This window comes from Myxococcus sp. CA023 (assembly GCF_010998615.1).
Lineage (GTDB): Bacteria > Myxococcota > Myxococcia > Myxococcales > Myxococcaceae > Myxococcus.
On record NZ_JAAEAH010000072.1, the window covers coordinates 1 to 48,146 of the forward strand.

At 69.3% G+C, this 48,146-nt stretch carries 40 protein-coding genes and 1 pseudogene; 17 read left to right on the forward strand and 24 right to left on the reverse strand.

Annotated features, from left to right (window positions below; translation table 11 throughout):
• Positions 1-382 precede the first annotated feature (382 nt).
• The 3 genes from F8M74_RS27850 (at position 383) to F8M74_RS27860 (ending at position 2,828) form a co-directional block, all read left to right on the forward strand.
• On the forward strand, positions 383-1,645 hold the full coding sequence (locus F8M74_RS27850) for a multidrug effflux MFS transporter (RefSeq protein ID WP_141255960.1): 1,263 nt from the start codon (positions 383-385) through the stop codon (positions 1,643-1,645).
• Positions 1,642-2,421, forward strand: coding sequence for an alpha/beta fold hydrolase (locus F8M74_RS27855; protein WP_141255958.1), 780 nt, complete (start codon positions 1,642-1,644; stop codon positions 2,419-2,421). The genes F8M74_RS27850 and F8M74_RS27855 overlap by 4 nt, the downstream gene beginning before the upstream one ends.
• Positions 2,422-2,528: 107 nt before the next feature.
• Complete coding sequence (locus F8M74_RS27860) at positions 2,529-2,828, forward strand: hypothetical protein (RefSeq protein ID WP_141255956.1); 300 nt, start codon at positions 2,529-2,531, stop codon at positions 2,826-2,828.
• A gap of 87 nt (positions 2,829-2,915) precedes the next feature.
• On the opposite strand, the gene F8M74_RS27865 is transcribed toward F8M74_RS27860, so the two are convergent.
• On the reverse strand, positions 2,916-5,747 hold the full coding sequence (locus tag F8M74_RS27865; protein WP_216620273.1) for a pitrilysin family protein: 2,832 nt from the start codon (positions 5,745-5,747) through the stop codon (positions 2,916-2,918).
• A gap of 220 nt (positions 5,748-5,967) precedes the next feature.
• Between F8M74_RS27865 and sppA the strand changes: the two genes are divergently transcribed.
• Complete coding sequence (gene sppA, locus F8M74_RS27870; RefSeq protein WP_141255952.1) at positions 5,968-7,758, forward strand: signal peptide peptidase SppA; 1,791 nt, start codon at positions 5,968-5,970, stop codon at positions 7,756-7,758.
• Between the two features lie 85 nt (positions 7,759-7,843).
• On the opposite strand, the gene F8M74_RS27875 is transcribed toward sppA, so the two are convergent.
• On the reverse strand, positions 7,844-8,437 hold the full coding sequence (locus F8M74_RS27875) for a cysteine dioxygenase family protein (RefSeq protein WP_141255950.1): 594 nt from the start codon (positions 8,435-8,437) through the stop codon (positions 7,844-7,846).
• A gap of 296 nt (positions 8,438-8,733) precedes the next feature.
• On the opposite strand from F8M74_RS27875, the gene F8M74_RS27880 reads away from it, so the two are divergent.
• From F8M74_RS27880 to F8M74_RS27895, 4 genes are all read left to right on the forward strand, one after another.
• Entirely contained in the window at positions 8,734-9,975 is a 1,242-nt protein-coding gene (locus tag F8M74_RS27880) for a general secretion pathway protein GspE (RefSeq protein ID WP_141255948.1), read from the forward strand.
• A 162-nt stretch (positions 9,976-10,137) separates the two neighbouring features.
• The gene (locus tag F8M74_RS27885; RefSeq protein WP_011557403.1) at positions 10,138-10,464 is read left to right on the forward strand and encodes a helix-turn-helix transcriptional regulator; all 327 of its coding nucleotides are present in this window, start codon (positions 10,138-10,140) and stop codon (positions 10,462-10,464) included.
• Complete coding sequence (locus F8M74_RS27890) at positions 10,461-10,901, forward strand: SRPBCC domain-containing protein (RefSeq protein ID WP_141255946.1); 441 nt, start codon at positions 10,461-10,463, stop codon at positions 10,899-10,901. Before F8M74_RS27885 ends, F8M74_RS27890 begins: the two co-directional genes overlap by 4 nt.
• Before the next feature lie 17 nt (positions 10,902-10,918).
• Positions 10,919-11,305 (forward strand): DoxX family protein, encoded by a 387-nt coding sequence (locus F8M74_RS27895; protein ID WP_141255945.1) that lies wholly within the window; start codon positions 10,919-10,921, stop codon positions 11,303-11,305.
• 60 nt (positions 11,306-11,365) lie between these two features.
• Here the strand turns inward: F8M74_RS27895 and F8M74_RS27900 are convergent, their stop codons facing one another.
• From F8M74_RS27900 to rpmH, 8 genes are all read right to left on the reverse strand, one after another.
• The gene (locus F8M74_RS27900) at positions 11,366-11,971 is read right to left on the reverse strand and encodes a Uma2 family endonuclease (RefSeq protein ID WP_171410328.1); all 606 of its coding nucleotides are present in this window, start codon (positions 11,969-11,971) and stop codon (positions 11,366-11,368) included.
• A 76-nt stretch (positions 11,972-12,047) separates the two neighbouring features.
• The gene (mnmE, locus tag F8M74_RS27905; protein WP_141255941.1) at positions 12,048-13,376 is read right to left on the reverse strand and encodes a tRNA uridine-5-carboxymethylaminomethyl(34) synthesis GTPase MnmE; all 1,329 of its coding nucleotides are present in this window, start codon (positions 13,374-13,376) and stop codon (positions 12,048-12,050) included.
• Positions 13,377-13,425: 49 nt separating this feature from the next.
• Entirely contained in the window at positions 13,426-13,653 is a 228-nt protein-coding gene (locus tag F8M74_RS27910; protein ID WP_141255939.1) for a hypothetical protein, read from the reverse strand.
• A gap of 48 nt (positions 13,654-13,701) precedes the next feature.
• Positions 13,702-14,475, reverse strand: a complete 774-nt coding sequence (locus F8M74_RS27915; protein ID WP_141255937.1) for a hypothetical protein — start codon at positions 14,473-14,475, stop codon at positions 13,702-13,704.
• A complete protein-coding gene (yidC, locus tag F8M74_RS27920; RefSeq protein WP_141255935.1) occupies positions 14,472-16,283 on the reverse strand; it encodes a membrane protein insertase YidC in 1,812 nt (603 codons plus the stop codon). The genes F8M74_RS27915 and yidC overlap by 4 nt, the downstream gene beginning before the upstream one ends.
• Positions 16,284-16,332: 49 nt before the next feature.
• Positions 16,333-16,551 carry a membrane protein insertion efficiency factor YidD gene (yidD, locus tag F8M74_RS27925; RefSeq protein WP_011557412.1) on the reverse strand — a complete coding sequence of 73 codons (219 nt, stop codon included), beginning with the start codon at positions 16,549-16,551 and terminating at the stop codon, positions 16,333-16,335.
• Positions 16,548-16,970 (reverse strand): ribonuclease P protein component, encoded by a 423-nt coding sequence (rnpA, locus tag F8M74_RS27930; protein ID WP_141255933.1) that lies wholly within the window; start codon positions 16,968-16,970, stop codon positions 16,548-16,550. Before rnpA ends, yidD begins: the two co-directional genes overlap by 4 nt.
• Before the next feature lie 12 nt (positions 16,971-16,982).
• The gene (rpmH, locus tag F8M74_RS27935) at positions 16,983-17,135 is read right to left on the reverse strand and encodes a 50S ribosomal protein L34 (RefSeq protein WP_002637840.1); all 153 of its coding nucleotides are present in this window, start codon (positions 17,133-17,135) and stop codon (positions 16,983-16,985) included.
• A gap of 478 nt (positions 17,136-17,613) precedes the next feature.
• Here rpmH and F8M74_RS27940 point away from each other — a divergent pair, with 478 nt between their 5' ends.
• From F8M74_RS27940 to F8M74_RS27955, 4 genes are all read left to right on the forward strand, one after another.
• Entirely contained in the window at positions 17,614-19,995 is a 2,382-nt protein-coding gene (locus F8M74_RS27940) for a hypothetical protein (RefSeq protein WP_228559625.1), read from the forward strand.
• A 24-nt stretch (positions 19,996-20,019) separates the two neighbouring features.
• Positions 20,020-21,888: a HEAT repeat domain-containing protein gene (locus F8M74_RS27945; protein ID WP_141255929.1), complete on the forward strand. Its 1,869-nt coding sequence runs from the start codon at positions 20,020-20,022 to the stop codon at positions 21,886-21,888.
• A gap of 247 nt (positions 21,889-22,135) precedes the next feature.
• The gene (gene dnaA / locus F8M74_RS27950) at positions 22,136-23,488 is read left to right on the forward strand and encodes a chromosomal replication initiator protein DnaA (protein ID WP_141255927.1); all 1,353 of its coding nucleotides are present in this window, start codon (positions 22,136-22,138) and stop codon (positions 23,486-23,488) included.
• 107 nt (positions 23,489-23,595) lie between these two features.
• Entirely contained in the window at positions 23,596-25,470 is a 1,875-nt protein-coding gene (locus tag F8M74_RS27955) for a HEAT repeat domain-containing protein (protein ID WP_228559623.1), read from the forward strand.
• Between the two features lie 300 nt (positions 25,471-25,770).
• On the opposite strand, the gene F8M74_RS27965 is transcribed toward F8M74_RS27955, so the two are convergent.
• Together F8M74_RS27965 and F8M74_RS27970 are read right to left on the reverse strand one after the other, a co-directional pair.
• A complete protein-coding gene (locus F8M74_RS27965) occupies positions 25,771-26,142 on the reverse strand; it encodes a DUF2267 domain-containing protein (RefSeq protein WP_239004910.1) in 372 nt (123 codons plus the stop codon).
• Positions 26,139-27,248, reverse strand: coding sequence for a hypothetical protein (locus F8M74_RS27970; protein WP_228559621.1), 1,110 nt, complete (start codon positions 27,246-27,248; stop codon positions 26,139-26,141). Before F8M74_RS27970 ends, F8M74_RS27965 begins: the two co-directional genes overlap by 4 nt.
• A 146-nt stretch (positions 27,249-27,394) precedes the next feature.
• Here F8M74_RS27970 and F8M74_RS27975 point away from each other — a divergent pair, with 146 nt between their 5' ends.
• The gene (locus F8M74_RS27975; protein WP_141255922.1) at positions 27,395-28,807 is read left to right on the forward strand and encodes a pitrilysin family protein; all 1,413 of its coding nucleotides are present in this window, start codon (positions 27,395-27,397) and stop codon (positions 28,805-28,807) included.
• Positions 28,807-30,324 carry a pitrilysin family protein gene (locus tag F8M74_RS27980; protein WP_141255920.1) on the forward strand — a complete coding sequence of 506 codons (1,518 nt, stop codon included), beginning with the start codon at positions 28,807-28,809 and terminating at the stop codon, positions 30,322-30,324. Before F8M74_RS27975 ends, F8M74_RS27980 begins: the two co-directional genes overlap by 1 nt.
• A 105-nt stretch (positions 30,325-30,429) precedes the next feature.
• Here F8M74_RS27980 and F8M74_RS27985 read toward each other — a convergent pair whose 3' ends face one another.
• The 4 genes from F8M74_RS27985 to F8M74_RS28000 form a co-directional block, all read right to left on the reverse strand.
• Entirely contained in the window at positions 30,430-30,738 is a 309-nt protein-coding gene (locus F8M74_RS27985; RefSeq protein WP_141255918.1) for a hypothetical protein, read from the reverse strand.
• 299 nt (positions 30,739-31,037) lie between these two features.
• A complete protein-coding gene (locus F8M74_RS27990) occupies positions 31,038-32,273 on the reverse strand; it encodes an MFS transporter (protein WP_141255916.1) in 1,236 nt (411 codons plus the stop codon).
• Positions 32,274-32,436: 163 nt separating this feature from the next.
• On the reverse strand, positions 32,437-34,053 hold the full coding sequence (locus F8M74_RS27995) for a CapA family protein (protein ID WP_141255914.1): 1,617 nt from the start codon (positions 34,051-34,053) through the stop codon (positions 32,437-32,439).
• A gap of 132 nt (positions 34,054-34,185) precedes the next feature.
• Positions 34,186-34,692 carry a DoxX family protein gene (locus tag F8M74_RS28000; protein ID WP_171410327.1) on the reverse strand — a complete coding sequence of 169 codons (507 nt, stop codon included), beginning with the start codon at positions 34,690-34,692 and terminating at the stop codon, positions 34,186-34,188.
• Positions 34,693-34,905: 213 nt separating this feature from the next.
• On the opposite strand from F8M74_RS28000, the gene F8M74_RS28005 reads away from it, so the two are divergent.
• Entirely contained in the window at positions 34,906-35,826 is a 921-nt protein-coding gene (locus F8M74_RS28005) for a hypothetical protein (protein WP_228559619.1), read from the forward strand.
• 16 nt (positions 35,827-35,842) lie between these two features.
• Here F8M74_RS28005 and F8M74_RS28010 read toward each other — a convergent pair whose 3' ends face one another.
• Positions 35,843-36,622 (reverse strand): tRNA1(Val) (adenine(37)-N6)-methyltransferase, encoded by a 780-nt coding sequence (locus F8M74_RS28010; RefSeq protein ID WP_141255908.1) that lies wholly within the window; start codon positions 36,620-36,622, stop codon positions 35,843-35,845.
• Between the two features lie 187 nt (positions 36,623-36,809).
• On the opposite strand from F8M74_RS28010, the gene yjjJ reads away from it, so the two are divergent.
• On the forward strand, positions 36,810-38,120 hold the full coding sequence (gene yjjJ / locus F8M74_RS28015) for a type II toxin-antitoxin system HipA family toxin YjjJ (protein ID WP_141255906.1): 1,311 nt from the start codon (positions 36,810-36,812) through the stop codon (positions 38,118-38,120).
• A 21-nt stretch (positions 38,121-38,141) separates the two neighbouring features.
• On the opposite strand, the gene F8M74_RS28020 is transcribed toward yjjJ, so the two are convergent.
• The 5 genes from F8M74_RS28020 to F8M74_RS28040 form a co-directional block, all read right to left on the reverse strand.
• Entirely contained in the window at positions 38,142-40,037 is a 1,896-nt protein-coding gene (locus F8M74_RS28020; RefSeq protein ID WP_141255904.1) for a PHB depolymerase family esterase, read from the reverse strand.
• 218 nt (positions 40,038-40,255) lie between these two features.
• Entirely contained in the window at positions 40,256-41,224 is a 969-nt protein-coding gene (gene gshB / locus F8M74_RS28025) for a glutathione synthase (protein ID WP_141255902.1), read from the reverse strand.
• Between the two features lie 79 nt (positions 41,225-41,303).
• Positions 41,304-43,040, reverse strand: coding sequence for a serine/threonine-protein kinase (locus F8M74_RS28030; protein ID WP_228559618.1), 1,737 nt, complete (start codon positions 43,038-43,040; stop codon positions 41,304-41,306).
• Between the two features lie 333 nt (positions 43,041-43,373).
• Positions 43,374-43,670: a hypothetical protein gene (locus F8M74_RS28035; RefSeq protein WP_140786513.1), complete on the reverse strand. Its 297-nt coding sequence runs from the start codon at positions 43,668-43,670 to the stop codon at positions 43,374-43,376.
• Between the two features lie 30 nt (positions 43,671-43,700).
• Entirely contained in the window at positions 43,701-43,997 is a 297-nt protein-coding gene (locus tag F8M74_RS28040; RefSeq protein ID WP_090491134.1) for a hypothetical protein, read from the reverse strand.
• A 204-nt stretch (positions 43,998-44,201) separates the two neighbouring features.
• Here F8M74_RS28040 and F8M74_RS28045 point away from each other — a divergent pair, with 204 nt between their 5' ends.
• Positions 44,202-46,403, forward strand: coding sequence for an EB domain-containing protein (locus tag F8M74_RS28045; protein WP_141259064.1), 2,202 nt, complete (start codon positions 44,202-44,204; stop codon positions 46,401-46,403).
• On the opposite strand, the gene F8M74_RS28050 is transcribed toward F8M74_RS28045, so the two are convergent.
• Positions 46,397-47,128 carry a DUF429 domain-containing protein gene (locus F8M74_RS28050; protein WP_141259063.1) on the reverse strand — a complete coding sequence of 244 codons (732 nt, stop codon included), beginning with the start codon at positions 47,126-47,128 and terminating at the stop codon, positions 46,397-46,399. The two genes, F8M74_RS28045 and F8M74_RS28050, sit on opposite strands and share 7 nt — an antisense overlap.
• A gap of 425 nt (positions 47,129-47,553) precedes the next feature.
• Positions 47,554-48,146 (reverse strand): annotated as a pseudogene (locus F8M74_RS28055) (hypothetical protein); the annotation flags it as partial.

Consider the following 48,146-nt stretch of genomic DNA (forward strand, 5'->3'; position numbering starts at 1 on the left):
GGCCCGCCCCACGCTGGCGCGGCCCCTGGCCCCCATGGCCCTGGCACCGCGCTTTTCCCCCGCGCGCGACATCACCTCTCCGCCGCGCGCGGGGGAATCGGGTGTCGCGTACACGGGTGGGTGGACTCGCTCCGTGCGGTGAGGGCGCAGTGGCGAAATCAAGCTCGGGCCGCCAGGGCCCGACACCTTCGTGTGCGCGACGGGAAAGGAATAACCCGGGGGTCTGACATGCCAGTGGCGGCCCACGAGGCTGCTCGCCGGTGGTGTGTACAGCCATGGCGTTCCCTTCCAGCAATCGTGCTTCTGGGCGCGCGGCACATTCACGGTGCGGAGGCGGGGAGCCGGTTATTCGCCGGGGCTCGGCCCTCGGCCCAGGGAGTCCATGACCACGCCTTCGACCCAGTCCACTGAGAAGGGCACACTCGGCCTCGAGTTGCTGCTGGGAACGCTGACAGCGTTCGCACCGCTCTCCATCGACATGTATCTGCCGGCGCTGCCGCGCATCGCGGAGGACCTGCAATCCACCGCGCCCGCCATCCAGCTCACGCTCGCGTCGTGCTTCGCGGGATTGGCGCTGGGACAGCTCTTCACGGGCCCGCTCATCGACCGCTTCGGGCGCACGCGTCCGCTCTACGCGGGCCTGGCGCTGTACGTCCTGGGCTCGCTCGGCTGCGCGCTGGCACCGTCGGCGTCCATGCTGGTGGCCATGCGCTTCGTGCAGGCGCTCGGTGGCTCGGTGGCATTGGTCGTTCCACGCGCCGTGGTGCGCGACTTGTGGTCCGGCGCCAACGCCGCGCGGACGATGTCGCGGCTGATGCTGGTCATGGGCGTGGCGCCCATCCTCGCGCCGCTGCTGGGCGGAATGGTGCTCCAGTACTCGGGATGGCGGGCCATCTTCGTGGTGCTGGCGGCGGTGGGCGCGGTGGCGCTGGCCTTCGTGCTGAAGTCGCTGCCGGAGACGGCGCCGCCGCATGTGGCGTCGCAGACGATGCGCTCCCGGCTGGGCGCACTGATGAAGGACCCGGACTTCGTCGGCCCCGCGCTGGCGGGAGGCTTCGCGCAGGCCGGAATGTTCGCGTACATCGCGGGCTCGCCGTTCGTGTTCATCTCGCTGTATGGCATTCCGGAGGAGCACTTCGGCTGGTTCTTCGGCGTCAATGCGATGGGGTTGATTGCGGTGGCGCAGCTCAACCGCAAGCTGGTGACACACCTGCCGCTGCACCGGCTGCTGCGTCTGGCATTGAGCCTGTGCGTCGTCGCGGCGGTGGCCGTGCTGGCGGCGGCGTGGACCGGCTTCATGGGCCTGTGGGGCATCGCCGTCACGCTGTTCTTCTTCGTGTCGGCCATGGGCCTGGTGGGACCCAACGCGGCTGCGATTGCGCTGGAGCGGCATGCCGCGCGCGCGGGCATGGCGTCGGCCGCGCTGGGCGCGCTCCAGTTCACCGCGGCGGCCGGCGCGTCGTGGGCCGTGAGCACGTTCAACAATGGCACCGCAATGCCCATGGCCGGTGTCATGGCAGCCATGGCACTGCTTGCGTGGCTCGCCGCGTTCTTCGGGCTCCGGGTTCGCACGCGCCAGCAGGGGGCAGGGGAGGGTGCCCAAACGCACGGGCCGCGAATCGTGTCATCGTCCTCCGCGCCATGACATCCACCTCGCGCACCGTCCAGGGACCCGCTGGCCAGCTCGCTGTCACCGACGCTGGCAGCGGCGGCCTCCCCGTCGTCTTCGTCCACAGCAACGCCTCCCGGCGTGAGCAATGGGCCGCGCAGCAAGCACATTTGAAGCAGCGCTCTGTGTCCTTCGACCTGCGTGGCATGGGCGACTCGGGGCTCGACGCCCAGGGCCGCTACGGCGCCGAGGACATGGCCAATGACATCCACGCGGTGGCCACGGCCCTGGACCTGGAGCGCTTCGTCCTGGTAGGCCACAGCTTCGGCGGCTACGTCGCGGCGGAGTACGCCCGTGGCTGGCCCGAACGGCTTGCCGGGCTTGTCATCGTGGATGCCGCGGGGACGATGCCACCGCTTCCGCCCGAACAGCTCCAAGGCTTCCACGAAGGCACTCGTCCCGAGTCCTACCGCGCCTTCATGGACGCATGGTTCACGCCCATCCTCCAGAACGCGAAGCCACACACGCACGAGTCGGTGATGCGCTGGCTGCATGCCACGCCGCGCGAGGTGGTGGTCGGCGCGCTGGAGAGCATGCTCACGTTCAATTCGGACCGTGTGCTGGAACGCTACAAGGGCCCCCTCCACACGCTCGTCGTGGATGCCTTCATCCAGCCCAATGCCTACCACCTCCTGTACCCGGGCACGCCGCACATCGTGTTCTCAGGTGTCAGCCATTGGCTGATGATGGATGCACCGGAGCGCTTCAACGCCGCGCTGGATGCATTCCTCGCCACACTGCCGCCGCGTTGAAGTCGGGCGACTTACCCTCTTCAAGCACACCGTGTGGAGGCCTCATGCACCCATCATCCCTGGCCCCCTATGGTCCACAGGAGTTGGCCCAGGATCTCCGACGTCTCATGGAGCTGCCTGCCCAGACAAAGGCAGAGCAGAGCCTTTGGTACGACGAGGCGCAGAAGGTTCAGGACCGCATCAAGGCCTCTGAGGAACTGCTCGGCATCCCTCACTCCCTCTGGCACTTCTTCTCAGACGCGGACGTCAGAGCCAACGAGCCAAGCATCCGAGATGCGCAGTTCAAACAGGTGCGCGCCCACGTCGCCGTGCTGGAAACCGGCGCCATCCCTCCAGATGACAGCAAGCAGGGCTCCTTTGGCGGCCTCTTCCGCAGTCTCTGGCAAGCAGTGCGCGGCAAGGGTTGAAGCCATTCAGCCTCTCAATCAAAAGCCCCGCGGCGCCACTGGGCACCGCGGGGCTTGATTCCCTCACAGGGGTGACGGACTACGGCGTCACGGCGCGGCGGGGACCTTCGCGGGAGGCGCGGCCTTCTTCTGCGCGGTGGCGAAGTCTCCCGCGCGCACCTGCGTCACCTTCGTCCAGTCCAGGTGACGCTCCATGGCCGTGCGCACGTCCTCCGGCTTGAGCTGGGTCAGCTTCTGCTCCAGCGCCGCATCGAAGGCCAGCGTGCGGCCCAGGAACAGGTAGCTGGCGAGCTGCCGCGCGAGGCTGCCGTCCTGCGCCCGCGCCGACTGCCGGTACTCCAGGATGCCCGTGCGCGCCTTCTGCAGCTCCTCCGCCGAGTAGCCCTTCTGCACCGCGCGAGTCACCTCTTCACGCATGGCCGTCTCCAGCCGGGCCGCGTTCTCCGGGGCGTAGATGGCGTACGTGAAGAAGGTGCCCACCTCGTCGACGTCGCTCGCGTCCAGGCTGCTGGCCACGCCGTAGGAGAGGCCGTCCTGCTGACGGATGCGCGTGGCCAGCCGCGAGTTGAGGAAGCCGCCGCCCAACACGAAGTTGCCCAGCACCAGCGCCGGCCAATCCTTGTCGTCCTTGCGAAGCTTCAACGACTGGCCCGCCATGTAATACGCGTTGGCCTTGTCCGGCGTCTCCAGCGCGACGGACGTGGACGCACCGCCGCCGAACACCTGCTGCACGCGCTGGTATGGCGCTGGGCTCTTCCAGTCGCCCAGCAGGGTGCCGGCGAGCGCCACGATGTCCTTGGACTCGAAGTCACCCACCACGGCCAGCTCGCCATTCGACGCGCCGTAGAAGGCCTTGTGGAAGGCACGCGCCTGCTCCAGCGTGGTGTCCTTCACCCCGGCGATGCGCTCGTCCAGCGTGGCCACGTAATAGGGGTGGCCCTTCGCATAGTGGCCCGACAGCGAACGCCAGAAGGCGATGTTGCCCAGCGTCTGCGGCTCACTGCGCTCGGACTCCAGCGACGCCAGCCGCTCCTGCTTCAGGATGGCGAACTCCTTCTCGTCGAAGGCGGGCTCGCGCAGCACCTCAGTCACCAGCTCGAGGACTTCCGGCAGGCTCGCCCGCGGGCACTCGATGGAGACGGAGGCGCCGGTGCTGCTGCCATCCACGCCCACGCGCGCCTTCAGCTTGTCGAACGCGTCCTGGAGCTGCTGCCGCGTGCGCTTCTTCGTGCCGCGCATCAGCATGCGTCCGGCGTACTGCGCCGCGTCCGACTTGCCTCGCAGTGCCTCCTCGGTGCCCCAGCGCAGGGTGAGGGACACGTTCACCATGTTGCCGCGCGTCTTCTTCGGCAGCACCGCGTACTTCACGCCGCCCGGCAGCTCACCGCGCTGCACGCGCGACTCGATGTTGGCCGGCGACGGGTCGAAGGCCTCGCCCTGCGCCACGGCGTCACGGCCCTTGAAGCCCTCCATCATCTTCGCCATCTCCACCGGCGCCGGCAGCTCCGCGCGGTCCGGCTTCGGGGTGGGGATGAAGGTGCCCAGCGTCCGGTTGGAGGACTTGAGGTAGGCGGCCGCCACGCGCGTCACGTCCTCGGGCGTCACGGCCTCGATGCGGTCGCGGTGCAGGAAGAGCAGGCGCCAGTCACCGGTGGCCTCCCACTCCGACAGGTTGATGGCGACGCGCTCGGAGTTGTTGATGGTGAGGTCGATGTACTTGGACAACGTGGCCTTGGCCCGGTTGACCTCTTCCTCGGTGAACGGCGTGCGGGACGCGTCCTCCACCGTCTTCAGCAGCGCCTCGCGGGCCGCGGCCACCGGTTGGTCGTCACGCATCTCCGCGCTGAAGACGATGATGCCCGGGTCGCGAAGCTGGAGGTTCGACGCGCTCACACGCGAGGCCTTCTTCGTCTCCACCATCGACTTGTAGAGGCGCCCGGAGGGATTGTTGCCCATGACCAGCGTCAGCACGTCGATGGCCGCGAAGTCGGGGTGCGCGCCTTCGGGCACGTGGTACAGGCTGGTGAGCAGCGCGGTGTCGCCCACGCGGCGCAGCTGCACCTCGCGCTCGCCGTCTTGCGTGGGCTCCGCGGTGTACGTGGCGGGCAGGGGCAGGCCAGGCTTCTTCAGCTTGCCAAAGGTGTCCTGAATCATCGACAGGGCCTTGGCCTCGTCGAAGCGGCCCGCCACCACCAGCATGGCGTTATCCGGCCGGTAGTACTTCCGGTAGAAGGCCTGGAGCCGGTCGATGGGGACGTTCTCCAAGTCGGAGCGCGCGCCGATGGTGGACTTGCCGTAGCTGTGCCAGATGTACGCGGCGCTCATCACGCGCTCGAAGAGGATGCCGCGCGGGTCGTTCTCACCGGACTCGAACTCGTTGCGGACGACGGTCATCTCGCTGTCGAGGTCCTTCTTCGCGATGAAGCTGTTGACCATGCGGTCGGCTTCGAAGGACAGGGCCCAGCGGAGGTTGGCGTCGGAGGCCGGCAGCGTCTCGTAGTAGTTGGTGCGGTCCAGCCAGGTGGTGCCGTTGGGCCGGGCGCCGCGCTCGGTGAGCGCCTGAGGCACGTTGCGCGTGGTGGGCGTGCCCTTGAACATCAGGTGCTCCAGCAGATGGGCCATGCCCGTCTCGCCGTAGCCTTCATGCTTGCTGCCCACGAAATACGTCACGTTGACCGTCACCGTGGGCTTGGTGGGGTCGGGGAAGAGGAGCACCTTCAGCCCGTTGGGCAGGCGGTACTCGGAGATGCCTTCCACGCTCGTCACGGGGGCGAGCGCACGGCCCTTCGCCTTGCTCTTCGTGACAGCGGACTGGGTAACGGGGGCCTTGTTGGCGGCGACGGGAGTCTGGGCCCACACTGGAGTGCCGGCCACCATCATCAGGGCCGCCATCAGGGAGAGCGGGGTACGACGCTTCATGCGGTCCTCGCGGGTCGTCTGGGAGTGCACCGGCTTCTAACCCGAGATGTCCCCCAGCCCATCCCGAACGGTGGCACTCCGAGCAACCCGGCGTCGCGGACGTACCGTCACGTAGGGAAAGCAAAGGGACGCGCAAGCATCGTCGCCCGCGCGCGTTAGTAGTAAGCACCCCTTGCCAGGGCCATACCCTGTCTCTCCCGGGCATCAGGAGTCCCTTCGGATGAAACGATTCTTCATCGGCGCACTGGCCTTCGTGGGCGCGCTGTCTGTCCTCTTCGTGGTGGGCCTCGTGGGCCTGATGCTGCTCGCGTCCGCGAGCAAGCCCGGGGTGCCCTCCAACCTCGTGCTCGAGCTGGACCTGGAAGACCCGCTGTCGGAGCACGGGGGAGGGGACTCGCTGGTGGGGGCCTTTGGCGAGGAACCCACCACGGTGCGTGACGTGGTGGAGGCGCTGGAGAAGGCCGGAGACGACGCGCGCGTGAAGTCCCTGCTGGTGCGCATCGGCCATCCGGGGACGCCGGCCGCCACGCAGGAGCTGCGCGACGCGGTGAAGGCCTTCCGCGCCAAGGGCAAGAAGGCGGTGGCGTACTCCGACTCCTTTGGCGAGCTGGGCAACAGCACGCTGGGCTACTACCTGGCGTCCGCCTTCGACGAAATCTACATCCAGCCGTCGGGCGACGTGAACATCAACGGGCTCGCCTTCGAGCTGCCCTTCGCGCGCGAGGCCTTCGCCAGGCTGGGCGTGACGCCGCGCTACTTCGCCCGCTACGAGTACAAGAACGCCATCAACTCCTACACGGAGCAGGACTACACCGCGCCGCACCGCGAGGCCACCGAGCGCTTCACGAACAGCCTCTTCGGCCAGATTGTGCGCGGCATCGCCGAGGAGCGCGGGCTGACGGAGGACGTCGTGCGCGGCCTCATCGACAAGGCGCCGCTGATGGCGCAGGAGGCGGTGGAGGCGAAGCTGGTGACGGGCCTGCGCTACCGGGACGAGGTGCTCGGCGGGCTGAAGGAGCAGGCCGGCGAGGGCGCGCGCTTCCTCTACGTGAAGAAGTACCTGGAGCGCGCCGGCAGGCCGAACGTGTCCGGGAACACCATTGCCCTGGTGTACGGCGTGGGCGAGGTGATGCGCGGGAAGAACCAGTCCAACCCGCTGTCGGGCGGACAGTCCATGGGCGCGGAGAGCGTCGCCGCGGCGCTGCGCAAGGCCACCGAGGATTCGCGGGTGAAGGCGATTGTCTTCCGCGTCGACAGCCCGGGCGGCAGCTACGTGGCCAGTGACACCGTCCGCCGCGAGGTGCAGCGCGCGAAGGAGGCGGGCAAGCCCGTCATCGTCACCATGGGCAGCTACGCCGCCAGCGGTGGCTACTTCGTCGCCATGGAGGCGGACCGCATCGTCGCGCACCCGGGCACGCTCACCGGCAGCATCGGCGTGTACGCGGGCAAGTTCGTCACGGCGGGCTTCTGGGAGAAGCTGGGTGTGAACTTCGACAGCGTGGCCGTGGGGAAGAACGCGGAGATTTTTGGCTCGGACGCGGACTACACGCCGGAGCAGCAGGCCCGTATGGACGCGTCGCTGGACCGCATCTACGCGGACTTCACGACGCGCGCGGCGGCCAGCCGGAAGCTCCCGCTGGAGAAGCTGCAGTCGCTGGCCAAGGGCCGCGTGTGGACGGGCGAGGACGCCCTGGCGCACGGACTGGTGGATGCGCTGGGCGGCTACCCGAAGGCGCTCGAGCTGGCGAAGGAGGCCGCGAAGCTACCGGCCGACGCCCGCGTCAACGTGGAGGTGTACCCGCGCAAGAAGCCCGCGTCCGCGGTCCTCTCCGAGCTGCTGGGTCAGACGGGCGACAACAGCGAGGACGACGCCGCCTCCATCAGCGTCCTGTCCCCCTGGACCACCCTGGTGGCGGGCGTGCGCCAGGTGTACGCCGTGGGTGCGCGGATGGGCCTCTTCGAGGGCACGCGCGGCGAGCTCTACGCCCCCATGCCCGAGGCGAGCTGGTAGCGCGTCCTCCCAGGACGCGGACGCGTGGCACCGGGACGCTCCGGTGCCACGCCGCGCTGCTCGCAGCGCCAGGACCCTGGGCGACTCAAAGTGGGACCGAGGGTGCCGGCGCTTCCGGCAGCTGGGGCAGCGGGCGGCCGAACATGGAGTGGTAGCGCAGCTCCCGGGAGACACAACGCTGCCGCCGCGTGTCGAAGACGAGGCACCGGTCCACCGGCCCCGCGTAGACGTGCAGTGAGACGGCGGGACCTCTCGCCGCGGTGACGCGGTGGATGGGGGCCTCCGGGCAGCGGAAGTCGACGAAGCCCGAGCCCACGGGACCCATCATGACGGGAGGCCCCAGCCGGGCCGGCCCCGGTCCCAGGCCCCCGGCTTCCAGGGTGTAGTTCTCCAGCACGAAGGCCCCAGACTGGACGCTGAACCAGCACTCCTGCCCGTCATGGTCGTGGATGGGGGAGAAGGTGCCGGCTTCCCAGCAGTTCAACAGCACCTCCAACCTGGCATCCCGGTAGATGAGGTTGCGCGTGTAGCGCCCTCGCCGGAAGTGCAGGTAGGGCTGGAGGCTGGCCGGCTCCAGCACCAGGCCCGCCAGGCCTTCTCCCACGCCCTCCAGACCCGGCATCCCGCCCGCCTTCTCCCGAAGGAGCTCCACCCATTCGCCCAGGCACATGGCGCTCATGGGAGTGAAGCTAGGCAATGCTCCGACACGGTGCTTTCCGGGTTGTCGGGCGGAGGACGGCTCGGCGCGTCGCAGCGCACTCGAGGACAGGTCGACCATCGAGTAGCAGACGCCCACGCCCGACGAGGGGGGGATGGGGCTCGGTCCCCACCTTGCAGGTGGCGCGGCGACGGAAGCGTCTGTCGCCTGCCGGGAAGCTCCCGGGCGAATGGACGCGTAGAAGACATTGTGACCTTCCCGGACTCGGGCTGCCCCACGGGGCTGGCGGCCAGGGCGGAAGGCGTGAGGGGGACGAGATGAAGAAGCGACTGGGTGACATCCTGCTGGAGCGGGGTGTGGTGGACGCGTTGCAGCTCCACTCGGCGCTGGCGTACCAGCGCAAGTGGGGCGTGCCGTTGGGGCAGGTGGTGGTGGACCAGCGCTTCAGCACCGCGCAGCAGGTCCTGGAGGCTCTGGCGCTCCAGGCGGGGATGCAGACGGTGGACCTGGACGTCCAGCCGCCGGACGCGAGCCTGACCTGGCTGATTCCGGAGCGCGTGGCGGAGGCACACCGGGTGGTGCCGCTGAAGATGGAAGGGCAGGGGAGCCGGGACTCGGTGCTGGTGGTGGCCATCGCCGCGCCCGCCAGTCTGGCGTCCCTGGACGCGGTGAAGAGTGTATCCGGCAAGCCGCGCGTGATGGCGAAGCTGGCGTCGGACGCGGCCATCCGCCGGGCCATCGGGCGGCTCTACCGGGGCGAAACCGGTGAGACGGTGCCCCGGCGTCCCGGCATGGAAAGCTTCTCGCTGCCGGAGGCGGACGAGAGCATGCCCATGCTGCTCGGCGGCAGCATGGCGGAGCTGACGAACATGGAGGCTCCTGGCGGTGAGGATGGGCTGCCGCTGCTGGGCTCGCTGGAGGAGGTTGTCGTCCAGGCGCAGGCGGTGCCCGCGGAGATGAAGCGGCTGGTGCAGGCCATCCGCGCCATGCCCGAGCCGCTGGCCGCTGTCGCGCAGCCGCTGCCCCTGGAGGCAGGGCGCTCCGAACAGGCCGCGACGCCTGCCACGACGGAGGGCTTGCACCTGGCGCATGTCTCGCGGCCTGGGTCCACGAAGGCGCCGTTCTCCGCGCGCGCCATGCAGCGCACGGCCGGCACGCGGAACCACGTCCCCACGGCGTTGCCCGTGCTCACGGCCGCGCAGCCGGTGCCCATGGCTCAGGTCCTGGTGTACGGCTGGGGTGAGGAGGCCACCACCGGGCTGGTGCGAGTGATGTCCGAGGCGGGCCTGCGGGCTCGGGTCGCTAGCACGGAGGAGCTGCTCGCGGCGAACGCGGCCCAGGTCGTGGTAGCCCCGCTGCCCGCGATGGAGGCGCTGCCGCGTCAGGTCCACGCGCAGGTCCTGGTCGCGGGCAAGATGCCGGAACAGGACCTGCCTCGCGCCCAGGCGGTGGGGGCCCGCGGCTTCCTCGCAGCTCCGGTGGATCCGGATCTCCTCCTGCGCGCGGTGCGGCGGCTGGCGCGCCCCGCTGGTAACACGGACCTCAAGCGCGCCAGCTGAAGGTCAGGAAGAACCACGACGGCAGCAAGTCGAAGCGAGGCGCCGAGGTAGCGGCGCCCTTCTGCTCGCTCATCGAGACGGCACGCCTGCGCGGTGAAGAGCCGGGCCACGACATCCCGCCGCTTGACACGTAAGCATCTCCTTACGCATTATCGGTACACGATGATGCACACCGAGCCAGGGGTGTTCGGAGCGATCAGCCATCCGGCGCGGCGCCGCATGCTCGACCTGCTGGTCGATGGCGACCGCCCGGTGAATTCAATCGCCGAGAACTTCGAGATGAGCCGCCCGGCGGTGTCACAGCACCTGCGCGTGCTGCTCGATGCGGGCCTCGTCACCGAGCAACGGCACGGCAGGGAACGGCGGTACCGCCTCGTGCCGGAGCGACTGGAGCCGGTCCGCGACTGGATCGCCCACTACGAGCGGTTCTGGGACGACAACTTCGCCCGTCTGCGGCGGCACCTTGAGAAAGGCGACAAGCAGCAATGATGACAAAGACAATCCGACGGGAGCTGAAGTTCACCCAGTCGCCCGCCGTCGTGTGGCGCGCGCTCGCGACCAGCGAGGCGCTCGCTGACTGGATGTACCCGAACGACTTCGAGCCGCGCGTCGGGCATCGCTTCACCTTCCGCGTGCCTCCGGACCCTCGGGCCCAATTCGATGGACTCGTCGTGCACTGCGAGGTGCTCCGGTGCGCGCCTCCGTCCGAGCTCGAGTTCACCTGGGTCGTTGGCGAGGGCTGGCTGGATACCCGCGTCCGCTACCGCCTCGAAGCCGATGGCGATGGGACGCGCGTGCTCTTCGAGCACTCCGGCTTCAAGGAGGACCAGGCGTTCCACGGCGCCGAGTACGGCTGGAAGATGATGCACGGAAAGCTCGCCAAGACATTCGAGAAGGCGTCCGACAACCCGGCCCTCAAGGCCTGAACACCGAGCCCCCAAACATGAACATCGTCTTCTGGATTCTTCAGGCCATCCTCGCGCTGCTGTTCCTCGCAGGCGGGTCGTACAAGGCGTTCTCGTTCCAGCAGCTCGCGAGCCAGTTCAGCGAGGTCCCCCTCGGGGCATGGCGGGCACTCGGCTTCCTTGAGATGGCCGGTGGCGTGCTGCTCATCATCCCGGCGGCGTTCAAGTGGATGCCCAGCCTCACCGCGCACGCGGCCGCGGTGCTCACGTTCGAGACGTTCGCGCTCGCCGTGCTGTACGCGCGTCATTCGACGAAGATGACGCCCGAGAACCCGATGCTCTGGTCGCTCGTGATGGGTGTGCTCATCGCCTTCGTGGCGTACGGCCGCTACATCCTCAATCCGGTGGTGGCCGCCGCCGCGTGACGCGATGACGGACGATGCCCGCGACATCGTCCGTGAACTCAGCGCGGGCGCCAACGCGCCTCACGGGACAGCCACCAGCAGCGAGGGCTTCTCGGAGCCTTCGGGCAGCCACAGCGAGCCCAGCTCCAGCGTCGAGGACGGGAAGGGGTCGGCCCGCACCAGCGAGTCATCCTCGTAGCTTCCCGTCAGCAGCCAGCCCCGCTTGACGCGCTGGTACACCTCCAGCGTGCGCGCAGCGGGGTCCACCAGCCACACGTGCGACACGCCCGCGCGCGCGTAGAGCGGCAGCTTGCGCGCACGGTCCAACGCGGCGGTGGAGGGCGTCAGCACCTCGCAGACCCAGTCTGGCACCAGCGTGAGGAAGGGGACGTCCGGCTCGAAGGGGACGTCCACGCGCTCGCGGCGCCAGCCGGCCATGTCCGGCACGAGCATGTCGTGACCGAGGTGCAGCTCGGGCGCGCGCAGGAAGCACCAGCGGCCACTGCCGCCACGGCGCTTGTCGAGCTGCTCCCCCAGCTCCACGCCCAGCATGAAGGCCGCGCGCGTCTGCGCGGCAGTGGGACGAGGCGAGGCGACCAGCTCCTCGTCCAGAATCTCCCCCACCCAGCCTGAGGGCAGGGCCGAGAGCATCGAATGGTTCGCCAGGGGGATGATGCCTTCAATCACAGCGCCTCCGAGAATCACCGGTTGAGGCGGGCATTCTAGGGGGGCGTCTGACACGTCCTCCGCTCGGCGGAAGGCGTCATTTCCCGATGCAGAAACGCTGGAAGATTGCGTCCAGCAGGGCCTCCGAAACGACGGTACCGGACACTTCGCCGAGCGCCTCCAGCGCGAGCCCCACTTCACCGGAGACGACTTCCAGGGTGGACACGCGCGAGGCACTCTCCGCGCGGCCCAGCGCCTCGGACGCGCGACGCAAGGCATCGGCGTGACGTTCGGAGACAAGGGCCACCGCCGAGGGCGTGCCACCGCCCCACAGCCGCCCGAGCATGTCGTCGCGCAGCGCGTCCACACCTTCACCCGTGAGGCCACTCACACGCTGGCGCGGCGAGCCGGATACCGCAGCCACATCACACTTCCCGTCCACGACCAGCACGTGCGTGCCACCCGCGTCACGCGTCCACGCATCCGCCTCTGCCTGCGTGACACCCGGCGGTAGCACGAGCACCGCCAGGTCCACGCCCACGAGCAACTCCCGCGTTCGCGCGATGCCCAGCGCCTCGACACGTCCCGGCGTCTCCCGCAGCCCCGCGGTGTCGAAGAGCGTCACCGCCAGCCCATCCCATTCGACACGGGCCTCCAACGCATCGCGCGTGGTGCCGGGCTCGTCATCCACCAGCGCGCGAGACTCGCCCACCAGCCGGTTGAACAGCGTGGACTTGCCCGCGTTGACGGGACCGAACAGCGCCACGCGCGCGCCCCGGCGCACCAGCCGGCCCCGGCCCGCCTCGGACAGCAGCGCCTCCGCCTGAGCACGCAGCGCAGTGACACGCGCATCCACGTCCTCATCCGCGCCCTCTGCTTCATCGGGGAAGCTGAGCACGCCCTCCATGTCCGCATGCAGCGCGCGCAGCGGCTCCTCCAGCGCCTGCACACGCGAGGCGAGTACACCGGAGAGTCCCGCGGCGGCAGCGCGCACCGCGGCCTCCGAGTCCGCCGCCACCAGGTCCGCCACGGCCTCCGCGCGCGTGAGGTCCAACCGCCCGTTGAGGAACGCGCGACGCGTGAACTCACCCGGCGCGGCATGGCGCACACGCGCGTCCTCCAACGCCCGAGCCAGCAGCAGCCGCAAGAGCCGCGGACTGCCATGCGCCTGCAACTCCACCACGTCCTCACCCGTGAAGGACTGCGGCCCACGGAAGTAGAGGAACAGGCCCTCATCCAGCGAGCGGCCCTCCGCGTCCACGAAGGACGCGAGGTACGCATGGCGCGGCGTGGGCTGCGCGGGAATACCCGGGGCCAGCAGCCGGCCCACATCCAGGGCCGCGGGGCCCGACAGGCGGAGGATGCCCACGGCGCCCGCGGCAGGTGCGGTGGCCAGGGCGGCGATGGTCATGGAAGAAGACGTCATACGCGGCCGGTGGAGCGCATCCACCCTGAACAGCGCGGGCCCCGCTGCTTCAGCGGTTGCCCAGGGGAGGCGTGGAGCCGCGGGCGGCCTTCTCCACGGCCTCGCGGTTCTCCTCGATGTACCGCTCCACCGCCGCGTCCTCGAGCTCCAGGTCCCGTAGGACGCCCGGATAGACGAAGCGGAACGCGGGGGACTCCTCGTCCCCGCGAAGGCGGAAGCTCATCTTGAGCACCGCCGCGCCGTACAGCTTGTCCTTGAGAGCTTTCGCCTTGCCCATCCCTCGTCTCGCTTCGGGAGCCCCGGCGCGCGCGGCGCGCCCAGCGGCTCACGCGTCGAAGTCGTCCTCGTCGTCCGGCAGCATGCTCCGCTTGGGAAGCGGGGCGGGCTTGTCCGGAGTGAACACCACGCGGCGGTTTCGGCCCTCGCCCTCCGCCGACACCTTCACGCCACCCATTCCTTCTACTGACGTGAGGACGCGCGCGCGGTCTTCAAGCTGCATGGCGGCAATCGCGTAGAAGCGGCCCAGGCTGCCCGACTTCTCCGCGAGCTGCCGGACAGCCGCCTTCAGCGCGGCATCCTCTTCCACCGTCACCGAGCGCTCATCCCCCTCACCCTTGCTGGCGGGAGCGGCCTTGGCGGCGGGCGCCTGCGCACCCCGCTGGCCCCCCTTCGCCGGAGCAGGCGCTGGCGCCTGGGCCGCCGCGGCACGGGGCGCGGCGGGGGCGGGCGCTGCCGGAGCCGAGGCTTGAGCCGCGGCCTGGGGCTCACGGCGCTGCCGGGGCTCCGGATGCACACCCGCACCCAGCATCACCCAGCGCCGGTCGGCGCCAGGGCGATGCAGCATCTTGTTCAACAGGAACTGGAGCGAGTCCACCACCTGACTGCGCCGTCCCACCTCCACGCCGGGAGGCGGTGCGGGCTCGAAGTGGAGCGCCACCGACAGGCTGCCGTCGGCGGCGTCCTTCATGTCCAGCCGCGCCGGGAAGCCCATCAGCCCGAGGATGTCGCCGAGGAGCTTCTCCACACGGCCCCGGAACTCTCCGGACGAATCGCCGGAGGCCGGGGTGGACGGCGTCTGCTGGGGAACCTGCTCGCTCACTTGCGCCTGCCTCCCGCACCGGCCACCGCCGGCGTCCCACCGCCCGTCTGGGGCTTGTTCCGGTCCAGCCACTTCCGCAGGCCGTACTGCTGCGCGATGGAGAGGATGTTGTTCGTGAAGATGTAGAGCGACAGGCCGGCCGGGTACTGGAGCAGCGTCAGCGTGAAGATGATGGGCAGGAACCAGGTCATGATCTTCGCCTGGGTCGCATCCATCATCTGCGGCTGCATCTTCTGGGTGATGACCATGGACACGCCCAGCGCCAGCGGCAACAGGTACGTGGGGTCCTTGTAGGTCAGGTCACGCCAGATGGGCCCGATGAAGGGCTCGCCGTAGATGTCGAAGCTGTTGCGCAGCGCGGTGAACAGGGCAATCCACACCGGCATCTGGATAAGGAGGGGGAGACACCCGCCCAGCGGGTTCACCTTGGCCTCCTGGTACAGCTTCATGATTTCGAGGTTCTGCTGCTCGCGGTTGTCCGCGTGCTTCTTGCGGATCTCCTCCATGCGCGGCTGGAGCTTCTTCACCTCTTCCATGCTGACCATGGAGCGGTAGGTGAGGGGCAGCAGGACGAGCTTCACCACCACCGTGAGCAGGATGATGGCCACGCCCCAGTTGCCGGTGACGCCGTAGAAGAACTTCATGACCCACAGCAGGACCTTGCAGATGACGGCCCAGATGCCGAAGTCCACCGTCTCCGCCAGCGGCGGATGGAACGTCGCGTCCGTCTGGCCGGTGGCCGCGCGCAGCGAGGCGCCGGGCACCTGGGCCAGCAGGTCCGTATCCTTGGGGCCGAAGTAGCCGCCGAAGCGCAGCGTCACCGTCTCGCCCGGGGCGGCCGTAATCGGGAAGGACGCCGTCACCTTACGCAGGGTGGGCGTGGCCTCGAAGGAGCACGAGCCGGCGCGCGGCCCTTCCAGCGGGTAGAGCGCGGACAGGAAGTACTGCTGGTCGATGCCGAAGAACTGAATCTGGCCGCGGGTGTCCTCGGCGTCCGGATGGTCGTCGCCCGGGCTCATCTTCTGGAGCTTGTCACCCACCCAGCAGGCGGAGCGGCTCAGGTTGCCCACGCCGCCGAAGAAGGACGGCGCGTGCTCGAAGTTGGGGTCGATGGCGCGGTTGTGGTGCACCTGCAGTTCGCCGCTCTGCGGCTGGCCGGAGGTGTTGCGCACCTGGAGCGTGTAGCTCAGCTCGAACCCGTCCATGGGCCACTTGACCGTCTTCACGACCTCCCACGGTCCGCGGCGGCCAGTGAAGGTGACGCCGTCCGCGTTGCCGGGGGCGCCTTCATCCAGGGCGTAGTTCAGGTCCGCGGGCAGCGGGCTGGCGCCGGTGATGGATACGGCCAGCGGCAGCGGTTGGCCCGGGGTGGGGCGCGCCAGGTCCATCTGCGGCGCGGGGGGAATCTCCTTGCCGAACAGCTTCTGGAAGCCCTGGGTGACGGTGAGCTCCTGCTGCTCCCGCATCTTCGCGCCCTTGAGCACGGCGGCGGTGAGGCCGGCGCCCTCGGAGGAGAAGGCGTAGGTGGCCTCGTCGCGCTGCAGCTCCACCTTGCGCGCCGGAGGCGGCGGGGCCTCCGCGGTGGCGCCCGTCCCGGTACCGCCTTCGGGAGGCTGGACGGCCGGGGGAGTGCCGGCATCGGCGGGCGCAGTGGCCACCACGCCCGCGTCGGGGATTTCCGAGCCGGGCGGAGGTGGAGTGGGCGCGAAGAAGAAGGTGTAGACGGCAGTGGCCGCGAACGAGAGGGCCAGGGCCGCCAGCAGTCGCTTCTGCGAATCGTTCGACTGGGGCGAGAGCGGATCGTTCATAGACTCCCCCCTCCACGAGGGAGAGGGCGGCAATGGGTGGAACCCCTCGTCACGGCACCGGGTCGATACCGCCGGGGTGGAAGGGCTGGCAGCGCACGAGCCGCCAGAGAGTGAGCCACGACCCCTTGAGGCCGCCGTGCTTCTCCAGCGCCTCCATGGCGTACGTGGAGCAGGAGGGATGGAACCGGCACACCTTGGGGAGCAGCGGTCCGAGGAACTTCCGGTAGAAGCGGATGGGCAGCGAGATGACGAAGGCCAGGGGGCTCATCTGGGCGGCTCCTTCGGCTTCGTCTCCGCCGCGCGAGGCAGCCGCTGCAGCTTACGGGTGACACCGTCAAAGGCACGTGACAACGCCGGAAAGGAAGCATCCTTCGCGGAGGAGCGTGCCACCAGGACGACGTCCAGGCCTGACGGCCATTGCATGCGGCGCTTCCGAAAAAGCTCCCGCAAGACGCGCCTCAAGCGCGCTCGGACGACGGCGTTGCCCACTTTGCTCGACACGGTCAGGCCAACACGTGAGTACGGTCGACCATTGCGCTTCACGAGGGCCAGGAGGCAGTCCGAAGGGACTTTCTGCCCACCTTCCTGGACCTCGAGGAACTCGCGCCGTTGAAGCAGGCGCAGGGCCTTGGGGAAGCGCTGGTCTGCCGGGCTGGACTGGCCCGGCGTCGCACCCTCGGCCCTCACACGCGAACTCGCTTACTTCTTGGGAGCGGACACGACGAGCCGCTTGCGACCCTTCGCACGACGGCGCTTGAGGACATCCCGGCCGCCCTTCGTGGCGTTCCGCTTGCGGAACCCGTGGGCGCGATTGCGGCGGACCTTCGACGGCTGGTACGTGCGCTTGGACACGGCTCTTACTCCTTGGTGATGACGGCGGCGCCTCCTACCGCTCCGGCGCGACCTGAACTAGGGAAAGGGGCGGGTCCGTACCCCCATTTCCAGGGTAAGTCAACGTTGGATCACCCTGGCCCACCCGGGAACCCACGCCCGGAGGCCCGATCGGACCGCCCGAAGTAGGGCCATGAAGGTCTGGGTAATGCTGACGGTGCCGACCACCGCCCAACGCACGGCGGCAGGAGTCTAACCGCGAACAGCGTGGGCGTCTGTTTCCCTGGCGCTTCTTTCCAGTGAGGGCCTGCCAGCCCGGGCGCCCAACGGCCTCAGACTCGCAATAACTGAGAGCGCTGGGGGTCGCGGATACCCATCCAGGGACACCATCATTTTTTTGCGAAGGACCTTTTGAAGGCCCGTTCTTTCGCAAACCCCACACAAAGGTGTCCACATGTCGTTGCTCACGCGGCCTCAGGTCGTCGTGCTCGGACTTGTCATGTCCTCTGCGCCCGCCCTGGCCCAGTTTTCTCCCCCCGTCCTCCCGCCGCTGAACCCCATCCTCCTCTGTACTTCCTACGTCCCCACGCTCGCGGAGTGCCAGAACCCCGTCACCTTCTGCGCGAACATGGCCCGGAGCGCGGCGAAGACCAACCCGAACGCCACCTGCAACGTCCTGGTCCGCGACGCCGCGCTGAACGCCGTGGCGAGCCTGCCCGAGCGCACCGTGCTGGTGCCCGTCACCCGCAACGCGAGCGGCCAGACGATTGAGCCCGACGCCGCCACCAAGAGCGTGGCCTTCGTCCAGGAGAACCCGAACGCCCGCTACATGAGCGGCCTCTCCAGCTTCATGCTGGGCACCGCGCACCGCGACCGGACCTACTTCCCCGCGTCGACCAAGGCCGCCAGCCTCATGCGCGCCGCGCGCTTCACCCAGCGAAATGCGTGGAACAACTCCGGCAACATCGTCGACTCCTGCCGCGAGTACGTCCACGAGAAGTACTACGACTACAGCGTCTTCGAGGACGCCATCTCCTCCTCGGGCACCGACTACCGCAAAATCTTCAACATCGCCTACGCCCAGGCGCCCAGCGGCGGCAGCGTGCCCGCCTCCGCCATTGGCACCCGCTCGATTGCGGACCCGGTGCAGCGCGGCAAGGACGGCACCCCCATCCAGCCCGCCATCCAGTTCCCCTCCGGCGCGCCGAAGAACGAGTTCTTCGCCGTGCCGCCCCCCGCCCAGGGCAGGGTCACCATCGGAACAGGCTCCGAGGACCGGGTGGTGATGCTTCCTGGCTTGATGGGCGCGGCCATCATCCATCTCAAGGACCTGGACCGTCCGCTGAACCTCTACGGCACCATCCTGCCCGAGGCGACGCTGTCCACCCTGGCGAACGGCGCCAGCTACTACAACGAGAGCTGGGCGTGGCACCGCAGCATGAGCGTCACTCGCAACGCCAACGTCCTGGATGAGCGGATGTACGAGTTGGACCGGCTCCAGGAGGAGTTCGCCGCGCTCGTCCAGCAGCGCAAAGAGCTGGTCACCTCCATCACGTCGGAGCTGGCCCGCCGCTACCGCCCCCTCCCGGGGATGCTCAAGGCCGACCCGGACACGTCCAGCCATCTGACGGACGACGACGAGCCCCAGGACCCGCTCATCCCCCAGCTCTACCAGTTGGCCTCGCTGGATGCCGTCATCGAAGCGGCGCTCCAGCAGGCTCAGGCGCAAGGCTGCCTCGACTTCCAGATTGGCATGGCGGCCGCTCCCTGCGACTGGTCGCCCAAGCGCTTCGCGCGCAGGGTGATGAACCTCTACCAGGGCGCGCGTGAGCAGGACTTCCAGAAGTGCGCGACCTACACCCGCGACGACTTCGCGGACCTCAAGGCGAAGCCCCTGCAGATTGGCAGCGTCAACTACCCCGCGCAGGACTACACGACGAGCCCCTCGCGCCTGGAGACGTACTTCACCCGGCGGGACCAGTACATGCGCGCCCTGTCCTCCACGGTGGGGCCCATGCTGGACCCGAAGACGGCGCAGCCCCGCCTGCGCTGGGAGTCCGGTGACAGCTACAGCCTGGGCAATGACACCTTCGGCGCCACCGCGAACTACCAGGTGGCCGTGGCCATCAACAACGTGAAGCACACGCCCGACTGCGGCCTCTCCCCGGAGATAAAGGGCAGCTTCACCGCCACCGGCAGCGCCCTGGGCATCAGCGCCAACCTCATCAACGCCCAACTGCAGGTGACGCAGAAGCGCGCGGACATCGACCTGGACGTGCTCGACAACACCGTGCCGCTGGTGGACATCCATCAAGACCTGACGCTGGGTCAGTTCAACATCGTGTCCGGCAAGCAGGAGAAGAAGGCCACGCTGGTGAACGCGCAGGCCACCTTCGTCATCGTGGTGGTCCCCGTCACGCTCGGCGCCAAGGTGGCCGGCGTGGTGGGGCTCGAATACGAACTGAAGGCGGAGCACACGGTGACGGGCACCACGGCGTGCAGCGTGACGAACCTGGGCGTCGCCGGACACCTGAAGCCCTACGCGCAGGTGGACGGTGAGCTGTACGCGAGCGTCGACCTCTTCGTCATCGAGGCGGGCGTGAAGGGCCGCCTCCAACTGGTCCACGCCGCCGTCCCGCTCGACGGCCGCGTCTGGCTGGCGCCGTCCGGGGGCCAGTTGAGGCTGCGCATGGAGGGGAACTCCGACCTGAACTTCACCTTCCTGTCCGGCAGCATCGCCGCCTACGTGGAAGTGGGCATCTGGCCCTTCGAGGCGGAGTTCGAGGAGACGCTCGTGAGCTGGAACGGCATCCAGGAGAACGTGAAGCTGTTCAACCACGCGTTCAACGTCAGCCTCATCGACCTCCGCTCGCTGCTGTAATCCCCCACACGCTGGAGACGCCCCATGAACGCACGCAAGGTCATCACTGGCGGTGCACTGCTGGCACTGCTGCTCCTGGGAGCCGCCTGGGTCTTCCACACCCAGGCCCCCGTCACCGGGGCGCCTCCAGCGGCGACGCCCCTCCGCGTCCACTTCCCCGTGGGGGAGCGCCGGACGTACCGCATGGACTACACGGCCCGGACCGAGGTGCGCCTCGCCGGGTCGCAACAGAAACCCACCGCCATGGGGGGCCGGGCCCACTTCGTTGGAGACCTGGTCCTCCGCGGCCACCCCGCGCAGGGCACCGCCCTGCGCGTGGGGCTGAGCCTGGAGAACCTCCGCGAGCACACGCTCGAGCTGTTTGGCCACGCGCTGCTGCCGGACGCCGCGGCCGTCGCGGCCACCTTCACCGGCCGCGAGGCCCTGCTGGACCTGGACGCCGACGGCACCCTGCGCGCCGTCTCCTTCCAGGAGGAAGACCCCTCCCTCTTCAAGAACACCGTGCAGACGCTGGCCGGCGAGCTCCAGTGGGTGCTGCGCGACGGCGCCACCTGGCAGGTGGAGGAGTTGACGTCGCGAGGCACGGCGCTCACGGAGTACGCGCGGCTGGACGAAGGCGCCCTGCCCGCGCGCATCCTCAAGCGGCGCCTGGCCTACCCGGAGCCCCGCGGCATGGGCACGGGCAGCGGCGCCGTGGAGGTGGACTCACGCTTCGAGCTGACGCTGGACGCGGACGGCGTCCTGGAGCGTCTCTCAGGTGAAGAGCGGGTGCTCCGCCGCCCGACCGGTGGCGGTGAGCCCACCGCCACCTCGCACATCCAGCTCCGCCTGGAGCCCGGCAAGCGGGACCGGTTCGTGGTGGCGCATGCCTCCGCCGCGCCCGCCGCGCCGCTCCAAAAGCTCGCGCCGGGCGAGCTGGTGGCGGACACCCACGCGCGGGAGCGGATGCTGGAGCAGCAGGTGGATGGGCTCACCCCGGAGCGCTTCTTCGAGCTGATGGAGAAGTACGCCAATGGCGGCACCTTCCCGGAGCACAACCACTTCCTCCTCCAGGCCACGGGCCTGCTGGAGCAGCAGCCCGAGCTGTGTGCGCGGCTGGCCGACTTCTTCCAGCAGTCCACCCTGAAGCCGCGTGGCCGGGCGCTGGTGCTGGACCTGCTGGCGGGCGCGGGCACGCCGGAGGCGCAGACGGCGCTGGTGCGCGCCCTGTCCAGCCCCCAGGCGCTGGCCGAGCCCGGCTACCGCATGTTGCTCAGCCGCTTGTCGCTGCTGACCAGCCCCACCCCGGACACGGTGCGCTTCATCGAGCGCACCCACCGCACGGCCCGCGACGACACCCGCGTGGCCACCGCCTACGCCCTGGGCGCCACCGCCGGCGCCCTCTACCGGCAGAAGCAGGACGCGGAGTCCCTGGCCGCTGTCCAGCAGCTCGGGGCCGAGCTGCGCGCCGCGCGCACCCCCGAGGACAAGACCCACCTGCTGCTCGCGCTGGGCAACGCGGGCCTGGAGGAGCAGGTGGACGTCATCGCCCACTACGCCCAGGACGCGGACGTACAGGTGCGCCGGGCCTCGGCCCGCGCGCTGCGGAAGATTCAGACGCCCCAGGCCATGCGCACGCTCATCTCCATGACCGAGGACACCGACGCGCCCGTGCAGTCCTCCGCGCTGACGGCGCTGGGACGCCGGGACCTGGACGACTCGGTCCTGCGCCAGCTGCGCGACCTGGCCCTCGCCGGCCGCGTGCCCGTGGAGAACCACCACACCCTCGTGACGGTGGTGGAGCCCTACCTCCAACAAGCGCCCGAGGTGCGCCAGCTCCTCCAGCACCTGCTCACCATGGACGCGCCAGACGCGCAGCTCCACACGCGCATCCGCGGCTTGCTCGGGACGTGATCAGGGCAGGGGACCGCCGAGCAATTCACTGCGAGTGAATGGCTCGGTGGTGTCCCCCAGTCCTTGGGGTAGGGGAGGGGATGATCCACAACTGGGCTGGGCTGGCATGTCCGTTGCGGATCATCCGTGTTGGGAAAAACCCTTGAGGTCGCGGCGGTTTTGGCCGGTTGCTTGATCCACCAGGAACCGTCTGTTAGCACCGCCGAACGCCTCGTTTTCCCCCTGCTCCCGCACGTTTGAGTCCCGCGTGAACGCCCTCGCCCAAGCCGCTACCCCCCTCCCAAGTGCTGGAATTCTCTGGGCTCGGATGCTGGATGCCATCCGCCAGGAGAAGTTCGACTACGCGCTGAGATGGCTGGAGCGGATGCGCCCGCTGGAGGTGCGTGACGGCGCCCTGGTGATGGGCGTTCCGGACCGCTTCTTCCGCGACTGGGTGGATGACCACTACCGCCCCATGCTGGATGTCCAGCTCGCGCGGATGGGGGAGGGCCTGACCTCCATCGCCTATGAGGTGGTGGAGGGCCTGGAGCCGGACCCGCATTTTCCACCCACACCCTCAGTCAAGGCGAGCGCCACGCGCCCGGGCCGGCTGAACGCGCGCTTCACCTTCGACACCTTCGTGGTGGCGGACAGCAACCAGCTCCCGGCCGCCGCGGCGCAGGCCGTGGCCGACAAGCCGGGCCACCACTACAACCCGCTCTACATCTACGGCGGCACGGGCCTGGGCAAGACGCACCTGCTCCAGGCCGTGGGCAACCTCATCTGGGAGCGGGATCCGTCCCAGCGCGTGGTGTTCCTCTCCAGCGAGCAGTTCACCAACGAGTACGTGGAGAGCGTCCGCGAGCACCGCATGGGGGACTTCCGCCGGAAGTTCCGTGAGGAGTGCGACGTGCTCCTCCTCGACGACATCCAGTTCCTCGGCAAGCGTGAGGAGACGCAGAAGGAGTTCTTCTACACCTTCAACACGCTCTACGAGATGAACAAGGCCATCGTCCTCACCAGCGACACCGTGCCCGCGGAGATTCCGGGCCTGGAGGACCGGCTGCGCAGCCGCTTCGCCATGGGGCTGATGACGGACATCCGCGAGCCCACCTACGAAACGCGGGTGGCCATCCTCCAGAAGAAGGCCGTGGCCGAAGGTCTGGACCTGCCGGACTCGGTGGCGCACTTCATCGCCAAGCACATCCAGAAGAACGTGCGCGAGTTGGAAGGCGCGCTGGTGAAGCTGTCCGCGGTGCACAGCCTGACGCGCCAGCCAGTGACGGAGGATTTCGCGTCCCAGGTGCTGCGCGACATCCTCCCCGCCCACAGCGCGGTGGACGTGGAATCCATCCAGCGCGAGGTGGCCCGCTTCTACAAAGTCACGGTGGAGTCGCTGAAGGAAGACCGCCGGCACAAGGCCCTGGCCCATGCGCGCCAGGTGGCCATGTACCTCAGCCGCAAGCTGACGAAGAGCTCCTTCCCGGAAATCGCCGCGCGCTTCAGCAAGGACCACTCCACCGTCATCTCCGCGGTGCGCAAGGTGGAAGGCCTCCGCTTGACGGACGCCACCGTGCAGCGTGAGTTGGCGGAGCTGGAATTGAAGCTCGGCAATCCCTGAAACGGGCCGTGCCTTTGTTTCATGTCGGACAACACGCGTCCGTGTGAAACGGGCCGTGTCCGGCTGACGCGTAGCCAGGATTGACGCTCGGGCGCGTATTCGGGGGAGTGAGCCCGCGCCTGAAGAGCCTGATCCTGCTGCTCGCCGTGCTCACGGCAGCCGCGCTGTGGCGTGCGGGCCAGGAGACACAGACGCCGGCTTCCCCTGAGACACCGCCGGCTGTCTCACAGCCCTTGGACGATGAAGCACCCACACCGGATCCCGAGGAGAACCTTCCGGGCGTGAAGGGGCGGGAGCGGGTGCTCGTCGTGGGCCACCGGCTTCGTTACACGTTCGACCTGGACCTCCGGACCCACTCGGAGCATCCGCCGGGCGCACGGGAGTCCCTGCACACGGGATGGAGCGGCCTGTTCGAATTCACCTACCTGGGCGCGGAGGGTGAACAGCACCTGTTCTCCGGCCACCTCGTGCCCACGCGGGTGGACGTGGCATCCGGTGAGACGTTGGTGCCCGGTGACACAGCGCTGCAGGCGCTCCGGGCCATGTTCGAGCGGCCTGTGTACGTGGGCCAGGACGTGCGGGGCCGGGTGATGGCCGTGCACTTCGATGCGGCGCAGGACGCGTCGGCGCGGCGGCTCGTGCGCCTGCTGCTCGCGTCGACGCAGTTCGTGGCGGAGGACGGCCCCCGCTGGAGCACCGAGGAGCCGGACTCGCGCGGTGACCTCGAAGCCGTGTACCGCGCGGGTGGCAGCGCGAACACCTACGTGAAGACGAAGCGGCGCTACCTGCGCGCTGGCTCGGCGGTGCTTCCACGGCTGCAAGGGCACCTGGACTTCACCCTGTTCTCGGATGGGCGCGTGAAGGAGACCACGGGCTCGGAGGTCGTGGAGCTGGGCGGAGGCGGCACGGGGTTCCCACGCATCCGCGAGGAGACGCGGGTCGCGTTGACCAACGTGGGCGTGGACTACCTGCTTTCGTCGCTGAGGCCGTTTGACGCCACGCGGGCGACGTTGCGGTCGGAGCGGCTCACGGATTCGGCCAGCATGGAGGGGGCTTCGCTGGAGGCGCGGGACAGGCAGCTCGTGAAGGGGGCGAAGCTGGATGACTTGCTGCGGTCGCTGGCGAAGCGCGAGGGTCTGGATACGACCCAGCTGCGACTGACGGCCTTGTTCCGACAGAATCTGGCGGAAGTGGATCGCGCCGTGGCGCTGATTCGTCAGGGCTCCGCGGACGCGGTGCGCTCCAAGCAGATGCTGGAGGCGCTGGCCAGCGCGGGGACACCCGAGGCGCAGCGGGCGCTGGTGTCCGTGTTGGAGGGGGAACGAGTCCGGCCAAAGACCCGGGCCCACGCGGCACGGGCAGTGGGACGGGTTGAACGGCCTTCGCTGCTGCTCGGTGATGCGCTGGAGCGCGTGATGGATGGGACGCGGGACGCGGGGGTGAGGAACGCGGCGGCGCTGTCGATGGGGGCGCTGTCGAAGGCGTTGGAGGTGGCGGAGCCAGGCCGGAGCCAGGCGCTGGTGGAGGGACTCGTGAGGCGCTGCCGCACGGGTACTTTGGAGCCCGAGGTCTGCCTGGATGCCCTGGCCCGGGCGGGCGCCCCGGTGGGATTGGCCTACGTGAAGTCGGCGCTCGTGCATCCGGAGGCGGATGTGCGGGGTGCGGCGACGGAGGCACTGAGCGCCATCCCTGGCGCGGCGGTGGATGCCCTGCTGGACCAGGTGATGCTCGACGACCCGAGCCCGCGGGTTCGTGCGCTCGCGGTGAAGGCTGTCTCTCAGCGGGTCGTCGGCGCCCACATGGAAGCGCTGGCTCGGGTGCTGCGCGCCGAGCGAAGTGAGCGCGTCCGCATCGAAGTGGTGCGGCTGCTGGGCCAGTCGCAAGCCGTGGAAGCCCCCGCCGCGGCACTGCTTCGCGATGTGGCCACGAACGATGGGTCCTCGAACGTACGCGCACTGGCGGCGTCACTGCTCGGCGAGTAGGGCGGGGTGCCGGGCGGATGAGTTCGCCCGGCATCCGTTTCACTTCGAAGTGCTACGCGTCCCCCACGAGCATCCACGAGAGCAGCGCGGAAGGCGACGAGGACCGGCCCGTCGCTCAGTGCGCCGCAGGGGAGGCGCCGCGGAGAGGGTCTCCGGCGTCTCACCGACGTCCTGCTCGGCAGCTTCTTGTCCCGGTCGAGCTCGTCATCGAAGACGTATTCGAGCTGCCCCGTCATCGCCTCCGCCACCGTCGTGCTGTTGGGGTGCTTCGACTCCCTTCTTTGGTTCAGGCCTGACACCTCAGGCCTCGGGCACCCACAGCGAGCGCAGGTCCGCGGGGAGCTGGCCCATGACGTCGTCGGCCTCGCCCTCGCTGATGTGATTTCGCACCGTGACGAACACGGCCCGGGCCAGGCGTTCGGCCTCGTTGGGCGTGGTGTCGAGCTCCTCGGCCACCATGGCGAGGAACTGCTCCAGCTTGTACTTCCGGGCGACCTTGCCCTCGTGCCGAGGACACCGCTTCAGCATGTCCTTCACCTTCCGCGGAAGCTGGGCCTCCAGGTGCTTCGCCTCGGTGTCCATGAGGCGTTGCTCCAGCAGGCACAGCACGGACTGCGCGGCCTTCTCCGCCAGGTCACGAACGACGCCCGCGTTCGCTTCGAGGTCCTTCAAGAAGACCGTATAGGTCTGCGCCGCGTGCGACTCACTGCGCTGCTCCTTGAGGCTGGGCGTAGCGCTCCGGCCCTCCGCTGCCTCTCCCTGCTCCTCACGTATGTTCGCCATGACGGTGGCCTCCTCGGTGTCGGGCTTGGGTCTCTTCCGTGAGCGTGGGCACCCCACGTTCCCCAGGCACCGGTCGCCCCCCGCGCGCCGGGACGCCAGGGTGGGAGGCGAGCCATGCACCGGTAGGACTGTCCCGGCGCCGTCAGTCCACCGCGCCACTGAACAGCTCCACCGCCCGGGCCCCATACAGCACGCCCCATATCGTCAGCGAGGCCAGCGCCAGGCCCACCGCGCCGAGCGCCTCCCAGTGCCGTCCCGATGGGCGGCCGCGCCTCCGGGTCCACCCGCCGCAGCGCCACCGCGCCCAGGACGAGGGCAAGCATCGCCATCCCCACGAAGACGACAGTCAACACGGACCACACGCCGAAGAAAGAGAACAGCGGCGTGAGCACAGGCAGGAACAGGGAGCCCACGCTCAGGGACAGCGCGTGCCGGGCAAGGGGGTTGTTGACCCGCAGGTCCCACAGCCGGTGCAGCTCGCGCTCGGGGACCTCCAGGCGGAAGAAGAGCCGACTGCGCGTGTCGCGGAAGACGTTCACCGCGACCATCAGGGGAATGAAGAACAACAGCGCGGGCGCGCCCAGGGAAGGCGCGGAGAGCAGCATCGCCAGCAGCGGCACGGCGAGCAGGCCCATGCGCGCCCACCGCATGCCTAGGAAGAACGCCACGCCCACGCCCGCGCTGCCCAGGCACGCCAGCGTGGTGCCGACGTCCCCGGCCATCAGCGCCACCAGCGCCAGCCCGACGAGCACCACCGTGACACCGCCCACCAGCCAGGCGCTCCCGTCCCTCCGTCCCCAGAGCCCCAGCCGGAAGGTCTCCAGGTAGTTCACCTCCGGACGCACGGCGCAGGGAGGGCAGTACATCCGGCCCATCACCCACGTCGTGCACGCGGTGCAGACGAAGCCGCCGCAGCGCTGGCAGGTGGCACCCGCGAGCGCATCCGGATGGAGGGCGCAGCGGGGCAGGGCACCGGCTGGGACTTCGGCGGACATGATTTCAGTCTCTCATGCTGACCAGGAACCAACATCCCGGGGCACGGTCCTTTCCCGCCACCATTCCCTACCCACGGTACCGGACGTGCGTGCTAAGCGCGTCACGTGAGTCATTGGCACCGAGACCCGGAGGCACCTTGTTCCGAATGAAGGCCCTCGTCGCCGCAGCCCTCGTGTTCAGTGGGCCGCCGGCGCTTGCCCAGACACCGACACCCCAGGAGGCGAAGCCGCTGGAGCCCGGCCGCGAGGCGCTCGCCATCTCGTATGAGAAATACGCGCTGCCCAACGGCCTGGAGGTCATCCTCTCCGTGGACCGGAAGCTGCCGGTGGTGGCCGTCAACATCTGGTACCACGTCGGCGCGTATCACGAGCAACCCGGCCGCACCGGCTTCGCGCACCTGTTCGAGCACATGATGTTCCAGGGCTCGCGCAACGTGGCCGACGACGTCCACATCGCCCGGCTGGAGCAACTGGGCGCCACCGACCTCAACGGCACCACCAGCTTCGACCGCACCAACTACTTCGAGACCGTCCCCAGCAACCACCTGGAGACGGCGCTGTGGCTGGAGAGCGACCGCATGGGCTTCCTGCTCGACGCCATCACGCCGGAGAAGCTGGAGACGCAGCGCGAGGTGGTGAAGAACGAGCGGCGCGAATCCATTGAAACCGCGCCGTACGGCGCCGCCCGCGAGAAGGCGTGGCACGCGCTCTTCCCGCTGCCGCACCCGTACCACGGGGATGTCATCGGCTCGATGAAGGACCTGAACGCGGCCAACGTGGACGACGTGAAGGACTTCTTCCGCAAGTGGTACGCGCCGTCCAACGCCACGCTGGCCATCGTCGGTGACTTCGACGTGGCGAAGACGAAGGCGCTGGTGGAGAAGTACTTCGGCACGCTGCCCAGCCACGCCCGGCCGCAGCGGCCGGAGGTCGCGCCGGTGAACCTCACCGCGCCCGTGGTGCTGCGCGAGGAGGAGCGCGTGGCCCGGCTGCCGCTCTTGTCCATCCAGTGGCTCACGCCCGCGTACCTGGAAGAAGGGGACGCCACCGCGGACGTGCTGGCCACCGCGCTGTCCACCGGCAAGGCCAGCCGCCTCTACCGCCGGCTGGTGCTGGACAAGGAGCTGGCCCAGAGCGTCAGCGCCACCCAGCAGAGCCAGGGCGCGCAGTCCGTCTTCTCGGTGGACGTGGTGGCGCGGCCCGGCGTGTCCACGGACACGCTGCTCCAGGAGGTGGACGCGGTGCTGGACGAGGTCCGCCAGCAGGGCATCACCCCGCAGGAGATTGCCCGCGCACGCACGCGCTACGACACGCGCACGCTGGCCGGCCTCCAGTCCGTCGGCGGCTTCGGCGGCAAGGCGGACGTCCTCCAGAGCTACAACCACTTCGTCGGCGAGCCCAACTACGTGGCCCAGGACCTGGCTCGCTACGAGTCGGTGACGCCCGAAGCCGTGAAACAGTTCGCCCAGGACTCGCTGCGCCCCGGCGCGCGCGTCATCCTCCACGCGGTGCCGCCCGCACGCCGGCAGGCGCCCCTCGACTCGAAGGAGCGCCACTGATGCGCCGCCTCTTCTCCGCCCTGCTCGTCACCACGCTGGCCGCCTGCGCCAGCAACCCGAAGCCCGCGCCGGCCAATCCGGACTCGCCCGCGCTGGGAGAGAAGGCGGCCCCGGCCGAAGCCACGGCTGACGCCGAGTCCTTCCGCGCCACGCCGCCCAAGCCCGGCAAGGCGCCGGACCTGGTGCTGCCCACCTTCCAGAGCGCGAAGCTGGACAACGGCATCACCGTGATTGTGAGCACGCGGCGGGAGCTGCCGCTCGTGTTCGCGGGCGTGGCCTTCGCCGCGGGCAGCGCGCAGGACCCCAAGGGCAAGGAAGGGCTCGCCGAGCTGACGTACCGCATGCTGCTGGAAGGCGCGGGCAAGCGGGACACGGTGGTGCTGGACAACGCCTTCGCGGACCTGGGTGTGACTCCCGCCATGGACGTGCAGGCGGACGGCGCGCAGGTGGGCGTGCGCGTGCTGACGCGCAACCTGGACGCGGCCATGGCCCTGCTGTCGGACGTGGCGCTGCGACCCGCTTTCAACCTCGACGCCTTCGAGCGGCGCAAGAAGCAGCAGCTGGCGGACCTGGTGCGCGCGATGGGGCAGCCCGGCGTGCTGGCACAGCTGGCCTACCTGGAGGCCGTGTTCGGGCTGGGGCACCCCTACGGACACCTCCCCGAGGGCACGCCCGCGTCCGTGCAGGCGCTCACCCTGGCGGACGTGATGTGCTTCTACCGGAAGCACACCGGCCCCAAGGCCCAGGCGGTCATCCTCACCGGTGACATCAGCCTGGAAGAAGGGGTGGCCCTGGCGAAGAGGCACTTCAGCTGGTCGAAGAACAAGGCCACGCCGCCGCCTCCGCCGCCGGCCACGAAGGCTCCGCCGCGTCAGCAGGTGTATGTGGTGCCCAAGCCGGGCCTGGACCAGACGCTGCTGCTGGTGGGCCGCGCCGGCATCGCCGCGGGGAACCCGGACGAGTATCCGCTGGAGCTGGCCACCACCGTGTTCGGTGGCTTCTTCGGCAGCCGCCTCAACATGAACCTGCGCGAGAACAAGGGCTACAGCTACGGCGCGGGCGCCAGCCTCTCTCCGCGCCTGGGCGTGGGGCCGCTCACCGCGTACAGCTCCGTGCGCCAGGACGTGACGGGCCCGGCCTTGAGCGAGGTGATGAACGAGCTGACGGGCCTGAAGAACCGGCCCATCACCGCCGAGGAGCTGGAGGCCGCGCGCGAGGGCCTCATCCGCGCCTTCCCGGGCGCCTTCGAGTCCGTGGAGGGCCTGGGCGCCAGCGCCGCGGCGCTCTTCATCACCCGCCGCCCGCTGGACGAGTTCAACCGCACCGTGGAGGGCCTGCGCGACGCCAGCGCCGCGGACGTGCAGCGCATGGCCGAGCAGTACCTGGACCCGGCCTCGATGCAGATTGTCCTCGTGGGTGACCCGGCGACCATCCAGGAGCAGGTGACGCCGCTCGGCCTGGGCAAGCTGGTGCCCATCGAGCCGGATGAAGCACCGGTGCCGCGCGCGGCGAAGTAGCACGCAGGCAGTCATCCCGGGCCGTGGTGGCGAGACATTGCTCGCGGGCCACGGCCCGGTGTTTCACGGGGTACGAGGTCCGAAGGTCCGGGCCTCCCCTGTGGCTCAGCGGTTGCGCGCCTCGTCTTCCTCGTCGGAAACCTGTCGCTCCTCGGCTCGCTCGCGGCCCCGGCGCTCGCGCTCCAGTTCGTCCGCCTCGTCGATGGGGCTGCGGATGTCGGGGACGTAGCCGCCCACCTCGGTGTCACTGTCCAGGGCGAACTTCTGCTCGCGGGTGTCGCGGATGGAGTCCGCGGAGTACAGCGGCAGGGTGTCGTCGGCTTCCAGTCCCCGCTCCACGCGGTCCGGCGCATAGGGAGGCTTGGTGGCGGCCTCCTTGCCTCCCGTGTACGGGTCGTACTTCCTGTTCGGCATGGTGCGCTCCTCGTCGAAGTGGGTACCGCTCCGAAGCTGAATGTCGGAGCGCGCTCGCGGCGCACCAAGGTCCCCGCGGAGGGCCGGGGGCACGCCCGGCCGCCCGGCTCACGAGGAAGGTGAGGACGCCCGAAGGCATCCCCAAGTTGCCCACAGGTGGGCCACCCACCGCCGCGTCACTTCCCGAGGAAGTCGAGCAACGCCGTGTGGAACTTCTCCGGCGCCTCGGGGTGGAGAGACGCCTGTAGCGCGAAGGAGGCGCGGGCGCAGGCCGTTCGACGCGGGTCCGGAAGATTCGTCTACGCGCCAGCGCCGTCGAAGTGCTGCGGGCGCAGCAGCCGCAACGTCAGCACCAGCGCGAGGAACAGCACACTGGCGCTCACGGTGACGAAGCGCACGCCCATCCGGTCGGCCATCGCGCCCAGGCCCCACACGCCCGACGCATACGCGCCGCCGAGCACCATGCTGTACAGGCTGCTCATGCGCGCCTGCAGCTCTCGGGGCACGCGCGACTGGCAGTACGCGTGCATCCCGCTCATCAGCATCATGTAGTTGGCGCCGAGCACGAAGATGACGGCGGCGGCCACCTGCAGCGTGGGCGACAGCCAGTACAGCGTGGACACGCCGCCAATGGACATCGCCACGAGGCCCAGCAGCTTGCGCTGGCCCAGCTTGTCCACCAGCGTGCCCACCAGCAGCGCGGCCGTCACCGCGCCCGCGCCCTGGCAGGTGACAAGCAGCGACGTGGCCGCCGCGCCCTGGCCGAAGACGCGGATGGCGAACACCGGCACCAGGCCGATGAAGGGCGCCACCAGGGCCGCGACCAGCAGCGTGCCCCACAGCATCAGCGAGATTTCCGAATCGCCCCGCGCCACGGAGAAGCCGTGGGCAATCTGCCGCCACAGGCCCTGCGTGGCCTTCGCTGTCGTCCGTGTCAGCGTCTTCACCTGCGACAGCGCCACCAACACCGCGACGAAGGACAGTGTATTGATGAGCAGCGCCCAGGACGTCCCGCCCATGCTCAGCACCAGCGCGGCCAGCGCCGGACCGATGATGCGCCCCAGGTTGAACTGCGCCGAGTTGAGGCTCATGGCGCTGTGCAAGTCCCGGGGTGGCACGAGCTCCGCGAGCATCGCCGCGAAGGCGGGATTGATGAGCGTGCTGGCGCAGCCGTGGACGAAGGAGATGACGGCCACGACGGGGACGCTGAGTCGGTGCGTGAAGGCCAGCGTCGTCAACACGCCCGCGAGCACCAACTGCACCACCGTGCCCAGCGCGACGTAGATGCGACGGTCGAACCGGTCCGCGAGCGCGCCGCCCACCGGCGACAGCACCACCGCGGGGAGGAAGGTGAGGGCGACGATGCCACCCGTCCACTCGGCGCGGCCCGTGGCCTCGGTGACGTACACACCCATGGCCACCGTCTCCATCCAGGTGCCGATGGTGGAGATCAGGGCTCCCACCCAGACCGCGAAGTAACCGGGGTGGTCGAAGGCACGAAGCGAGGAGAGACGTGGCAGTCGAAGGGTGCGCACGGCAGGGACCTTTGTATCCCGGAGCCGTGCGACATGCCTGTAGGGGCCGGCAGTTGCTTTGAGCCGCTATGACGGAAGCTGGGACACATCCAGCAGCCGCGCTTCAGCCCGGGCTCGAGGTCCGTGAAGCACCCACACGCCGCCGTGCGCACGAGACGACGTGTCAGCGCATGGAGACAGGACCCTTGCCGCGGACCTTCACGGTGCCGTCGTCGGAGATGCGCGCGCCCGTCTCCGGGAAGTCATCCGCGGTGAGGTCGCGGACCGCCTTGATGACGGCGCCCTTCGGGTCCGGCACGGCGATGCCCCTGTCCACCTGCTTCGTGGGGAGGATGCGGCCCGCCGTGAAGTCGCCGTCGCGGTTCAGCTCGACCTCCAGCACCATGCCCAGGCCCTGCGGACCGCGCAGGTTGAACCGGCCATAGGTGGCGAAGTTGCCCAGCGAGTAGGCGATGAGCCGGCCCTTGTAGAACTCCATGCCGCGCACCACGTGCGGGCCATGGCCGATGACCAGGTGCGCGCCCGCGTCCACCACCGCACGCGAGAAGGCCCGCAAATCACCCCGGTCCTCGCCGTGGAACTTCTCCCGGCCCTTGGGCACGTGCAGCGCCTTGCTGCCCTCCGCGCCGCCGTGGAACGACACGATGACGATGTCGTGCTCGGCGGCGGCCACGCGCACCAGCCCCGTCGCCGTGGTCAGGTTGTTGAGGTGGTTGCACGACGGCGACGTGTGGAACGCCACCATGCCGATGAGCAGGCCGTTGCGCTCCACCGTGGCCACCGTGCCCGGCGCGCCGCTCCACGCGATGCCCAGCGCGTCGAGCGTGGACTCCGTCGCGCGGCGGCACTCCTCGCCGAAGTCACCCGAGTGGTTGTTGGCCGTGGACGCCAGGTCCACCCCGGCCTCCTTCAGGTACTGGCCGTATTCGGTGGGCGAGCGGAACGCATAGCAGTTTTTCGACGAGCGGCACTTCTTCGTCTCGCCCGTGTCGCACAGCGGCCCTTCCAGGTTGATGAAGGTGAGGTCCGCGTCCTCCAGCAACGGGCGCACGCCGGCAATCACGCTGCCGGCGCCATCGGGAGGCAGGTGGCCTTCGGGCACGGTGGTGCCCAGCATGACGTCACCCACCGCGCGGATGCGCACCTTCGCGTTGGCCGGCGGGGGAGGGCGGTTGATGAGCTGAGGCCCCTGCAACAGCTTCGCCTGGAGCATGGCCTGCCCACGGGCCTGGGCCAGCGCGCCCTCGAGGTCCGGGTGGTCCGGCTGGAGCTTCTGTACCTCGGACCACTGCGTGTAGGCCTCCGCCCACTGGTTCTCCAGCGAGTGCGCCCAGCCCAGCTCCCAGCGGCAATCCACGCGCGAGGGCGCGGCCTCCACGCAGGCGGACAGCTGGGTGATGGCCGTGGGTGCGTCCTTCGCCTGGAGGGATTCCATGCCTCGGGCGTAGCTCGTGTCCGGGTCGGCCAGCGGGCCACGCGGGGTGGCGCTCTTGCCCATGGCCAGGGCCGCGGCGCGCAGGGCGGCGGCGCCGGCCTCCGCGGCGGCACGGCCCAGGTCCAGCACCGCGCCGGAGTCACCGGCACGAGGGTAGGCGTTGAGGTCCGTGATGACAGTCTCTGGCGCGGGCGCAGTGCCCTGGGAATCTGGGCCCTGGGTCGAGCTCGAATCGGCGTTGGGGCCTTGCGAGGGAGAGACGTGCTGGGCGGGGGCGGACTCACGCGCCGAAGCAGCACCCGGCGTGGTGGCGAGCGCCATCAAGAGGAAGACGGACGAGGGCATGTCCCGCCATTGTAGGGGCCCTCCTGGGATTCTGTGACAGGGGAGATGACCTCGCCCTGCTCAGCAGCCAGGCAGGCGACACACACCTCATCGGTCAGGGTGATGGGATGTGTGTCGCGGCACGGCCCGGGTTCAACCCATCACGTCGAGCAGCACCGAACGGCGGCGCTGCCGCGGCAGGAACCGCAGCCGCCGCAGCTCCTTGCGCTTCACCCGGCGCTCGATGGCGCTGTGGACGGAGAGCGGTCCCGGGCCTCGCAGCAGCAGGCCGAGCGCGATGGCTCCCAGCGCCAGGTTGAACTCGTAGCCGCCCTTCGTGTTGTCGAAGCCCTTGGAGCCATGGACCTTGGCCACGGCGATGGCTTGCGTGACGAGGACGGCCAGCGCGGCGGGGCGCGTGGCGATGCCCAGGATGGAGCTCACGCCCACGAGCAGCTCCACCACCCCCGTGACGATGACCCAGGGCTTGCCTGGCTTGAAGCCCAACTGCTCGAACAAGCCCGCGTGTTGCGCGGTGCCCTCGGGGCGGAGCTTGGACACGCCATGCACCAACATCGTCGACCCGAGCGACAGGCGCGGCGGCAGCAGGGCCGCTGCCTTCAGGATGCTCGGTTGCTCGGTCAGGGTCGCCACGTTCATACCTGCCACTCCTTGGATGGGCCGGGGCCGTTGCCGGAAACCTGGGTAGGTTGGGCCCGGCATGGGCGCATGGCACGCCGCGGCGATTCCGCCTCCCTTGCCCGGTAGGCATACTGCCGGCCCCAAGGGGCCTGCCTCATGAGGCGGGAGTGGACCCGAATCCCTGGGGCGGCCCCGCGTGAATACCCACTGGTACGAGGCAGTCACCCCGTCATGTCCCTCCGCTGGCCGCTCCTGTCCCTGTCGTTGTTGGTGTCTGCTCCAGCGCTCGCGGTCGACGGTGTCGCCGTCCGGGTCCGCTGCACGGAGAAGTGCACGGTAGTGCTGGATGGAAAGAACGGGTTCCGGGTGAATGACACCACCTGGGAGTTCAAGGGCGTCACGCCGGGCTCCCTGCGCATCGACGCCACGGGCGTGATGAGCCGTCCGCTCGCCGGCAGCTTCGTGGTCATCCCGGACGTGGCGACGGCGGACGTCTTCCTGGCCAGCAACAAGCGCATCATCATCGAGCCCGGCAGCTCCACCATGCCCGGCACACCGGACTGGGCCGAGCCGAAACCTCCCACGCCGGCCTCCACGTCGAAGGCGCCGAGCGTGGCCACCGTGAAGTGCCAGGACGACTGCACGGTGCTGCTCGATGGGAAGCGAGGTATCCGCCGGGACAACCGGACCTGGGAGTTCCGCGACGTAGCGCCCGGCCAGCGGCGCGTGGAAGGCAGCGGTGGCGTCTTCAACCGGCGGCAGTTCGTGGGCTACGTGGAGGTGCCGGGTGGCTCCGAAGTCACCATCCAGGGGGACGCCAAGGGCCGCGTGACGCTCACGGAGCAGAAGGACCTGGAGGCGGCGAAGCAGCCTGAGACGCGCGCGGCGACGACCTCCCGGGTCCACGTGCGCTGCACGAAGCCGTGCACCGTGATGATGGACGGGCAGCGCCGGGGCACGAGCAACGCGACGAACCTGAGCCTCCGCGACGTGCCGCCCGGAGAACATGCGCTGGAGGTGGACTTCACGGTGGGCGGGAAGCTGCGGCGCTCGACGCTGGCAGTGCCCGTGGGCCACGAGCTGTTCGTCACCGCGTCCGAGGAACACGGCATCCAGGTGACGAACACGAAGCCGCTCACGAGCACGCCGTAGAGAGGCGGCGCGGTTGTCAGCGACTCTCCGCGAGGGGCGGATCCATCAACGCCGCCACCTCCGCGGAGTAGCCCCCGGGCCCTTCGCCATGAACGATGAGGGGCGGGCGCACGGCGAGGCCCCGGTCCCTGTCTCGCAGGGCATGCACCAGGAAGCGCGTGGCCGGGGCTCCCACGCGCGCGTGGACGAAGCGCAACACGGTGGGGTGGAGCTTCGCCTGGGTCAGCAAGCCCAACACCTCGGCCACGCGCGCGGCCGGGTACACCAGGCTCACGCCGCCGCCGGGCATCAACGCATACCGTGCCGCGGCGACGACGGATGGCGCGTCACACGCCACCTCTGACTTGGACACGGCCCGTTCGTCATCCGGGCTGCGGACCCCCGCGTCGGCCAGGCGGAAGGGCGGGTTGGACACGACGTGGGCGTACTGGCCCCCGGAGACGTGTTCGCGGATCCGTCGCAGGTCCCCGAGCAGTGGGGTGACCCGCGCTTCGCACCCGTTGAGCACCACTGCGCGCATCAGCCGGGCATGAACGGCGGGCTGGAGCTCCAGGGCATCCACGGGCCCCAGGCCGAACTGATTCACCAGCAGGAAGGACACCACACCGCTGCCCGCGCCCAGCTCCAACATCCGCCCGGACTCGTCAACACGCTCGGTGGCCGCGAAGTGGGCCAGCAGCACCGCATCCAGCGTGAAGCGGTAACCCGTCCGCCGCTGGAGCACCCGCACCCCCGCCGTGCCGATGGAGTCGAGCGTTTCGTCCGGGCCGGGCTCGGGCAGGGTGGGTTCAGGCATGGGCTGTAGGGCTTCCTACCCAACGTCCGCTTCGGGCCCAAGACCCCCGCACTGTGCCCCAGCGTTACCGCTGGAAAATCGGCTCACCGACCATAGGTTCATTAGAGCTTTCATATGTTATTTCAGCAGGTTGTGTTGAGATATTGGTCAGCGATATCTCTTCACGGATCTTTTCAGGAATCTGTTCATGGCAACCCTGGAGCAACTGCTGACCATCCTCGGACGTCAGGCCGAGATACGAGGGAGCGAGCTGGCCGCTCAGCTCCGGGTGTCACGCCCGACAGTGTCGCGGCTGCTGGCCTCCGCAGGCCCGAGCGTCTGCCGGATGGGGCAGGGGCCCGCCACACGCTATGCGCGGACCCGCTCGATTGCCCCCTTGGGCGAACAGGTACTGATGTACCGCGTGGACGAGACCGGCCGTCCCCACGAGGCAGGCGTCCTGCACCCGCTGTGGAACGGGGGCTGCTGGATTGCGCGAGAGGACGGGGTAGGTGAACGGTTCGCCGGGCTGCCGCCTTTCGCCGCCGACATGAGCCCTCAGGGCTACCTGGGCCGAGGCTTCACGAGCCGTCACCCCGAGTTGGGACTCCCCCCTCGCATCACGGACTGGACGGAGGACCACCAACTCATCGCGCTGGCGTTGCGAGGCGATGACTGCGTCGGAGACCACATCATCGGCGCGGCCTCCCTGGACCGGTTTCTCGCAAGCCCGCTTCGGCCCGTCACCGAGGCTCAGTACCCGGAGCTCGCCCGCTCATCGATGTCGAGCGAGGCAGGCTCCTCCGCCGGTGGCGAGCAACCCAAATTCACGGCCTATGCCGAGGCGCGCCACGTCCTGGTGAAGTTCGCGGCCAACGATGACGGCGCCGCCGCTCAGCGTTGGAGAGAGCTGCTCGTCTGCGAAGGCCTGGCACTCGAGGCCGTCCACGCCGCCGGGATTTCGGCCGCAACCACGCGTTCCATCCGCGTCGAGGGCTACCAGTTCCTCGAGGTCGAGCGCTTCGACCGGGTGGGGGAAAGAGGCCGCAAGGCACTGCTCTCACTCAAGGCCATCGACAACGAGTACCTCGGCCATGAAGGCAAGGGGAGCACCTGGACCAGTGCGGCCCGGTATCTCCTGCAGATCCAGTACATCAGCGACGAGGACGCCAGGCGCATTCGCTGGCTCGACACCTTCGGGCAGCTCACCGGCAACACCGACCGCCACTTCGGCAACCTCTCCTTCTTCGAGGAAGGGCCCAAGCGGTTCCGGCTCGCCCCTGCCTACGACATGCTCCCGATGATGTTCGCCCCCGTGGGCACGAGCATCGTCGAGCGCACCTTCGAGCCCCGGCCGCCCACTGCGGAGACGCTCGATGTCTGGGCCGATGCCGCTCAACACGCACTGGCCTACTGGAACCGGCTGGAGCAGACCCCCGAACTCAGCGACACGTTCCGCGGCCACTCCGCACGATGCAGGGACTCACTTGCCGCGCTGATGCAGCGGACACCGGTCTGAGCCGGCGTCCGCTCCGTCTTCCTACGGCGCATAGACGACCGTCAGCACCGCGTTCGCCCCATCCCGGATGAACAGGTACTGCGTGGCCGTCTGCTCCTGGGTGAAGCGCAGCCGAAGCTGCGTCTTCCCTGTCTTGCTGATGGCGGAGAGTCCCCCCGCGCTGAAATCCCCGGAGTTCTTCGCTCCCGCGCTGAATCGGTCGATGCCCGCGACGCTGCTCGCCGTGGCCGCCGCCGCCCAGTCCGTCACCTCCGTGTTCGCCGCGTTGAACGTCCCCTTCTTCGCGTCGATGACCAGCGTGTTCCCCGTGGGCGTCGACCACGGGTCTCCCGAGCCCGACGAGTAGCTCACCGTCAGGAACGCCCGCGTGACGGTGGCCCCGTCCGGAAGGCTCGACGTGTCGAAGGAGAGGAACGACCGGTTGTACTTCCCATCCGTCCCCCGGCCGAGCGCCAGGTTCGTCATGAATCCCAGCGCCGCCCCGCTGCCATCCGCGTCCGCCTTCAGGTAGCCGTCATCCGCCGCGATGCTGGCGAACTGCACCGTCACCGGCGCCGGGGAGCCTGAGTTGCTCACCGTCACCACCGTGTCGTCGTCCGTGGCCTGATTGCCCGCGGCGTCAAATGCACGGGCCCCCAGCGTGTACCGCCCGTTGGACACGGCCGTGCTGTTCCAAGCGAAGGCATACGGCGCCTGCGTGTCCGTGGACGCCACCTCGCCATTCACCAGGAACTCCACCCGGGTGACGCCCACCGCGTCCGCCGCATCCGCGGTGACATTCACCGTGCCACTCACCGTGGCCCCATTCGTCGGCGCCGTCACGTTGACGGTGGGCGACGTGGTGTCACCCGTGGGCTCTCCTCCGCCTCCCGTCATCCCGAAGAACTTCACCTGGTGGTAGACGGAGCAGAGATTCACATCGCTCAGGTACGCCCCCACCGAGCCACAGGCCGCGCTGCCGGTGCCGCCTGGGAACTGGAACTGCGCATCCATGGCCACCGCGTGGCCCATGCCGGTGAGCTCCCACGTCTCCACCAACGCGTTGCCCGCGCCGTCCCGGTACACCTTGTGTGGGAAGCCAGAGACTGTCTCCACCGTGTCCGGCGTCTGGTCGATGCCGTGCACGTTCGTCCACTGCTCCATCGCCTCGGTGAGGTTCATCACGTTCACCGTGTAGTCACTGGTGCCGTGCCAGATGGTGACGCGCGGATGCGGGCCCGCGTAGCCCGGGTACGCGCTGCGGACCACGTCCCCCCACGCGGCGGGCGTGCGATTCACACCCGGGCTCATGCAGCTGAAGCCCGCATTCATCGACTCCGCGCACCGGTACGGGCCACCGGAGTGGATGGCCCCGGCGGAGAAGACATCCGGATAGGCGGCCAGCAGCGCGGGCGTCATGTATCCCCCCGCCGAGAACCCCGCCACGAACACCCGCGACGGGTCGATGGAGTACGTGGCCTTCATCGTGTCCACCATCTGCTTGATGGACAGCGCCTCGCCCCGGTCTCGTGAGAAGTCACCGGGCTCGAACCAGTTGAAGCAACTGGTCATGTTGTTGCCGCTCTGCTGCTGCGGGTAGACGACGTAGAACTTGTAGACGTCCGCCGCCGCGGACCAGCCGGCGCCCTCCATCCCCTCGGCCCGCTGCGTACACCCGTGCATCACCACCACCAGTGGCGCGTTGGCCGGCATGCCGGACGGCACGTGGCGGAACATCTGCAGGTTGCCGGGGTTGCTGCCAAAGCCCGTCACCTGCGTGAGCAGGGGCTGACGCTGCTCCGCCACCTCGGGCTCGGCCTCCGGCGCGTCCCCGAGGGGAGCGCCACAGCCCGCGAGGCCCGCGAACAACCACGCGGCAAGAGGCACCCCGGCGGACCACGACCACGGCCAGGAACGGTTGCGACGCTGCTTGAGCATGGTGTCTCCCTGGCGGCCACGAGGGAAAAGGGCGGCCGCGGGGCGAAACCTGACTCTTCCGGGAGTCACTGATTCAAGGCGCGTCGCGTCGCATCGCGCTGAAACATGAACCAGGATTCAAATCACGCACCGCGTCGTGTGGTGCGCTGAAACATGAGTCAGCCCTCAGCTCAGGGAAGACACCGGGCGCCGGGCCGCCCGGCGTCCTCCGGCGGGGCTCAGCGCGCGGCGCGCTCGGCGACGAGCCGCTCCGCCACGTCCAGCACCTTGGCCTCCACGCACACGTCGTCCAGGTGGTTCGCCTCCACCAGGCCGGTGGGGCTCGTCACGTTGACCTCGGTGAGGTAGGTGCCCAGCACGTCGATGCCCACCAGCCGCAGCCCGCGCTTCACCAGCTCCGGCTTCAGGCGCTCGCAAATCTCCAAATCCCGTGGGGTGAGCACGGCCTTCCGGGGCACGCCGCCGGCGGCCATGTTGCCGCGGTGGTCGTCGTCGGACGGGACGCGCAGCACGCCGCCCACCGGCTCGCCGTCCACCAGGAGGATGCGCTTGTCACCCTGGCGGCTCTCCGGGATGTACGCCTGCGCCATGACGGCCTCCCGGCCGCCCCGGGTGAGCATGTCCACCGCGGAGCGCGCGTTCCGGTCCGTGGCGGATAGGAAGAGGATGCCCTTGCCCGCGAAGCCATCCACTGGCTTGAGGATGGTGCCCGCCGCGTTGCGCGCGATGAAGTCCAGCAGCACCGGCAGCTCGCTGGTGACGCGCGTGTCCGGCATCAGGTCCGGGTAGCGCAGGGAGAAGAGCTTCTCGTTCGCGTCGCGGAGGCCCGCCGGCTCGTTGATGAAGACAGGGGGCCGGCCCGTGCCGCACAGCTCCACCAGCTGGGTGGCGTGCAGGAACTCCGCGTCCACCGGAGGGTCCTTGCGCATGAAGAGCACGTCCAGCGAGGACACCGGGCGAGGAGCCTCGTCGAGGATGTCGAAGTGCCGTCCCAGCTCGCGGCGCACGGTGACGTGGCGCATGCGCGCCTCGGCGCACGTGCCGTTGAAGCGCAACCAGCCCTGTTCGAAGTAGCGCACCTGGTGGCCGCGCTTCTGCGCTTCGAGCATCAACGCGAACGTGGAGTCGTGGTCCACCCGCACCGTCTCGAGCGGGTCCATCAGGAAGCCAATGGTCAGAGGGGCCATACAGTCCGGAATCAGAGGGAGAGGGGCGCGAAGATAACCAAGTGCCCCGGGACGTGCCCCTCAATCCCGGTTCTGTGTTTCAGCGCTCGGGGATTTCCGCCAGCTTCAGCCGGAACTGGGTCGTCTCCCCAGCGCTGATCGGCACCGACAGCATGCGCTTCTTGCCGTCCGGGCCCACGATGGTCAGGTCGTGCTCCCCCGCGGGCATGGCCACGTTGAACATCGGCGTGCGGCCCACCCGCTTCTTGCCTCGGAAGACCTCCGCCTCCGGCAGCACCAGCAAGGTCAACTTGCCCCGGCCCTTCGCCGGGCGGGCGATCGCCGCCTCCTTGGAACGGGGTTCCTCCGCGTCCTCGCCGCCCGACACCTTCGCTGGAGCCTCCGTGTTGCCGGCATCCGTGGGCGGGCCCGAGCCCGGTCCCAGGTAGACGGGCAGGTTCGGGTCGTGGTGGGGGAGGGTGCGCAGCGCGCTCGCGTCCTCTTCCTCCACCGTCTCGTTCAGCACCTTCGACAGGTGCCAGGCGGCATAGCCACCGCCCACCAGGATGCCCATCAGCACCAGCCCCCACAGCACATTGGAGGCCTTGCTCTCCGGCGGCTGCGGCGTGCCCTCCACGGCCGCCGAAGCCTTCCGGGGCGCCGCCGCCGCGGGCACCTTGCGCGAGGGCTTGCGCGGCATGCCGGCCACGCCGTTCGACGGCGTCGGGATGTCCTTACGCTCGGGGAGGTAGGGCCCGTCATCACTGCGCAGCGCCCGCTTCGCGGAGTCCAGCATGACGCCGTTGGTGGTGCCGTCCGCGGACTCCAGCATGACGCGCGTGGCGGACATGCGCTCGGTGAACCAGTCCTGCATCAGCGCGGCCCGGTCATGCGCGTCCAGCAGCAACTTGCCCGCCGCCGCTTCAATCGCCCGGGCCATGTCCCGGCCGGTGGCGAAGCGCTTCTCGCGGCTGCGCTCCAGCGCCCGCATCACCACCTTGGACACCTCTTCGGGCACGTGCGGCGCGACGTGCGAGGGCCAGGGGACGGGCGCCTCCAGGATCTTCATCATCTCGTCGCGCTCGTTCTTGCCCGCGAACAGGCGCGCGCCGGTGATGAGCTCGTGCATCATCACCCCGACGGAGAACAAGTCACTGCGGCCGTCCAGTGTATCGCCCCGCACCTGCTCCGGGGACATGTACCCGGTGGTGCCCTTCACCGTGCCGACGTTGGTGCGCTCCAGGCTGTCCTTCGCCTTGGCGATGCCGAAGTCGAGCAGCTTCACCACGCCGTCGTACGTCACCATGATGTTCTTCTGGGCGACGTCGCGGTGGATGACGGGGCTGGGCGCGCCGGAGGGCGCCGTATAGGTGTGCGCGTAGTGCAGCGCCATGCAGACGTCGCGCGCCACCGACAGCGTGAAGCCCAGCGGGAGCTGCTCCTGGCGGCGCAGGCACGCGCCGGTAATCTGGTTCAGGTTCTGCCCGGCGATGAACTCCATGGCCAGGTAGAGCCCGTCATCCTCGCGCCCCAGGTCGAACACCTGCGCGATGTTCGGGTGGTTGAAGGCCGCGGTGATGCGCGCCTCGTCCAGGAACATGCGTTCGAACTGCGCATTGTCCCGCGCGTCCGGCAGCACCCGTTTGATGACCACGTACTTGCGGAAGCCACCCGGACCCGAAGTGAAGCCCAGGAACAGCTCCGCCATGCCGCCCACGGAGAGCTGCGTGACGACCTCATACTTCCCGATGCGCTCGCCCCGATAGAAGTCGATGGGGAAACCCTCCGCCGGCACCCCGCTGTCGGGGCACATCCCGCGCCAGACGATAACAGGCATGTGCGGGGCGGACGTGTGGTGAGAACGGGCCTCCACCCGGGGTGGTTCCCGCATCCACCGGGAAGCTGTGGATGGCCTGTGGACAGTGGGGGAGGGGCTGTGGAGAAACCCCGGTGTGGATCAACACCTGTGGGTTCCCGGGGATAACCGTCACTTTACCCACATGTAGCACATCCGAAATTCGTGAGTGTTCCCGGGAGCTTGCTGACTTGTCCCCAAGTCCCGGCTCCCTACTGCTACTACCAATAGATCAATACCTCTATGAACCTTTAGAAGAAGCAGTCTGCGCTGGGGACGAAGTGCCTGTGGAAACCCAAGGCCGGTGCCCCGGCCTCAAGGCAGCGCCAGGCGCAGCTGTTCGAGCAACGCAGGCAGCCGGGTCATCAGCTCCCGGTCCATCTCCTCCAATGCCCCGCGAAGGGCCGCCAGGTCCTCTGGGGCGCGTTCCGCGGTCACCATGCGCTGCAGGACCCTCAGGCGCTGATTGCGCTGCACCAGGCTGCCCAGGACGTCCTCCAGCTCATCGCTGAGGGCCTCGCCCAGGCGCAGGTCGTGCCCAATCAGCTCCCGGAGCTGCTCCACCAGGTACGTGAGGTCCCAGGATTCTGCGTATCCAGCACGGCGCGACATCTCACCCCTGGCCCAGGCGGGTCGCCGGGCTCATTCCAGCGGTTGGGGCCGCAGCAGGCCCACGAGGGTGAGGCGCGAGCGGGACGGGTCCAGCTCCACGCTGACCTGGCAGCCGGCGACGTCCAGCCGCAGCGTGTACGGGAACTCGGGGGGCAGCTGACTTTCCTCCTGCCGGGCCAGCGCGGCCAGGCGGAACAGCTCGGCGAGCAGCTCCTGGCGGGTCTCCGCCGCGAGCCCCTCCACGGCCGCCTGAAGGCCGCGTGGGATGAGCACGGTGAAGGCCTGCGATGACGAAGGGGCGCATGAGGAGGATGCGACAGAGGTCATGGCGTACCCCAGGTGCGAGAACCATACCCTTCCCGCATCCAACCATTTCGCGTGGTTGCAGCCTGTAGCAGTGGAACGGCCTGTAAAAAACACTGCCCCCCTCCCCGCCGACCCTGAAGTGTTGGGAGGTGGGACGTCGAGGGGGCGGGGCGTCCGCGGGGCCTTCTGGCGCGGGTATAGCCAGAAGGCACGGGGGGGAACGCCATGGCGCACGCAACGCAGGCGTCCCGGTACAGCGGCATTGTCTTGGCGCTGATGCTGGGGTTGGGAGCGGCGGCTTGTCGGGACACGCCATCCCTGTCGGGGGCGGAGGGGCGGTTGCGGTTGTCGGCGCAGCGTGTGGACTTCCCGCACGCCTACCCGGGCACCCGGCGAGAGGCCGAGGTCCGCGTGGTGAATGGCGGCCGGGCCCCGCTGGACGTCACGTGGACGGACGTGACGGCACCCTTCTCGTTGGAGGCGGCGCTGCCGGTCCGGGTGCTGGCGGGAGAGGTGCCGGTGCGTCTGCGCTTCGCGCCTGAAGCCGAAGGGACCTACGAGGTCATCCTCACCGGCACCGCGTCGGATGGCGGCCAGGTGCAACTGGTGCTGGCGGGCGAGGCGAAGCCGGTGCCGGAGTGCTTCACGCCCGTGACGTGCGCGGCGGCCACCTTCGACCTGGTGACGGAGCGGTGCGTGGAGTCGGTGCTGCCGGACGGCACCGCGTGTGAGCCGGGCAATGCCTGCGTCACCGGCGCCACCTGCCAGGCGGGACGCTGCCGGGGCGAGGAGCGCGCCTGTGATGACGGCAACGCCTGCACCACGGACGTGTGCCACGTGCTGGACGGGTGCCAGTCCGTGCCGGCGCCGCCCTGTCCCGCGGCCGGGCCGTGTCAGGTGGGGACGTGCGACCCGCGGATGGGATGCGCCACGGCCCCCGCGCCGGACGGCACCCTCTGCGGCGCGGCCCAAGGCACCTGCGAGGTCGCGGACGTGTGCCTGGATGGGGCCTGCGTGAAGCGCGACCTGCCGGAGGGCTTCCTGTGTGAAGCGGCCAGTCCGTGCCAGGCGTCGGGGCACTGCCGCGGCGGCGTGTGCGCTCGGCCCGCGGCGCAACCCCTGAAGGTGGATTGGGAGCACGACGCTCGGACGGGAGGCGAGCAGCTGCAGGACCTGCTGGTGGGGCCGGAAGGGGACGTGACGCTGTCGGGCTTCTACGGCACGCCCGTTCTGGACGCGGCGGGCAAGGGTCCTCCGGTGCGGGCCTCCCACCCGGCGCGCCGCTGCATGCTGTGGAACGACCGGCTCCTGTGCATGGACATGCCGATGGACGGGACGGTGTCGCTGCTGGAGCGCGACACGGGGACACCGCGATGGACCTTCACCCTGGCCGATGCGCGGCCGGACTTCCGCGACAGGACGCAGACGCTCTTCCTGGCGCGGCTGGCGGTGATGGCGCCGGACCGGCTGGCGGCCCTCTTCGAGGCCTACCCCACGGACCAGCGGCGCGACACGGCGTGCCGCATGTACTTCCTGGTGATGCTGGATGCCTTCGGCCACATGGTGTCCGCGCGCGAGCTGACGGACCCACTGCTCGCCGAGTGCAACCACCCGCACCCGTATGGCCTCGCCTCGGACACGGTGGGGGACCTCTACGTCGCCTTCGCGCCCACGCTGAACACGGGCGCGCCGCTGGCGTCGGGGACGCCCTCGTTGCTGATGGCCTTCTCCTCGGACGGGGTGCCGCGCTGGCGGAGGACGGAGCCCCTGCGCGCGGGTGAGCTCGCGGTGGTGAACGGGCTGCTGCTGCCCGAATGGGGCTTCCAGGCGTTGAGCACCCGGGATGGGGCACCCGTGGGAGGGCACCTCGCCCAGCAGTTGGGCCGCGCGGTGGCCACCCGGGACGTGGTGGTACCCAGCGCGTCGGGCACGACGGTGAACGCGGGCGTGGACAGCCCGAGCTCCACGCCGGCCGCGACGCAGCTGAAGGGCTTCTGGCTTCCGGACCTGGAGCCGGCGTGGCTGTACTCGCTGAAGGAAGGCCAGCGCCTGACGACCAAGGAGCTCCGGCTGGCCACCTGGCCCAGCGGCGCGGGGCTTCCCCCCGAGACGCTGGTGCTGACGCACGCGGTGGCGGCCGACAACCAGCGGTTGCTGGTGGGCGTGCGCGCGCGGGATGGGGCGGAGGCCTTCCAGTGCCCGCTCGACTACGCGCCGCGCACGGTGCCGCAGTTGATGGAGCTGGGGCCCGGCGCCCTCTACCTGATGGATGGGGCTCTCAGTTGTGGCGAGTGCGACCCGCCCTTCGCCAACAGTCAGCCGCGCTTCATGCGCTTCCCCATGCCGGGGTTGCTGCCCGCGAACGCGCCCTGGCCCGGGACTTTCGGAGGACCGGGGCACGGGCACCATGAGAACGCGGTTCACTGAGCGGCGCGGCCCTTCACTGTGGAGAACTTGTGGGCGCTTGAGAGGATGCGCCCCTCGCGCAGCCAGCCCTGGTTGTCCACGGTGAGCGGTGCGCCCACGGCGGTGACGCGCGCGGGGGCTTTGCGCGTGAGCCACCCGAGCCACGCGCACAGCGCAGCATCCAACTGGTCATGGGTGGGAAGCAGGCCCGGCGGGAAGCGCAGGCCCCGCGCCTCCAGCACCGCCTGTCTTCGCGTCCGTCCCGCGTGAGACGTCTTCTTCCCCAACTTCTCCACAGACAGCGCGCGCCACGTCGCGCCGGGGAAGGCCTCGAAGAGGCGGGCCTCCTCCAGCGAGTCCGTGTCCACGTCCAACAGGGGATGCCCACCCCGCGCATGCAGCGCCGCGAACAGCAGCACCCCGCCCCGGACGAAGCCGGCGAAGGGACGTCCAGGCTCGGGCAGCACGTCAGGCGTGCGTCCCGGCGCGCGCAGGCATCGCTCCGCTTCGCGCACGGAGGCTCCCGGCCGGGCCAGCGCCTGGGGTCCATCGATGACGAGCACATCCTCCGAGTTCAAAGGAAATGACGTGCGCAGCAGTTCAGGGGGGAAGCCGAGCGCCTTCGAGGGGACAGGCCACCGGAGCTCGGAGAAGCGCACCTGCCCCCGGGCATCCACCTCCGCCACGTCCACTGGCCGGGGAACGCGTGCGTACGGATCCGTCAAATCCCAGCCCAGGAAGCGCATGGTGAGCTCAAGCCCGCGTAGCGGTTTCCCGCATATCGCGCTGCTTCATGACGCGCCCTGAAAGGAATTCAGTCTCCACCGCGTCTGCTCACACTCGTCGTGAATGCGCAATTGCTATGGGTCCTCACCACATCCGGCCTGTCACGGTGCTTGCGGGAGTCACGACCCGGCGGGTGGACAGGCCCTGCGCAGCCGATATTCTTCGCCCACCGTAGCGTTGGATTTCGTGGACGGTATTCCACGGTGCCCACGCGCAGGCCGCTCGGGAAGCAACCCCCTTGTTCCCGGCGCTCGCGTGGAAGGAGTGCGGTTGCCCGGACGACCTTGGAGGTCCGGCGTGCGGCGGCTTCGTGGCATCGTGGGGGGCCCGCTCGGGCCCCGGGTGGAAGTCTCCCGGGGCCCGAGAGACCTCGTTCCAGTCGCCGCTAAGGTTGTTGTGTCTCCGCCGCCTGCTTCGCTTCCACGCGAGTGAAGGAAAGCAGGTAGGCGGGCTCGTCTCGCGTGCTCGCCTGTATCAACTCCTCCGTCAGCGCATGCAGGGGCCAGCGGTCGATGGACGCCTTGCGGAAGAGGGCCACCGCGCCTTCCAGCGCGTCGATTCGCGCCAGCGCCTGTTCACGTCCGGCCTCGTCGCCCATTTCCTGGGCGCCGCCGCGGACGAGCTGCAGGCCCACCACGCGCTCCACCATGGTGGTGTCTCCCAGGAGCAGCAGCAACTGAATCTGCATGGCGCGTGGGTTCGCGGCCGCCAGCGTCTCCAGCTTCTGGCGGAACACCGTGCGCGCTTCGACGTGGGAGGACTGCGGCAAGGCCTCGCCCCGGAGCACGTCCATCACCGCCACGAAGAGGGACGGGTCCTCCAGCCGAGGCACCTGCCGCAGCAGGAAGAGCGCCTTGTCCGCGTCCAGTCGCGGGCTGCCCAGGGCCAGCATCAGCCTCACGTCGTCCGACGCGGCACGCTCCCAGGCGGCCTTCGCCGGGGCGCCGGGGCGCGGGGGCTTTATCGGAGGAAGGGAGG

Coding starts and splice junctions, on each gene's coding strand:
- F8M74_RS27850 (WP_141255960.1), top strand. CDS start 383: ATGACCACGCCTTCGACCCAGTCCACTGAGAAGGGCACACTCGGCCTC.
- F8M74_RS27855 (WP_141255958.1), top strand. CDS start 1,642: ATGACATCCACCTCGCGCACCGTCCAGGGACCCGCTGGCCAGCTCGCT.
- F8M74_RS27860 (WP_141255956.1), top strand. CDS start 2,529: ATGGAGCTGCCTGCCCAGACAAAGGCAGAGCAGAGCCTTTGGTACGAC.
- F8M74_RS27865 (WP_216620273.1), bottom strand. CDS start 5,747: ATGAAGCGTCGTACCCCGCTCTCCCTGATGGCGGCCCTGATGATGGTG.
- sppA (WP_141255952.1), top strand. CDS start 5,968: ATGAAACGATTCTTCATCGGCGCACTGGCCTTCGTGGGCGCGCTGTCT.
- F8M74_RS27875 (WP_141255950.1), bottom strand. CDS start 8,437: ATGAGCGCCATGTGCCTGGGCGAATGGGTGGAGCTCCTTCGGGAGAAG.
- F8M74_RS27880 (WP_141255948.1), top strand. CDS start 8,734: ATGAAGAAGCGACTGGGTGACATCCTGCTGGAGCGGGGTGTGGTGGAC.
- F8M74_RS27885 (WP_011557403.1), top strand. CDS start 10,138: ATGATGCACACCGAGCCAGGGGTGTTCGGAGCGATCAGCCATCCGGCG.
- F8M74_RS27890 (WP_141255946.1), top strand. CDS start 10,461: ATGATGACAAAGACAATCCGACGGGAGCTGAAGTTCACCCAGTCGCCC.
- F8M74_RS27895 (WP_141255945.1), top strand. CDS start 10,919: ATGAACATCGTCTTCTGGATTCTTCAGGCCATCCTCGCGCTGCTGTTC.
- mnmE (WP_141255941.1), bottom strand. CDS start 13,376: ATGACGTCTTCTTCCATGACCATCGCCGCCCTGGCCACCGCACCTGCC.
- F8M74_RS27910 (WP_141255939.1), bottom strand. CDS start 13,653: ATGGGCAAGGCGAAAGCTCTCAAGGACAAGCTGTACGGCGCGGCGGTG.
- yidC (WP_141255935.1), bottom strand. CDS start 16,283: ATGAACGATCCGCTCTCGCCCCAGTCGAACGATTCGCAGAAGCGACTG.
- yidD (WP_011557412.1), bottom strand. CDS start 16,551: ATGAGCCCCCTGGCCTTCGTCATCTCGCTGCCCATCCGCTTCTACCGG.
- F8M74_RS27940 (WP_228559625.1), top strand. CDS start 17,614: ATGTCCTCTGCGCCCGCCCTGGCCCAGTTTTCTCCCCCCGTCCTCCCG.
- F8M74_RS27945 (WP_141255929.1), top strand. CDS start 20,020: ATGAACGCACGCAAGGTCATCACTGGCGGTGCACTGCTGGCACTGCTG.
- F8M74_RS27970 (WP_228559621.1), bottom strand. CDS start 27,248: ATGTCCGCCGAAGTCCCAGCCGGTGCCCTGCCCCGCTGCGCCCTCCAT.
- F8M74_RS27975 (WP_141255922.1), top strand. CDS start 27,395: ATGAAGGCCCTCGTCGCCGCAGCCCTCGTGTTCAGTGGGCCGCCGGCG.
- F8M74_RS27980 (WP_141255920.1), top strand. CDS start 28,807: ATGCGCCGCCTCTTCTCCGCCCTGCTCGTCACCACGCTGGCCGCCTGC.
- F8M74_RS27985 (WP_141255918.1), bottom strand. CDS start 30,738: ATGCCGAACAGGAAGTACGACCCGTACACGGGAGGCAAGGAGGCCGCC.
- F8M74_RS27995 (WP_141255914.1), bottom strand. CDS start 34,053: ATGCCCTCGTCCGTCTTCCTCTTGATGGCGCTCGCCACCACGCCGGGT.
- F8M74_RS28000 (WP_171410327.1), bottom strand. CDS start 34,692: ATGAACGTGGCGACCCTGACCGAGCAACCGAGCATCCTGAAGGCAGCG.
- F8M74_RS28005 (WP_228559619.1), top strand. CDS start 34,906: ATGTCCCTCCGCTGGCCGCTCCTGTCCCTGTCGTTGTTGGTGTCTGCT.
- F8M74_RS28010 (WP_141255908.1), bottom strand. CDS start 36,622: ATGCCTGAACCCACCCTGCCCGAGCCCGGCCCGGACGAAACGCTCGAC.
- yjjJ (WP_141255906.1), top strand. CDS start 36,810: ATGGCAACCCTGGAGCAACTGCTGACCATCCTCGGACGTCAGGCCGAG.
- F8M74_RS28020 (WP_141255904.1), bottom strand. CDS start 40,037: ATGCTCAAGCAGCGTCGCAACCGTTCCTGGCCGTGGTCGTGGTCCGCC.
- gshB (WP_141255902.1), bottom strand. CDS start 41,224: ATGGCCCCTCTGACCATTGGCTTCCTGATGGACCCGCTCGAGACGGTG.
- F8M74_RS28030 (WP_228559618.1), bottom strand. CDS start 43,040: ATGCCTGTTATCGTCTGGCGCGGGATGTGCCCCGACAGCGGGGTGCCG.
- F8M74_RS28035 (WP_140786513.1), bottom strand. CDS start 43,670: ATGTCGCGCCGTGCTGGATACGCAGAATCCTGGGACCTCACGTACCTG.
- F8M74_RS28040 (WP_090491134.1), bottom strand. CDS start 43,997: ATGACCTCTGTCGCATCCTCCTCATGCGCCCCTTCGTCATCGCAGGCC.
- F8M74_RS28045 (WP_141259064.1), top strand. CDS start 44,202: ATGGCGCACGCAACGCAGGCGTCCCGGTACAGCGGCATTGTCTTGGCG.
- F8M74_RS28050 (WP_141259063.1), bottom strand. CDS start 47,128: ATGCGCTTCCTGGGCTGGGATTTGACGGATCCGTACGCACGCGTTCCC.